This is a genomic window from Pseudomonas sp. ES1 (assembly GCF_050586605.1).
Classification (GTDB): Bacteria; Pseudomonadota; Gammaproteobacteria; order Pseudomonadales; family Pseudomonadaceae; genus Aquipseudomonas; species Aquipseudomonas sichuanensis.
Genome location: NZ_JBOBDM010000031.1, coordinates 1 through 55,746 on the forward strand (window position 1 = coordinate 1; position 55,746 = coordinate 55,746).

Below are 55,746 nucleotides of genomic sequence, written 5' to 3' on the forward strand. Positions count from 1 at the left end.
AAATCTGGGGGGAGTGGTTTTACCCGCGAAGGGCTGCAAAGCAGCCCCAATAGTGGCGATGAAACGTTATCTGACTGGCATTAGCCCGCAGGCCGCCTCAGCATTCCTGCACAGTCTGCACTCAGACCAGGCCTTTGGGGCTCGGGCCGAAGCGGTTGTTGCCAGGGGTGCCGTCCTTGAACAGGAATACCAAGCCAGCGATCGGCACCAGCAGCCACCAGCCGCTGTGATTGCTGTCGTGCATTCGGCGCACAGCAACGGCAATGCCCGGGATCATGACCGCCAGGGTGTACACCAGGCTCAGCAGCGGTTTGGTGCCGAGCACGTTATCGAGGTAGCCGACGGCGATCGTGATCAGCAAGTTGAACAGCACGAACATCCAGTATTCCTTGCGGCGTGCACGGCCTTTGAACACTGCGTACTTCTTCAGGACTTCGAGGTAGGGAATGCCGTTGCTCACTCCGACGCTACCTGCGAAGCCACCGTTGGTGGCCGTGGCGGCTTGGGTTGCGCCGCAGCCTGGGCAGCTCAAGGCCGATTGATGGATCTGTTTGGCGCAGCCTCGGCAGAACACCATGCTCATTTGTTTTCCCTCACATTTGGATTAGCTTGCGGATTTCAGGCCGACCAGGCGCAGCAGCCAGATGCTTGCCGTGACAACGCCGGCGCTCGCCAAGCCGTTGCCGGGTTTGTTCTGGTTGATGCCGAAGACACCGAGGGCATGGCACACAGAATGCCAAGCATCAGGGAAACGATACCCATCCACGGCGATTCGCCGCGGTCAGGTCTCGTGGAGGACGTTGCGTGCTGTGGAGCACTGCATTGGGGGCAGGCAGGTGCCGTTTTGTGCAACTGCCTGGCACAGCTGCGGCAATAACCATTGCCATCGCAAATCCTTTTGTGGCGTTCGCCGAACGCATCCCTGTTCGCATACCGTGTCGCCCGTCCGGGCGGCCGGCGCAGAGGTTACTATATATTTCATAAGTGGCGAAATAGTGGCGTCAATAAATTCGCGTCCCGCCCTGCAGCAACGAAAAAGGCGCCCGCAGGCGCCTTCCGGTTCCAACCCCGAGGCTCAGAGCTTCGGCATCTGCCCGATCCGCGCCACCATCTCGCTGACGATCTGCAAATCGAGCATGAACTGCTCCACGGTCTTGAACTCGTTGTCGTTGTGTCCGGTGTACTTCACGTCCGGCATGGCCAGGCCGAACTGCACGCCGTTGGGCAGGTCATGCACCGAGGTGGCGCCGGCAGAGGTGCCGAACTCGTGCTTCATGCCCAGGTTCTCGCTGGCCACCGCAAGCAGGGCCTTGACCCATTCGCCCTGCGGGTTGCGGTACATCGGCTCGTCCAGGCTGTAGTCGAACGCCACAGCGGTCTTGCTCTTGGCAGTCCAGCTGTCGAGTTTGCCGGAGATCTCGCCCTTGAGCGTGTCCAGCGACTTGCCTTTGGGGATGCGCAGGTTCACCGCCAGCTTCAGCGCCTTGTCATCCAGGCCGACGAAGGTCAGCGAGGTGGTCAGCGGGCCCATGAACGCATCCTTGAAGCCCACGCCGAGCTTGTTGCCCAGGTAGTCCAGGCCCCAGTTGTCGGCGGCGTAGCGGGCGGCGTCGGTGATGTGGTTGTGCTTGAGCGGCACTTCTTTGCCCAGGCCATTGAGGAACACCAGCATGCGCGCCACCGGGTTGACCCCCGACTCGGGCTCGGAGGAGTGCGCCGACACGCCGGTCACGGTCAGCAGCACCTGCTTGCCCTCGACCTTGGCGTCGATGCTGAAGTTGCCACCGTTATGTTTGACGAAAGCAGCACCGGCCTTGTTCAGGGCCTTGGCCAAGTCGGCCGGCTTGTCGCTGAGCAGGGTCGCCACCGAGTTGCCGGGGATCTGGTTGGTGGCCAGGCCACCGGTCAGGTTCACCACCTCGGCGCCCTTGCCGCTGCCGGCGCGCTTGGCGAAGGTGGCCATGACCGTGCCGTAGCCTTTCTCGGCGATCACCACCGGGTAGCCGCCGTCCAGCGCCAGGTTGTAGTCGGGCGTGGCGTTGCGCTCGAAGTAGTAGGGGATGGCGTCGCCGGTGGTTTCCTCGGTGGTGTCCACCAGCAGCTTGAACTGGCGGGCCAGCGGCAGCTTCTCATCCTTGGCCACTTTCAGCGCATAGAGCGCGACGACGATGCCGTTCTTGTCGTCCTCGGTGCCGCGGCCGTACATGCGGTCGCCCACCAGGGTGACCTTGAACGGGTCGAGCTGGGTGCCGTCGGCCAGCTTCCAGTTGGCCGGGGTTACCGGCACCACGTCGGCGTGGGCGTGGATGCCGATGACTTCCTTGCCTTCGCCGAGGGAGATCTCGTAGACACGGTTGTCGATGTTGCGGAAGGTCAGGCCGAAGCCCTCGGCCAGGGCCTTGATCTTGTCGGCGATCTTGAGGAACTCCGGGTTCTCGTGCTGCTCCACGCCCTCTTTGCGATAGGTCGGGATTTCCACCAGCTCGCGCAGGGTTTCGGTAGCGGCCTTGCCGTACTTGATGCGCGTGTACAGGCCCAGCAGGCGGTTGATCTCGTCCTGTTGTTCGGCTGCCAGCGGCTTGCCGGCCAGGTACTGCTTGAGGGTTTCGTCGAGCTTGTCGGCCTTGGCCAGCTCACTGCCGGCCAGCTTGCCGAGGAATTGCTTGAAGTCGGCCGGGTCGCTGCCGTCGTAGGCCTTGATGATGGCGGCGGACTGTTGCTGGGACAGATTGGCCTGGGCCGGGATCGAGAACATGGCCACGCTGGCCAGCAGCAGCGACGCGGCGGAGAGCTTGGTAAATGGCATGGTCGTGCGCATTCCTTTGCAAGTGGGGGAAGTGTGTCCGTTTACGCAAACGGAAGATGCCCACGCTAACACCAATGACTGCCTGCGGGGGAGAGGTGGCAATGTGCACTCAGTCGCAAATCAGCAGGCACAAAAAAGCCCCGCCGGTGTGAACCGGGCGGGGCTTTCTGGGCGCTGTCAGCGATACAGGGGGTGCCGCTGACAGCGTGAAATTCATGGCGCACTCGGCGGGATTCGAACCCACGACCCCTGCCTTCGGAGGGCAGTACTCTATCCAGCTGAGCTACGAGTGCAACGGGCCGCATGATACCCATCTGTGCAGGTGGCGTCCATCGCCTTGATATGAGGGTGTTTTTCCAGGGAGCCCGATCGCGGGGCAAGCCCGCTCCCACGCAGGGAAGCTGATCTATCCATATGCAATCTTGGTATTTCTCACGGCGCTGTTATGCCCGCTATCTTCTGGTCACAACTTGTTATAACAAGTCAGCCGACAGAGAAGACCATGGCCGAACTGCTCCCGCTTTCTCCCGTACCGCTCTACACCCAGCTCAAGGAACTGCTGCGCGAGCGCATCCTCGACGGCAGCTACCCACCGCACAGTCGCATGCCCTCGGAAAGCGAGCTGGGCAAGGCCTTCGACGTCAGCCGCATCACCGTGCGCCAGGCCCTGGGTGACCTGCAGAAGGAAGGGCTGATCTTCAAGATCCATGGCAAGGGCACTTTTGTCGCCAAGCCCAAGGCGTTCCAGAACGTCAGCACCCTGCAGGGCCTGGCCGAGTCGATGACCCAGATGGGCTACGAAGTGCTCAACCGCCTGCGCAGTTTCCGCCATGTCCCGGCCAGTGCGCTGGTGGCGCAGCGGCTGCAGGTCGAGGAGGGCAGCCTGGTCACCGAGATCCGTCGGGTGCGCCTGATCAACCGCGAGCCGGTGTCGCTGGAAATCACCTGGCTGCCGCACAACGTCGGCGAGAAGCTGGAGAAGGCCGACCTGGTCACCCGCGACATCTTCCTGCTGCTGGAGAACGACTGCGGCCTCGCCCTCGGCCATGCCGACCTGGCCATCGACGCAGTGCTCGCCGACAGCGACCTGACCCAGGCGCTGGACGTGGAAGAGGGCGCGCCGATCATGCGTATCGAACGCCTCACCCACACCGCCGACGGCGCCCCGCTGGACTTCGAACACCTCTATTACCGTGGCGATGCGTTCCAGTACCGCCTGCGTATCGACCGCCAGAAGGGGGGCAAGGCATGAGCATCCAGACCCAGGACTACGACATCGTCGTCATCGGTGGCGGCACCGCCGGGCCCATGGCTGCGATCAAGGCCAAGGAGCAGGACAAGACCCTGCGCGTGCTGTTGCTGGACAAGGCCAACGTCAAGCGCAGCGGCGCCATCAGCATGGGCATGGACGGCCTGAACAACGCCATCATCCCCGGCCATGCCACGCCCGAGCAGTACACCAAGGAAATCACCGTCGCCAATGACGGCATCGTCAACCAGGCTGCGGTGCATGCCTACGCCACCAAGAGCTTCGAGACCATCGAGCAGCTCGACCGCTGGGGCGTGAAGTTCGAGAAGGACGAAACCGGCGACTACGCAGTGAAGAAGGTCCACCACATGGGCGCTTATGTGCTGCCGATGCCCGAGGGCCACGACATCAAGAAGGTGCTGTACCGCCAGCTCAAGCGCGCCCGGGTGGAAATCAGCAACCGCATGGTGTGCACCCGCGTGCTGCTCGATGCGGCCGGCGCCGCAGCCGGGGTGCTCGGTTTCGACTGCCGCAGCGGCGAGTTCCGGGTGATCCGCGCCAAGGCGGTGGTGCTCGCCTGCGGCGCCGCCGGGCGCCTGGGCTTGCCGTCGTCGGGCTACCTGATGGGCACCTACGAAAACCCCACCAATGCCGGTGACGGCTATGCCATGGCCTACCACGCAGGCGCCGAACTGGCCAACCTGGAATGTTTCCAGATCAACCCGTTGATCAAGGACTACAACGGCCCGGCCTGCGCCTACGTCACCGGCCCCTTGGGCGGCTACACCGCCAACAGCAAGGGCGAGCGCTTCATCGAGTGCGACTACTGGAGCGGGCAGATGATGTGGGAGTTCCACCAGGAACTCGAAGGCGGCAACGGCCCGGTGTTTCTCAAGCTCGACCACCTGGCCGAGGAGACCATCCAGAACATCGAGGAGATCCTGCACAGCAACGAACGCCCCAGCCGTGGCCAGTTCCACGCCGGGCGCGGCACCGACTACCGCCAGCACATGGTCGAGATGCATATCTCCGAGATCGGCTTCTGCTCCGGGCATTCGGCCTCGGGGGTGTGGGTCAACGAAAAGGCCGAGACCAGCGTCAAGGGCCTGTACGCCGCCGGCGACATGGCCGCGGTACCGCACAACTACATGCTCGGCGCTTTTACCTATGGCTGGTTTGCCGGGGTGAATGCCGCGCAGTACGTGGCCGGGCGTGAATTCGCCGAGGTCGACACGCAACAGGTCGAACGCGAGCAGGCGCGGGTGTTCGCACCCTTGCAGCGTGAGCACGGCCTGCCGCCGGCCCAGGTCGAGTACAAGTTGCGACGCATGGTCAACGACTACCTGCAGCCGCCCAAGGTGACCAAGAAGATGGAAATCGGCCTGGCGCGCTTCGCCGAAATCGAACGCGACCTTGAGCAGATGAAGGCCAACAACCCCCATGAGCTGATGCGTGCCATGGAAGTTTCGGTGATCCGCGACTGCGCCGAGATGGCTGCGCGGGCCTCGCTATTCCGCAAGGAGAGCCGCTGGGGGCTGTACCACCACCGGGTCGATTTCCCCGAGCGCAATGATGGCGAGTGGTTCGTGCATTGCCATCTGAAGAAGGGCGAGGACGGCGAGATGACCAGCTTCAAGAAAGCGGTGGAGCCGTACCTGATCCCGCTGGATGCCGAGGAACAGACCGCGTACGACCGGCTGCGGGTGAAAGCCGATGCCGCATAGGCAACACCGAACCCTGTGGGAGCGGGTTCACCCGCGAACACCGGCAAAGCCGGTGCCATGCACCGTGTTGGGTTCTTCGCGGGTAAACCCGCTCCCACAGTGACTTGTGCAAGCCTCTAGATAAAGGGTGCCCAAGAAGGCCCCAAGGACCCCGTGAAAATGGCCTACCAACCCCAGGAAATCTTCTTTCGCAGCAGCGCTCCGGTGACCATCGACGAAGACAAATGCATCGCCGAAAAAGGCTGCACGGTCTGCGTCGAGGTCTGCCCCATGGACCTTCTGGCCATCAACCCGGCCACGCAGAAGGCCTACATGGCCTTCGACGAATGCTGGTACTGCATGCCCTGCGAGAAGGACTGCCCTCCCGGCGCGGTGAAGGTCGATATCCCGTACCTGCTGCGCTGAACCCGAACCACCCGCCATCCGGCCGAACCACCGGACGCCCACCTGCAATGCCCCTCGTTTCCCACCACCCATGCCGGGCGGCGGAGACGACACCAATACCTAAAACGATTCGAGGGGAACACCCATGCGCCTTGTAGCAACCGTGGCCGGCCTTGCGCTGGCAATCACCGGCCTGAACGCCAACGCCGAAACCATCCGTATCGCCATCGGCACCCAGGACACCACCATCAACTGCGCTACCGGCGGCCTGTTGATCCGCGAGCTGGGCCTGCTCGACAAATACCTGCCCCATGACGGCAAGTACAAGGACGCCCAGTACCAGGTCGAGTGGAAGAACTTCACCAGTGGCGCGCCGCTGACCAACGAGATGGTCGCCGGCAAGCTCGACTTCGGCGCCATGGCCGATTTCCCCGGCTCGTTCAACGGCGTCGCCCACCTCGATGCCGGCAAGCGCAGCCTGTTCATCAGCGTGCTGTCCGGCAGCGTGCACGGCAGCGGCAACGGCATCGTGGTGCCGGCCGCCTCCAGCGTGCAGTCGCTGGCCGAACTCAAGGGCAAGACCATCTCCGTGCCGTTCGCCTCCACCGCCCACGGTATGCTGCTGCGCGCGGTCGCCGCCCAAGGCTGGGACCCGCAGAAGGACGTGAAGATCATCGCCCAGGCCCCGGAGATCGCCGGTTCCGCCCTGCGCAGCAACCGCATCGAGGCCCACGCCGACTTCGTGCCCTTCGCCGAGCTGTTCCCCAACCGCGGCTTTGCCCGCAAGATCTACGACGGCGCCCAGGCCAACGCGCCGACCTTCCATGGCGCGCTGGTGGACGCCGACTACGCGAAAAAGTACCCGGAAGTGGTCACCGCCTACCTGCGCGCCAGCCTCGAAGCCGACCGCCTGCTCGCCGCCGAGCCCGAGAAGTACAGCGAGCTGATCGAAAAGGTCACCGGCATCGAAGCCGAGGTGAACTACCTGTTCCACGGCCCGCTCGGCCTGCAGACCCGCGACCTCACCTGGAAGCCTGAGTACCGCCAGGCCGTGGCCACCTCCATCGACACCCTCAAGCTGCTGAAGAAGACCGACCGCGGTCTGGACACCGCGCAGTTCATCGACGACCAGTACATCCGCAGCGCCTACAAGCAGGCCGGGCAGGACTACGACAAGGCGCTGAAAAACTACGACCCGCTGCCACTCAAGGCCGTTGATGCCACGACCGGCAAAGCCATCACCGACTTCAGCCGCCTGGCGCAGATCTGGGTGCGCGGCGAGGACAAAGTGCGCCACTACGCTTCCCCGGAGGCCGCGCTCACCGCCCTGGCCCAGCTGGAGCAGGAGGGCAAGGACATCCGCGCGATCTACGCCCAGGCCGCCGACAGCGGCATCAAGCTGCTGGCCAACCAGGCCTGGTTCGTGCGCAACGGCCAGGGCCAACTGGCGGCCTTCCTGCTCAAGGACCAGGCCGAGCAGTACGCCAAGGCCCATGGCGGCGAGGCGCTGGACTTCGTCCATGCCAACCAGAAGCTGCTCGCCCAGCGCTGACCGGGAGCCGCCGCCATGACCCGTGACCTTGCGCGCTGGCCCCTGCGCCTGGCTTCGCTGCTGGCCTGCCTGCTGTTCTGGCAGCTGGCCGCGAGCCACAAGCTGAACCTGCTGCTGTTCACCTTCACCTACGTGCCCACCCCCGGCGCGGTGCTCGACGCCGCCTGGCAACTGCTGGCCTCCAACACCTTGCTGGCGCACCTGGGCAGCAGCCTGGCGCGGGTGTTCGCCGGCTACGGCGTGGCGGCGCTGCTGGGGGTGAGCCTGGGCCTGTTGATCGGCCGCTCGAAGTGGCTGGAGGATACGCTGATGCCGCCGCTGGAAGTGCTGCGGCCGATCCCGGCGGTGGCCTGGATCCCGCTGGCGATCCTGATGTTCCCCTCATCGGAGCTGTCGATGGTGTTCATCACCTTCACCGGTGCGCTGTTCCCGATCCTGCTCAACACCGTGCACGGCGTCGAGGCGATCGACCCGCGCCTGGTGGCCTCGGCGCGCAGCCTCGGCGCCGGACGCTGGGCGATCCTGCGCGAAGTGGTGCTGCCGGGCGCGCTGCCGAGCATCGTCACGGGGCTGGCCATCGGCATGGGCACCTCGTGGTTCTGCCTGGTGACCGCCGAGATGATCGCCGGGCAGTTCGGTATCGGTTACTACACCTGGGAGTCCTACACCTTGCAGAACTACCCCGACATCATCGTCGGCATGCTGCTGATCGGCGTGCTGGGCATGGGCAGCAGTGCGCTGGTCAAGCGCCTTGGCGCGCTGGCCACGCCGTGGATACGGAGGAGCGCCTGATGAGCAGTCATCAACAGCTGCCCGGGCGTATCGAAGCGCAGGGTTTGTCGATTCGCCTGGGCCATGGGCGTGACGCGTTCGAGGCGGTGCAGGCGCTGGACTTTGCCATCGCCCCGGGCGAGTTCGTGTGCATCCTCGGGCCGTCCGGCTGCGGCAAGTCCACGTTGCTCGGCGCGTTGGCCGGGCACCTTACCCCGGCCGGCGGCCAATTGCGGGTGGATGGGCAAGCGGTCGATGGCCCTTCGCCGCAACGGGGCATGGTGTTCCAGCATCACACCCTGCTGCCGTGGCGCAGCGTGCTCGACAACGTGGCCTTCGGCTTGAAGATGCAGGGGCAGGGCAAGGCCGAGCGCCAGCACCAGGCCGCCGAGATGCTGCAACTGGTCGGCCTGGGTGACTTCGCCCAACGCTGGCCCAGCCAGTTGTCCGGTGGCATGCAGCAGCGCGCCGAGATCGCCAGGGTGCTGATCAACCGCCCGCGCCTGTTGTTGATGGACGAACCCTTTGGCGCCCTCGATGCGCAGACCCGTGCGCGCATGCAGGAACTGCTGCTGGATATCTGGGCGCGCATCCGCACCACGGTGGTGTTCGTCACCCATGACATCGACGAGGCGCTGTTCCTGGCCGACCGCATCCTGGTGATGAGCCCCCGGCCTGGGCGCTTTATCGAAGACCTGCGGCTGGACTTCGCCCGCCCGCGGCGCGCGAGCCTGCTGACCAGCCCCGAATTCACCCACCTCAAACGCCATTGCCTGGCGCTGCTGCGCCATGAAGAAGGCCGCGAACTGCCGCGCCTGACACCGTTGGGCCTGCCCGACACCGACCATCCTCCGCTGCGGATTGCGCTATGACTGAACGAACCACGGACAACCCCGAGATCATCGACCTGCTGCCACGTCTGAACGACCTGGATGCCGGCGTGCGGCGCATCGCCCTGATCGAACTGGCCGACCTGGAAGACCCGGACGGCCTGCCCTGGCTCACCGATGCGCTGTTGGTCGACGCCAATGCTGAGGTGCGCGCCGAAGCCGCGCGCCTGCTCGAAGCCTGGGAGACGCCGGAAGTGGTGCAGGGCCTGTGCGCCGCACTGGCCGACCCCGCCGAGCCGGTACGCCTGGCGGCTGCCCAGAGCCTGAGCGAGCTCAAGACCCAGGAGGCCGGGCAACTGATCCTGCCCTGGGCCACCCATGCCGATGCGTTCGTGCGGGCCAGCGCCCTGCGCGCCCTGCGCGAGCTGCGCCTGGAGGACGCCGCGGTGCCTGCGTTGCAGGCGTTGGCGGATGTGGATGCCGGCGTGCGCCGCGAAGCGGTGGGCATCCTGGGCTGGCTCAAGCATGCGCCGGCCTTGCCCGCGCTGGCGCAGCTGGCAGCCAACGAGCCGGATACCGAAGTGCGCCGCGCCGCCATTGGCGCGTTGGGCCTGGCCCGCGATGCCCGTGTGCTGCCGGCGCTGATCGGCGCCTTGGCCGATGAGGCCTGGCAGGTGCGTGAAGAGGCGGCGACCACCCTGGGCAAAGTCGGCCAGGCCGAAGCGGGCCAGGCCTTGATCGCAGCGCTGGCCGACAGTTACTGGCAGGTGCGCTTGCGCGCGGCGCGGGCCTTGGGCCGGTTGCGCCATGTGGCAGCGCTGGATGGGCTGGCGCAGTTGCTTGGCCATGGCATCGCCAACTTGCGCAAGGAGGCGGCGCTGGCGCTGGGTGAGCTGGGTGAAGCCCGGGCTTTGCCGGCGTTGCAGGCGGCCGAGGCCGACAGCGATCCGGAAGTGCGCAAGGCGGTGCGCATCGCCCTGGCGCAGTTGCAGGGGGCGGTGTGATGGACGCGCCCAGCGCCTTGCGCAACCGCCGCGAGCGCGGTGAGCTGCTGGTGCAGTGGGGCGAGGTCGAGCAGGTGATCAGCCACGCCCGGCTGCGCGGTGCCTGCCCCTGCTCACAGTGCCGGGCGGCGCGGCTGAAGGGGGCGATTTCGCTGGTGGGCGAGGATGTCCGCGTGGCGCGGATCGAGGCCCAGGGGTATGGGGTGCAGCTGGTGTTCAGCGATGGGCATGAGCGGGGGATTTATCCTTGGGCCTATCTTCGCGAACTGGGCTGAAATCAATCGCGGGGCAAGCCCGCTCCCACGCTGTGGACTGCCCCCAAGACAATCCAATCCTTGGGGGCAGTCCAGTTCGTGGGAGCGGGCTTGCCCCGCGATAGGGCCGGTACAGGCTTAAAGAGCAATCAACTCCGGCCGCAACCCTTCCGCCCTTTGCACCACCGGCCGCAGATACCCGCCATCCCCGGTAATCTGGTGCAGCACCTTCTCGCGCAAGCCATGCAGCGCCACCCCGGTGCGTTGGCGCGGGTGTGGCAGCCCAATCTCCACCACCGCCTTGATCCGCCCCGGCCGCGGTTCCAGCACCACCACCCGGTCGGCCAGGTAGGTCGCCTCTTCGGCATCGTGGGTCACCAGCAGAATGGTCACCCCCGAGCGCTCACGAATCGCCAGCAGCTCGTCCTGCAACTGCTGGCGGGTCAATGCATCCAGGGCGCCGAACGGCTCGTCGAGCAGCAGGATGCGCGGGCTGGCCACCAGCCCCCGGGCGATCGCCACGCGCTGGGCCATGCCACCGGAGAGCTGGTGCGGGTAGGCCGATTCGAAACCGACCAGCCCCACCAGTTGCACGAACTCATGCACCCGGCGGGCGCGCTCGCCCTGGGTGAGCTTGTCGTTGACCAGCCCAAGGGCGATGTTCTGCTCCACCGTCAGCCAGGGGAACAGCCGGTGCTCCTGGAACACGATGCCGCGCTCGCCGCCGATGCCGCTGACCACCTGGCCATCGACGCGGATCTTGCCGCTGTAGTCGTTGTCCAGGCCCACCAGCAGGCGCAGCAGGGTGGACTTGCCGCAGCCCGACGAACCGACGATGGCGATGAATTCGCCCTGCTCGATCGACAGGTCGAAGTCGCGAATGGCTTCGAACGGCTGGCCGTCCACGCTGAAGGTCTTGCCGACTTTTTCGAAGCTGACCAGCGGCGGTGTGGCGTCAGCTTGATTGGCCGCGTGCAGGGCCGGGGTGATGAAGGCGTTCATGCGGATCTCCAGCGCGTGGCGCGCGATTCGAGGCGTTGGCCAAGGTGGCCGAGCAGGGCGCCGACCAGGCCGATCAGGACCATGGCGGCCATCACCTGGTCCATGCGGAACAACTGTTGGGCGCCGATCATCAGGCTGGCGATGCCGCCGTCCGAGGGCATGAAGTATTCGGCGCCGATGGTGCCCAGCCAGGCGTAGATCAGCGACAGGCGCAGGCCGGCGAAGATCGCCGGCGCAGCGCCCGGCAGCACCAGCAGGCGCAGGCGTTGCGCCAGGCCCAGGCGCAGCGCCTGGGCCGCCTCGCCCAGTTGCGGCGACAGGCTGGCGATGCCGCGCTGGGTGGCGATCAGCAGCGGGAAGAACGCAGCCAGGGCGACGAACACCAGCTTGGCGCCCTCCCCCAGGCCGAACCAGGCAGTGAGCAAGGGTACCCAGGCAAACAGCGCCACCTGGCGCAGCGCCGACAGGCTCGGGCCGAGCAGGCGCTCGCTGCGTTGCGACAAGCCCAGCAGCAGCCCCAGGGCAAAGCCCGCGCCGCCACCGAGCAGCAACCCGGCCAGGGTGCGTTGCAGGCTCAGGCGCAAGGCTTCGCTCAGCGAGCCATCCAGCAGCCCGGCAGACAGGCTGCGCAGTACATCCAGTGGTGAGGCGAGGATGTTGGCGTCTACCCAGCCAAAACTGTTGGCGCACTGCCACAGGGCCAGCAGCGCTGCCGGCAGCAACAGGCTCTGCCAGCCCTTGGCCACGGCGCCACGCGGCTGCTCGCCGGTGGCCGGTTGCGGCCAGTACAGCAGGCTGCGCTCCAGGCGCGAGAAGCCACGGTCCATCACCGCGCCGACCAGGCCGATCAGCAGGATGCAGAGGAACACCAGGTCGAGCATGAACAGCTGGCGCCCCCAGACCATCAGGTAGCCGATACCTTCGCTGGAGGCCAGCAGCTCGACCGCCAGCAGCGACGTCCAGCCGGTGGCCAGGGCCAGGCGTACCCCGGCGAGGAAGGCGGGCAGGGCAGCTGGCAGCAGCAGGCGCAGGAACAACAGGTGGGCTGGCAGGCGCAAGGTGGCGGCGGCTTCGCGCAGCTTGGGTTGGGCGTCGCGCACACCGACCAAGGTGTGCAGGGTGACCGGTACCACCACCGCCTTGACCAGCACCACCAGCTTGAGCACTTCGCCAATGCCGAAGAACAGCATGAACAGCGGGATCCAGGCCAGCGTGGGGATTTGCGCCAGGGCCACGAAGGTCGGCAGCACCAGTGTCTGCGCCCGCCGCGAAGCCCCCAGCCAGGTGCCCAGCACCAGGCCACTGGCGATGCCCGCCAGCAACCCCCACAGCAGGCGTTGCAAGCTTATCCACAGGTGGCTCCACAGCTCTCCGGAGCCAAACTCCAGGGCGCTCTGCCAGACCAGCGACGGCGCCGGCAGGATCTGCTCGCTCATCCAGTGCTCGCGGCTGGCCACCAGCCACAACGTCGCCAGCAGCACCGGCACGACCCAAGGCAGCGCGGCATGGCCGTAGGCGCGGCCTTGCGCCGCGAACGGGCCGCGCAGCGGCCCCAGAAGCCATCTGGGCTTGCTCAAAACTCCGCTCATCCGGCCATCTCCCAAACCGTTCCTTGTTTATTCATTTATGGAATTAAAAATTCACATAAATAACATTCAAGAGATAAGAGCATGCGCCTCCTGCATCGGGAAGCCCCAATCCGTTGCGTTTTCCTCATATTTTCCATGCGCCGTCTGCAAGCCGCCCCAAGACCCGCATGGCCGCTGATTTATGCCTTCTGGTTACTGAAGAATGACGTATTGATCTTTGTAGGTTCTAACCCGACCTGCCTAGCTTCTGGCCAAAGCGCCGGCCATCGCCGGTGGCAGCTTGCCAAGGAGCCTTGCCATGAAAACCCCTTTTCGCCACCTGCTCACCCCGCTGCTCGCCGGCTTGCTCAGCGCCTTGCCGCTGGCGGCGCTGGCCGCGCAGCCCGACGTGATCCGGATTGCCGTGCCCGACCTCAGCGCCGGCAGCAAGCCCAGCGCCGGTGGCGTGGTCGATGTATTGCGTGACCAGCAGTTGCTGGAAAAAGAGTTTGCCAAGGACGGCATCCGTATCGACTGGCGCTTCTTCAAGGGCGCCGGCCCCGTGGTCAACGAGGCGTTGGCCAACGGCCAGGCCGACTTCGCCTACCTGGGTGACCTGGCCGCCATCATCGGCAAGGCCAACGGCCTGGACACCCGCGTGCTGTCGGCCGGGGTGCGCGGGGTCAAGAGCTACCTCGGCGTGGTGCCGGGCTCAGGCATCCACAGTCTGGCAGACCTCAAGGGCAAGCGCGTGGCGGTGTTCCGCGGTACCGCCAACCAGCTGTCGTTCGCCAGCGCCCTGGCCAGCCAGGGGCTGTCCGAGCGTGAGCTGAAAGTCATCAACCTGGACTTCAACGCCGCCAACGCCGCGCTGGCGGCCAAGCAGATCGACGCTACCTGGGGGCTGTCCAACCTGTTGTCGTTGCGTGAGCGCGGCCTGGTCGAGCTGCCGGTCAACTCCCGCGACCTCAAGGGCGCCGGCAGCACCCAGGCGGTGCTGCTGGGTACCGGCGAGTTCATCCGCCAGCACCCCGAACTGGTGCAGCGCCTGGTCAATGCCCAGTTGCAGGCGGTGAAGTGGCTGCGCGACGAGCACAACCGCGACGCCTACATCGACCTCGTGGCCACCACCGCGAACTGGCCGAAGAGCATCCTGCGCGATGACCTGGCCGAGGAAAACCTTGCCGCCTACTTCGACCCGCGCCTGGACGCCGGCTTCGTCGGCCTGCTGCAACAGGGCGTCGACCTGGCCGCCAAGGAGCGCCTGATCCGCCGGGATTTCCAGGTAAGCGAGTGGGTAGAACCGCGCTTCCTCGATGCCGCCCTGCGACAGGACCAGGCCGTGCAGGCCGCCCGCTGATTGAAAACCCCGACAAAAACCGTGAGGACCACGACCATGAGCAACGCCGCACTAGCTACCGCGCCACATACCCTTGAGCTGGATATCCACCCCGTCGCCGGGCGCATCGGCGCCGAGATCCGTGGCGTCAAACTGTCCGCCGACCTCGACCCGGCCACCATCGACGCGATCCAGGCGGCGCTGGTGCAGCACAAGGTGATCTTCTTCCGCGGCCAGGACCACCTCGACGACATCGGCCAGGAGGCCTTCGCCCAATTGCTGGGCGAGCCGATCGCCCACCCCACGGTGCCGGTGGTGGACGGCACCAGTTACTTGCTGCAGCTGGATGGCGCTGAGGGCCAGCGGGCCAATTCCTGGCACACCGACGTGACCTTCGTCGACGCCTACCCCAAGGCCTCGATCCTGCGCAGCGTGGTGGCCCCGGCTTCGGGTGGCGACACGGTGTGGGCCAATACCGCCGCCGCCTACCAGGAGCTGCCGGACCCCCTGCGTGCGCTGGCCGACCAGCTCTGGGCGGTGCACAGCAACGAGTACGATTACGCCAGCGTGAAGCCGGACGTGGACCCGGCCAAGCTCGAACGCTATCGCAAGGTGTTCACCTCGACGGTGTACGAAACCGAGCACCCGGTGGTGCGGGTGCACCCGATCAGCGGCGAGCGGGCGCTGCAGCTGGGGCATTTCGTCAAACGCATCAAGGGCTATTCGCTGGCCGACTCACAGCACCTGTTCGCGGTGTTGCAGGGGCATGTGACGCGCCTGGAGAACACCGTGCGCTGGCGCTGGCAGGCGGGGGATGTGGCGATCTGGGATAACCGCGCGACCCAGCACTACGCGGTGGACGACTATGGTACTCAGCCACGCGTGGTGCGCCGGGTCACCCTGGCGGGCGAGGTGCCGGTGGGGGTGGATGGGCAGTTGAGCCGGACCACCCGCAAAGGCTGAGGCCACGTAATGCCAGTCAGTTAAGGCAATTGGGGTCGCTGCGCGACCCTTCGCGGGTAAACCCGCTCCCACAGGCTCCGTGCGATCTCTGTGGGAGCGGGTTTACCCGCGAAGGGCTGCAAAGCAGCCCCAACAAGTGCGATGAAGCACTAACTGACTGGCATTAGCCGCTTGCGGTGAGGGTTTACTTGTCACCTTCGTGGGTCAGCTCCAGCACCCGGTCCACCAGCTTGTAGATGCCGCCAGCGGCTTCGCTGATCGACTTGGCCAGCATGTAGGCCGGGGTGGTCACCAGCTTGCGCTGGGTGTCTTCGACGATGTCATGCACATCGCACTCCTGGTGGGTGCCGCCCATCTTCACCACGGCCGCGCTGGTGCCGGTGTCGTTACCGATGGTGCAGACCACGCCCGGCCCGTAGATCTTGGCGGCCAGGGCTGGCGAGATGCACATCAGGCCGACCGGTTTGCAGGCATCGGCGAAGGCTTCGGCCAGGGCCAGCACGTCGGGGTTAACGCTGCAATTGGCTCCTTCGACGGCGAAGTTGGAGAGGTTCTTCGCGGCGCCGAAACCGCCGGGTACGATCAGCGCATCGAAGTCCTCGACCTTGGCCTCGCGAATGTCTTTCACCTCGCCCCGGGCGATGCGTGCCGACTCTACCAGCACGTTGCGCGACTCGGGCATCTCTTCCCCGGTCAGGTGATCGATCACATGCATCTGCGCAATGTTCGGTGCGAAGCACTGCACCTGGGCGCCGCGCTGGTCGAGGCGCAGCAAGGTGATCACGCTCTCGTGGATTTCGGCGCCGTCATAGACGCCACAGCCGGAAAGGATCACCGCTACTTTCTTGGTCATGCTCATTACTCCAGTGTCGAGGCGCTAAATGTCCTCTAGTTTGGCAGATGTGGCCATAGGGGTTCAGGCAGGCGCGGCCTAATCTCTTGCGACACCCCTGGAGACTGCCGCCGATGGACCTGATTCTGCTGGCTGTGCCGATGTTCTTTGCGCTGATCGCCGTAGAGCTGGTCGCCGACCGCGTGCGCGGCCAGCGCAACTATCGACTGGCCGATTCGATCAACAGCCTGAGCACCGGCGTGCTGTCGACCAGCACAGGCCTGCTGACCAAGGGCGTCGGGCTGCTCACCTATGCCCTGGCCTGGGAACATCTGGCGCTGCTGCGCCTGCCGGCCGAGGCCTGGTGGGTGTGGGTGGGTGCTTTCGTGCTCTACGACTTCTGCTATTACTGGCTGCACCGCCTGGGCCACGAGCGCAACGTGCTGTGGGCTGCGCATTCGGTGCATCACCAGAGCGAGGAATACAACCTCACCACGGCGCTGCGCCAGACCAGCAGCGGCTTCATCTTTTCGTGGATCTTCTACCTGCCACTGGCGCTGCTCGGCGTGCCGCCGGTGGTGTTCATCACCGTGGCGTCGCTGAACCTGCTGTATCAGTTCTGGGTGCATACCCGCCATGTGCCCAAGCTGGGCTGGCTCGAATGGGTGCTGATCACGCCGTCCAACCATCGTGTCCACCATGCGCAGAATCCTCGCTACTTGGATTGCAACTACGGCGGAGTGTTCATCTTCTGGGACCGACTGTTCGGCACCTTCCAGGAGGAGGACGACGATGAGCCGGTGATCTTCGGCGTGACCACGCCGCTGGCCAGCTGGAACCCGCTGTGGGCCAACTTGCAGTTCTATGCGCAGCTGTGGGCGGATGCCCGGCGCACCGGCCGCCTGTGGGACAAGCTGCGCATCTGGTTCATGCCAACCGGTTGGCGCCCGGCGGATGTGGCGGCTGCCGATCCGCACCCCAAGCAGGACCTGGCGCGCTTTCGCAAGTTCGCCATCGCGCTGCACGGTATGCAGCAGCTGTACGTGGTTGTGCAGTTCGCGGTCTACGTGGCGCTGGGCAGCTACTTGATGGACGTGGCCGCGCGGGTGCCGTTCGCCGCGCTGTTGCTGGGCTGGGCGGTGATGGCGTTCGGCTTGTTCGCGTTGGGCGCGGCGCTGGAGGACCGGCCTTGGGCAGGGCGCATGGAGCTGCTGCGGCTGCTGCTGAATGCGCCGGCACTGTATCTGGCCGGCGCTTCGGGGTTAGTGCTGGTCACGCCCCTGGCTTGGGGGCTGCTCCTGGCTTACAGCTTGCTCAGCTTGTGCTTGCTGGCCTTCTGCCGCCGCGCGGCGCTCGGCGCGCTGGGTACGGAAGCGCCGGCGCAGCCAGAGCAGCAAGCCCAGGCCCAGCAGGGCGCCGAGCACCCATAGCTCGTACTTCTTGATACTGCCCAGCATGCCTTCGAGGATGGCGCCGAAGTGGTAGGCGGCAAGCCCCAGCGCGAGGGCCCAGACGGCGGCGCCAATACCATTGAGCAGCAGGTAGCGGCGTGGCGGGTAGCCGGACAGGCCGATGGCCACCGGCATCACCGTGCGCAGGCCGTAGACGAAGCGGAAACTCAGGACCCAGAGGTCGGGGTGGCGGCGGATATGCTCCAGCGCCCGGTCACCCATGGCCTGCCAGCGCGGCTTGCGGGCGAGGATCTTGCGCCCGTGGCGGCGGCCCATGAAGTACCACAGCTGATCGCCGGCATAGCTGCCGCAGAACGCCACCAGCACCACCAGCTTGATGTCCATGTATTCGCGGAACGCCAGAAAACCTGCGAGCACGAGAATGGTCTCGCCTTCGAAGAACGTGCCGAGAAACAGGGCGAAATAGCCGAAATCGTTCAGGAATTGTTGAAGCATTTTCTGACGTGCTGGCGAAATGAACGCGCAGCCTACCCCTTCGTGCTCGTTCGGGAAAGTGTCCAAATGTGTCTCGACGTGAACATTTCCTACAAGGACAATGGCTGCGGCCACAAGTCGCAGGGTTGCCCTTGGGTGTAACACAGGCGTCATAATGGCCGCTTATAACTGTCGCGCTCGCCCGCCTGCGCGGGCTCAGGAGTCTGCCGTGAGCTTTACCCCCGCCAACCGTCTGTTTCCTGCCACCCGCCTGCGTCGCAACCGCCGGGACGACTTTTCCCGTCGTCTGGTTCGCGAGAACACCCTGACCGTCGATGACCTGATCCTGCCGGTATTCGTCCTGGACGGCGAAAACCGCCGTGAAGAAGTACCCTCGATGCCGGGCGTCGAACGCCTGTCGATCGACCTGCTGCTCGAAGCCGCACAGGGCTGGGTGGAACTGGGCATTCCGGCGCTGGCGCTGTTCCCGGTAACGCCGACCGAGAAGAAATCCCTCGATGGCGCCGAAGCCTGGAACCCGGACGGTATCGCCCAGCGTGCCACCCGCGCCCTGCGCGCGCGCTTCCCGGAGCTGGGGGTGATCACCGACGTGGCGCTGGACCCGTTCACCACCCACGGCCAGGACGGCATCCTCGATGAAGAGGGTTACGTTCAGAACGACATCACCGTCGATGCCCTGGTGCGCCAGGCCCTGTCCCACGCCGACGCCGGCGCCCAGGTCGTCGCCCCGTCCGACATGATGGACGGCCGCCTCGGTGCAATCCGCGAGGCCCTGGAACTGGCCGGCCACGTCAACGTGCGCATCATGGCCTACTCGGCCAAGTACGCCAGTGCCTACTACGGCCCGTTCCGCGATGCGGTCGGCTCGGCACTGAACCTGGGCAAGGCCAATAAAGCGTCCTACCAGATGGATCCGGCCAACAGCAACGAAGCCCTGCACGAAGTGGCCCTGGACCTGGCCGAAGGCGCCGACATGGTCATGGTCAAGCCGGGCATGCCGTACCTGGACATCGTCCAGCGGGTGAAAGCCGAGTTCAAGGTGCCGACCTTCGCCTACCAGGTCAGTGGCGAGTACGCCATGCACATGGCCGCGATCCAGAACGGCTGGCTCAGCGAAGCCGTGATCCTCGAATCCCTTACCGCATTCAAACGGGCAGGTGCCGATGGCATCCTGACGTATTTCGCCGTGCGCGCCGCTCAAATGTTGAGAGGGCAATAACGCCCTCACAGGAACCTCAGATGAATAACGAAGTGCTCACACCTGTCGCGATCAAGGATGCCCAGGCCGTGCCCGAAGAGATGGTGCAGACCCCGCCCGACCTGCCGCCGGCAGCAGAGGCCGAGCCTGCGCCTGTGGTCGAAGCCGTGGCCCCTGCGCCGGCGCCGGCCCCGGCAATCGCCGTGCCGAGCCTGGACGACAGCAGCCTGTACATTCATCGCGAGCTTTCCCAGCTGCAGTTCAACATCCGCGTGCTGGAGCAGGCGCTGGATGAGTCGTACCCGCTGCTTGAGCGGCTGAAGTTCCTGCTGATCTTCTCCAGCAACCTGGACGAGTTCTTCGAGATCCGCGTGGCGGGCCTGAAGAAGCAGATCAACTTCGCCCGTGAGCAGGCGGGGGCCGATGGCCTGCAGCCGCACCAGGCGCTGGCGCGGATCAGCGAGTTGGTGCATTTCGAGGTGGAGCGCCAGTACGCGATCCTCAACGACGTGCTGCTGCCGGAGCTGGAAAAACACCAGATCCGCTTCATCCGCCGGCGTTACTGGACGACCAAGCTCAAGGCCTGGGTGCGCCGCTACTTCCGCGACGAGATCGCGCCGATCATCACCCCGATCGGCCTCGACCCGACCCACCCGTTCCCGCTGCTGGTGAACAAGAGCCTGAACTTCATCGTCGAGCTCGAAGGCGTCGATGCCTTCGGCCGCGACTCGGGCCTGGCGATCATCCCGGCGCCGCGCCTGCTGCCGCGGGTGATCCGTGTGCCGGAAGAGGTCGGCGGCGCTGGCGACAACTATGTGTTCCTGTCGTCGATGATCCACGCCCACGCCGATGACCTGTTCCAGGGCATGAAGGTCAAGGGCTGCTACCAGTTCCGCCTGACCCGTAACGCCGACCTGGCGCTGGACTCCGAAGAGGTCGACGACCTGGCCCGCGCCCTGCGCGGCGAGCTGTTCTCGCGCCGTTACGGCGACGCGGTACGCCTCGAGGTGGCCGACACCTGCCCGAAACACCTGTCCGACTACCTGCTCAAGCAGTTCAGCCTGAGCGAGAGCGAGCTGTACCAGGTCAACGGCCCGGTCAACCTGACCCGTCTGTTCAGCATCACCGGCCTCGACAGCCACCCGGAGCTGCAGTACACGCCGTTCACCCCGGCGATCCCCAAGCTGCTGGTGAATGCCGACAACATCTTCAGCGTGATCGGCAAGCAGGACATCCTGCTGATGCACCCGTTCGAGTCCTTCACCCCGGTGATCGACTTGCTGCGCCAGGCCGCCAAGGACCCGCACGTGCTTGCCGTGCGCCAGACGCTGTATCGCTCGGGCGCCAACTCTGAGATCGTCGATGCGCTGGTGGACGCGGCGCGTAACGGCAAGGAGGTCACTGCGGTGATCGAATTGCGCGCACGCTTCGACGAAGAGTCCAACCTGCAGATGGCCAGCCGCCTGCAGGCCGCCGGCGCGGTGGTGATCTACGGGGTGGTGGGCTTCAAGACCCACGCCAAGATGATGCTGATCCTGCGCCGCGAGCAGGGTGAGATCGTGCGTTACGCGCACCTGGGTACCGGCAACTACCACGCTGGCAACGCCCGCCTGTACACCGACTACAGCCTGCTGACCTCCGACGACGCCCTCACCGAGGACGTCGGCAAACTGTTCAGCCAGCTGATCGGCATGGGCAAGACCCTGCGCATGAAGAAGCTGCTGCACGCGCCGTTCACCCTGAAGAAGGGCATGCTCGACATGATCGCCCGGGAGACCCAGTTCGCCCTGGACGGGAAGCCTGCGCACATCATCGCCAAGTTCAACTCGCTGACCGATGCCAAGATCATCAAGGCGCTGTACAAGGCCAGCCAGTCGGGCGTGCGCATCGACCTGGTGGTGCGTGGCATGTGCTGCCTGCGCCCGGGCATCCCGGGGGTGTCGCACAACATCCACGTGCGCTCGATCATCGGCCGCTTCCTCGAGCACACGCGGGTGTTCTACTTCCTCAATGGCGGCGAGGAGCAGATCTACCTGTCCAGTGCCGACTGGATGGAGCGCAACCTCGACAAGCGTGTGGAGACCTGCTTCCCGGTGGAAGGCAAGAAATTGCTGCTGCGGGTGAAGAAGGAACTGGAAGGCTACCTGACCGACAACACCCAGGCCTGGACCCTGCAGCCGGACGGGCGCTACGTGCGCAGCTCGCCGACCGGCAACCAGAACCCGCGCAGTGCCCAGGCGGCGTTGCTGGAGCGGCTGAGCAACCCGGTGCTGAACGTACGCTAGCTGTGATGGCGAGCCGCTTCCCCTGTGGGAGCGGCTTTAGCCGCGAAGCAGGCGACGCAGTGGATGGCACCGGCTACGCCGGTGTTCGCGGCTAAAGCCGCTCCCACATGGATCGTGGCAAGCATCGTAACTGTGGGAGCTGGCTTGCCAGCGATGAGGCCAGCACTGACAACACAAGACAGTTGCTCCCACAGGGATAGCGCTAGCCTTGTGGCAAGCATCGTAACTGTGGGAGCTGGCTTGCCAGCGATGAGGCCAGCACTGACAACACGAGACAGTTGCTCCCACAGGCCCCTGCAAAATCTGGCTTTCAGCGCACGCTGAGCACGAACCCAACCCGAGTCAGCCACTCCGCCTCGTTGGCGAAGTCGGCCTGGGTCAGTTGGTTCTGCTCCAGCCAGCCGTCAGGGAACACCACTTCCAGGCTGTCATCAGCGGCTTGCAGTTCCACCTTTGGCATCTGCTGGGTGCCGCGGATGTGGTGGAACAGGATGGCGAAGCGCAGCAGCACGCACAGGCGAATCAGCTTGACGCCTTCGTCGCCGAACTCGGCGAACTTGTCCTTGGGGATGTTGCGGCGGTGGCCACGCACCAGCAGGGCCATCATCTGCTGGTCCTCGCGGGAGAAGCCCGACAGGTCGGAATGCTCGATCAGGTAGGCGCCGTGCTTGTGGTAGTGATAGTGGGCAATGTCCAGCCCAACTTCGTGTACTTTCGCTGCCCAGCCCAGCAGATCGCGCCAGTTACCCTCTTCAAGGTCCCATGCCTTGGCCACCTGGTCGAAGGCGTGCAAGGCTTTGCGCTCGACGCGCGCGGCCTGGCCCTGGTCGACGTGGTAGCGCTCCATCAGCGAGTTCAGGGTGCGTTCGCGCACGTCTTCATGGTGGTGGCGGCCCAGCAGGTCGAACAGCACGCCTTCACGCAGGGCGCCGTCACAGTGGTCCATGCGTGCCAGCTCCAGGGCGTCGAAGATGGCCTCCAGGATTGCCAGGCCGGCCGGGAAGATCGCCCGGCGGTCGGGCTTGACCCCTTCGAAGTCGATCTTGTCGGTTTCGCCGAGCTTGAACAGTTTGCGCTTGACCCAGGCCAGGCCTTCGGCGTTGACCTCGCCGTTGCCCAGGCCACCGGCCTTGATCGCCGCGCCGATGGCCCGGATGGTACCGGACGAGCCGATGGCCTCGTCCCAGGTCAGGCGGTGCAGGGCGTTCTCGATGCTCATCAGCTCCAGGCGTGCGGCAGTGTAGGCCTGGGCATAGCGCGCCGGGGTGACCTTGCCATCGCGGAAGTAGCGCTGGGTGAAGCTGACGCAGCCCATCTGCAGGCTTTCGCGCAGCAGTGGCTCGAAGCGCTGGCCGATGATGAACTCGGTGCTGCCGCCGCCGATGTCGGCGACCAGGCGCTTGCCGGGGGTGTCGGCGAGGGTGTGGGAAACCCCCAGGTAGATCAGGCGCGCTTCTTCACGGCCGGAGATGACCTCGACCGGGTGGCCGAGAATGGCTTCGGCGCGCAGGATGAATTCATTGCGGTTACGCGCTTCGCGCAGGGCGTTGGTGCCGACGATGCGCACTGCACCGGCGGGCATGCCGTTGATCAGTTGGGCGAAGCGCTTGAGGCACTCCAGGCCCCGTTGCATGGCTTCTTCGCTGAGCTTGCGCTCTTCGTCGATGCCGGCAGCGAGCTGAACCTTCTCCCCGAGCCGCTCAAGAATGCGGATTTCCGTGTGATGGGCCTTGGCCACAACCATATGGAAGCTGTTGGAGCCCAGGTCGATGGCGGCGATCAGAGACAGGTTCTTCGCGGTGGTATGCGGCATGGTCTGGGGGTTCTCGGTCGTTAACCTGGCAATCGTGCCACGATCGTGGCCATCCGCCAACGCGCAGCACTGCAAGGCTTTGATGCATGGCAATGTGATAGCGATGTTATGACGGTGATATGACAGTTTCGATTCGTGGGGTCTTGCACAACTATAGATACAGTCAATCGTCCGTGGCTTCCTGTAGCCAGCCGGTGCCGCTATGATGGGCAACGTTTTTTATTGCTTACGACCTTGGAGATTTCCATGAGCGACAAAATCAAACACGTCACCGACGCCAGCTTCGAAGCCGATGTACTGAAGGCTGAAGGCGCGGTGCTGGTCGACTACTGGGCTGAATGGTGCGGCCCATGCAAGATGATCGCTCCGGTACTGGACGCCATCGCCGAAGACTACGCAGGCAAGCTGGTCGTCGCCAAGCTGAACATCGACGAAAACCAGGAAACCCCCGCCAAGCACGGCGTGCGCGGCATCCCGACGCTGATGCTGTTCAAGAACGGCAACGTCGAGGCTACCAAGGTCGGCGCCCTCTCCAAATCGCAGCTGCAGGCGTTCATCGACGCCAACCTGTGATGTGAAAAGCCCCGCAAATGCGGGGCTTTTTTTATCTGCCGCAGTTGATCCGCGTGGGAGCGGGCTTGCCCCGCGATGGCGCCAGCCCAGATAAAAACCTGTCGATATGTGTGGTCAAAACCACTAGACGTCGAAAAAAGCAAGTGTTACATTCGGCCTCGCACTGCTTCTTTCAGTGCCCTCTGCACGCCGTCGCCGAAGCATCCCAATTCGAATCAGTACGCGATCCTGTCGCCATCTAGCGGCGCGGCCTCATTAAGCCAAAGCTTAACTCTCTCCCTTCTTACATGATTACGTCACTCCCCTTATGAACCTGACTGAACTCAAGCAAAAGCCGATTACCGATCTTTTGGAAATGGCCGAACAGATGGGCATCGAAAACATGGCCCGTTCGCGCAAACAGGACGTGATTTTCGCCCTGTTGAAGAAGCACGCGAAAAGCGGCGAAGAGATCTCGGGTGACGGCGTGCTGGAGATTCTCCAGGATGGTTTCGGTTTCCTGCGTTCCGCCGATGCCTCTTACCTGGCCGGCCCCGACGATATCTACGTTTCGCCCAGCCAGATCCGTCGCTTCAACCTGCGCACCGGCGACACCATCGTTGGCAAGATCCGCCCACCGAAGGAAGGGGAGCGTTACTTCGCCCTGTTGAAGGTCGACACGATCAACTTCGATCGCCCGGAAAACGCGAAGAACAAGATCCTGTTCGAAAACCTGACGCCGCTGTTCCCGAACAAGCGTCTGAAGATGGAAGCCGGCAACGGCTCCACCGAAGACCTCACCGGTCGCGTCATCGACCTGTGCGCTCCAATCGGCAAAGGCCAGCGTGGCCTGATCGTCGCGCCGCCTAAAGCCGGTAAGACGATCATGCTGCAGAACATCGCGGCCAACATCACCCGCAACAACCCCGAGTGCCACCTGATCGTCCTGCTGATCGACGAGCGCCCGGAAGAAGTGACCGAGATGCAGCGCACCGTGCGCGGCGAAGTGGTCGCCTCCACCTTCGACGAGCCACCAACCCGCCACGTGCAGGTTGCCGAAATGGTCATCGAGAAGGCCAAGCGCCTGGTCGAGCACAAGAAGGATGTGGTCATCCTGCTCGACTCCATCACCCGTCTGGCCCGTGCCTACAACACCGTGATTCCGAGCTCCGGCAAGGTACTGACCGGTGGTGTCGATGCCCACGCCCTGGAGAAGCCGAAGCGCTTCTTTGGTGCCGCGCGTAACATCGAAGAGGGCGGCTCGCTGACCATCATCGCCACCGCGCTGGTCGAGACCGGCTCGAAGATGGACGAAGTGATCTACGAAGAGTTCAAGGGTACCGGCAACATGGAGCTGCCACTGGACCGCCGCATCGCCGAGAAGCGTGTGTTCCCGGCCATCAACATCAACAAGTCCGGCACCCGCCGCGAAGAGTTGCTGACCGCCGACGACGAACTGCAGCGCATGTGGATCCTGCGCAAGCTGCTGCACCCGATGGATGAAATCGCCGCCATCGAGTTCCTGGTCGACAAGCTCAAGCAGACCAAGACCAATGACGAGTTCTTCCTGTCGATGAAGCGCAAGTAAGCTTCGCGTCTGGCTGCAACTGGGGCTGCTGTGCAGCCCTTCGCGGGTAATCCCGCTCCCACAGGTTCCGTGCTATCTGTGTGGGGGCGGGTTTACCCGCGAAGGGTCGCGCAGCGGCCCCAAGTCATTTTTGGCCTTTACCCCGTCAACGGCGCTACACTCTGCCCCCCGACCGACATGCCCCCACACGAGGCCCTTGCATGCAGTATCGCGATTTGCGCGACTTCATCCGTGGCCTGGAACAGCGCGGTGAACTCAAGCGCATCCAGGTTCCCATCTCCCCTGTCCTGGAAATGACCGAAGTCTGCGACCGCACCCTGCGCGCCAAGGGCCCGGCATTGCTGTTCGAAAAACCCACCGGTTTCGACATCCCGGTACTGGGCAACCTGTTCGGCACCCCCGAGCGCGTGGCCATGGGCATGGGCGCCGAGTCGGTCAGCGAGCTGCGCGAAATCGGCAAGCTGCTGGCGTTCCTCAAGGAGCCCGAGCCGCCGAAGGGCTTGAAGGACGCCTGGTCGAAACTGCCGATCTTCAAGAAGGTCGTGTCGATGGCGCCGAAGGTGGTCAAGGACGCGGTGTGCCAGGAGGTGGTGGTCGAGGGCGATGACGTCGACCTCGGGCAACTGCCGATCCAGCACTGCTGGCCGGGCGACGTGGCGCCACTGATCACCTGGGGCCTGACCGTCACCCGCGGCCCGAACAAGGACCGGCAGAACCTGGGTATCTATCGCCAGCAGGTGATCGGCCGCAACAAGGTCATCATGCGCTGGCTGAGCCACCGCGGCGGTGCCCTCGACTACCGCGAGTGGTGCGAGAAGCACCCTGGCCAACCCTTCCCGGTGGCCGTGGCCCTGGGGGCGGACCCGGCGACTATCCTCGGTGCCGTGACCCCGGTCCCGGACACCCTGTCCGAATACGCCTTCGCCGGCCTGCTGCGCGGTAACCGCACCGAGCTGGTGAAATGCCGTGGCAGTGACCTGCAGGTGCCGGCCACCGCCGAGATCATCCTTGAAGGTGTGATCCACCCGGGCGAAATGGCCCCGGAAGGGCCGTACGGCGACCACACCGGTTACTACAACGAGGTGGACAGCTTCCCGGTGTTCACCGTCGAGCGCATCACCCATCGGCAAAAGCCGATCTACCACAGCACCTACACCGGCCGCCCGCCTGATGAGCCGGCGATCCTCGGCGTGGCGCTGAACGAAGTGTTCGTGCCGATTCTGCAGAAGCAGTTCCCCGAGATCGTCGACTTCTACCTGCCGCCCGAAGGCTGCTCGTACCGCATGGCGGTGGTGACCATGAAAAAGCAGTACCCAGGCCACGCCAAGCGCGTAATGCTGGGTGTCTGGTCGTTCCTGCGACAGTTCATGTACACCAAGTTCGTTATCGTCACCGACGACGATATCAACGCCCGCGACTGGAACGATGTGATCTGGGCCATCACCACGCGCATGGACCCCAAGCGTGATACGGTGATGATCGACAACACCCCCATCGATTACCTCGACTTCGCGTCGCCGGTATCGGGGCTGGGGTCGAAGATGGGCCTGGATGCCACGCACAAATGGCCGGGCGAGACTACACGCGAATGGGGCCGGGTCATCGTCAAGGACGAGGCCGTCACCCGCCGTATCGATGAGCTGTGGGATCAGTTGGGAATAGATTGATGCAGGTAACCTTGCAGCCGTCCGGCGCGGTGCTGGCGGTGGAACCGGGCGAAAGGATTCTGGATGCGGCGCGGCGCCTGGGCTACGACTGCCCGAACAGCTGCCGTAACGGCAACTGCCATGTCTGCGCCGCGCTGTTGGTGGAAGGGCGTATCCGCCAGGAAGGCGTCATTCGCGATCACGGTGAGCTGTTCACCTGCATCGCCGAGCCGCTGGAGGACTGTGTCTTGCTGTGGGACGGTGTGCTGGCCCTGGGCGAGCTGCCGGTGCGCAAACTGGCCTGCACCGTCAGCGAGTGCGTCGACGTCGGTGGCGATGTCTGGCGCGTGCGCCTGCGCGCACCCGCTGGCAAGCCGCCGCGTTACCACGCAGGGCAATACCTGATGATCGAGCGTGAAGGGGCGGACAAGGCCGCTTTCTCGCTGGCCTCTGCGCCCCATGGCGGGCGTGAGCTGGAGCTGCATGTGCTGGCTCGCGAAAGCAGCGCCGTGCAGTTGATCGAGCAGTTGCGACGCAATGGCCTGGCGCGCATCGAGCTGCCCTTCGGTGATGCGCATCTGGCCGAACTGCCCGATGGCCCGTTGGTGCTGATTGCCGCCGGTACCGGCATGGGCCAGATGCACAGCCTGGTCGAGCACTGCCGCGCCCAGGGCTTCAAGCACCCGGTGCACCTGTACTGGGGCGTGCGGCGGCCCGAGGACTTCTACCAGATCGAGCACTGGGCCGAGTGGGAGCGCCTGCCCAACCTGTTCCTGCACAAGGTGGTCAGCGACCTGTGCGGTTGGGAAGGGCGTTGCGGCCTGTTGCACGAAGCGGTCTGCGAAGACATCGGCGATCTCAACCAGGTGCATGTGTACGCCAGTGGCTCACCGAACATGGTCTACGCCACCCTCGATGCCCTGGTAGAAGCCGGCATGGACCCGCATCGCATGCGCGCCGACGTGTTCGCCTACGCGCCGCGCGGTTGAAAGAGCACGGCACGCCGCAAGGGCGTGCCATGTTTAATAACCAACCTATTTAAAGTCGGATATATAGCGGTAACTCTTGCCGTTGCAGAAAATAACTTTCGCTATACTCGCAATATCTGTTTCCGTTCGGCGGAAGATAGAATGAAACTTCGCATTCAGGCTTGAGTGCCTGGTACGTTTTGTCTTAGCTTGTCATCAGGCCTGAGCGCAAAGCCCTCGTGGGAGCGGGCTTGCCCCGCGAAGGCATGGGTACAGGCAGCGCACACCGCTTTTCGGTAGTTCACAGGGAATAATGGCGGCAGCTCATGTCGACACTTGAAAGTTTGTCTTGGCAAATCTCATATCCCCCGTCACTCGATTTCGGGCAACAATTGACCCGCGAACAACTGCAGCACTCGATGCAGCAAACAATGGCCCAGCACACGGGTGGCCCGGTGTGGCTGTTCGCCTATGGCTCGTTGATCTGGCGCCCTGAGTGCAATTCGGTCGAGCGCCAGCGGGCGCGGGTGCATGGTTATCACCGTGGCCTTTACCTGTGGTCTCACGAACATCGCGGCACCCCGGAATGCCCTGGGCTGGTGTTCGGCCTTGATCGTGGCGGTTCGTGCAGCGGTTTCGCCTACCGCCTGGACGAGAGCAACCTGGACGATTCGCTGATGGCCCTGTGGCAACGCGAGATGCCTTATCCGGCCTATCGCCCGCACTGGCTCAGTTGCCGCCTGGGTGACGGCAGCAAGGTGCAGGCCCTGGGTTTTGTGCTGGAAAGGCACCTGCCGTGCTACGCGGGTAACCTGCCAGACACCCTGTTCAGCCAGATCCTCGCCAGCGCCACAGGGCGCTATGGCACCACGCGCGAGTATGTGGAGCAGACGCTCAATGCCCTGCGCAGCCACCAGATGCCTGATCGCAACCTGGAGGCGCGGTTCAGGCGCTGCCATAACCTGCGTGAGGTCTGATCGCGGGGCAAGCCCGCTCCCACGCCAAGGGCCGAGATCGAGCTGCCGCGCGTGGGAGCGGGCTTGCCCCGCGATGAGGTCTATCGGGCCACCACCACCAACTTGCCCACCGCCTGGCGCTGCGCCAGCCGCTCGATCGCCGCACCCCCTTCAGCCAACGCATAGGTCTGCGACACCAACGGCTTCAGCTTACCCTCGGCATGCCAGGCAAACAGCTGGCGGAAGTTGGCCGCGTTGTCCTCCGGCTGGCGCTGAGCAAACGCTCCCCAGAACACCCCGATCACTGCCGCGCCCTTGAGCAGCGCCAGGTTCACCGGCAGCTGCGGGATCGTGCCGCTGGCAAAGCCCACCACCAGCAGCCGCCCGTTCCATGCCAAGCCGCGCACGGCCTGGTCGAACAACGCGCCGCCCACCGGGTCGTAGACCACGTCCACCCCCTGGCCGCCGGTCAGGCGCTTGATCTCGTCCTTCAGGCTGGCCTGGCTGTAGTCGATCAGTTCATCGGCCCCGGCTGCCTTGGCCACCGCCAGCTTGTCGGCGCTGCTGGCGGCAGCGATCACCCGAGCACCCAGGGCCTTGCCGATTTCCACCGCAGCCAGGCCCACGCCCCCCGAGGCGCCCAGCACCAACAGGGTCTCGCCGGCCTTGAGCTGGCCGCGCTGGGTCAGCGCGTGCATCGAGGTGCCGTAGGTCATGCCGAAGGCGGCGGCGGTGGTGAAGTCCATGCCCGCAGGGATCGGCAACACGTTGTAGAACGGCACCGCCACCTGCTCGGCGAAGGCACCCCAGCCGGTCAGGGCCATGACCCGGTCACCGACCTTGAACGCGCCGGCCTTCTCGCCGACCGCTGCAACCACGCCGGCCGCTTCACCACCGGGCGAGAACGGCAGGGGCGGCTGGAACTGGTACTTGCCTTCGATGATCAGGGTGTCGGGAAAGTTGACCCCGGCGGCATGCACCTCGAGCAGGATCTCGTTCTTCTTCGGCGCGGGGCTGGCGACCTCTTCCAGAACCAGCTCCCGCGCCGGGCCCAGGGCTTTGCACAACAAGGCTTTCATCAGGGCTATTCCTTTGCGTGTGGTGGCCGATAAGTGTAGGAGGGCCGTTTGGCGGGTCAACGAGCATGGCCCGCCCTGATGTGCCGGCATAAGCCCGGGCTTGGGTTTGCCCGGCGCGCTGGGTAAGCTGGCGCCAACTGTATTGAGGAGCGTAATTGGTGAAAGCGTGGATCTTGATGGTGCTGGCCCTGATGCTGCCAGCCGCGGCGATGGCCGAGGAGGCCAAGGAAGGGGCGCCCAAGGTGAGCTATATCAGCCTCAGCCCGCCCTTCGTCGGCAACTATGCCCTCGACGGCAGCCCCAAGCTGCGTGTGTTCAAGGCCGACGTTGCCCTGCGCGTGACCGGCGATGCCGCCGCCGCCGCGGTCAAGCACCACGAGCCGCTGATCCGCAACCAGCTGGTGGCGCTGTTCACCCAGCAGGGTGTGGACAACATGAGCAACGTCGAAGCCAAGGAAAAACTGCGTCAGGACGCGCTCAAGCAAGTGCAGCAGGTGATGGAAGCCGAAGAGGGCAAGCCGATCGTCGAGGACCTGCTGTTCAACAACCTGATCGTGCAGTGATCAACGGCCCAGGGCGATGATCGCCGCCCACTGGGCCGCGGTTACCGGCATCACCGACAGGCGGCTGCCCTTCTGCACCAGCGGCAGTTCTTCGAGGGCGGCCTGCTGTTTGAGCAGGCCCAGGCCGAGTACCTGGCGGAAGGTCTGCACATGCTCTACGTCCACGGCGCTCCAGGGGTTCTTGTCGGCGCTGGCCTTGGGGTCGTGATAGTGGCTGGCAGGGTCCAGCGCGGTCGGGTCCGGGTAGGCGGCGGCGCTGATCCGGGCAATACCGGCCACGCCGGGTTGCGGGCAGCTGGAGTGATAGAAGAAAAACTCGTCACCGACGCTCATGGCCCGCAGAAAGTTGCGCGCCTGGTAGTTGCGTACCCCATCCCAGCGGGCGGTGCCGAGCCTTGCCAAGCCTTCGATGGAGAGCTCGTCGGGCTCGGATTTCATCAGCCAATAGGCCATGGATACTGCTCCTGAAAGGGTTTGAAATAACTCGTTGCATCAAACCGACAGCCGGTTGGCGTCAACGTTTGCGTGTGGGCTCACGTTGGCGGAAAATGCGCCGATTTTAAAGACAGACGCTCCGGCCGCCACCCATAAAGGCGCCGAGCACGGACAGTTTGCCTAGGGGGGCATTCGATGAAACAACGTAAACCGGACCTGCTCTGGATCCTCGCCTTCATTTTCGGCCTGGGCGTGGTGACTACCGGTTATGCGCAGGGCCTGTGGGAACGCAAGCTGGACGCCGCCAGCCAGCAGATGCCGGTCGACCCGGCGCAACAGCAGCGCTGATCCACATTTTCGAGCCTTATTACTTCGGCGCCAGGTACCTGTCACGGTCCGAGACCGTCCCCCGCAGCGGTACATCCCAGCTGGCCTGAGCGAGGCGTTCGACCTTCTGGCATTCGTGCGCCAGCCCCAGCAGCAACGGCTTCTTCCAGGCCTTGCGCCGCCCCAGGTAGGCCAGGCTGCGGTCGTAGAAGCCACCGCCCATACCCAGGCGCCCCCCCATTTCATCGAAACCGACCAGCGGCAGCAGGATCAGGTCCAGCGCCCAGACGGGTCGTTGGCGCTTGCGCTCGATCATCGGCTCCGAGATCCGGAAGCGATTAGGCCTTAGTTTCTCGCCCTGCTCGAAGCGCTGGAACACCATGCGCGTGCGTGGCCAGGCGTGCAGCACCGGCAGGTAGACGCGCTTGCCGCGCTTGTGGGCCTCGCGCAACAGCAGGCGCGGGTCGATCTCGCCGTCGTTGGGCAGGTACAGGGCAATGTGGCGGGCGCGCCGGAACAATGGATCCTGCGCCAGCTGGCGGTACAGGCCAAGGGCGGCCTGGCTTTGCTGGGCGGGTGTGAGGGCGCGGCGCGCATTGCGCAGCAGGCGACGAAGCTGGGGGCGGGTGAGCGGCGCGGTGTCGGTCATGGCACGGGCGATCCCTGAAGAAACGAAAAGCCCGCCATTGGAGGCGGGCAGTTCTGAATGCAGGCTCCCCGACAAGACCGCTATCGGTGTAGCCCTTGAACCCGAAAGTTCAAGGTGGAGATTGCAGGGGGCGTTAAGGCTTTCCGTCGGGCGGACATGCACACCGGCCCCAGCGTGCAACCCCCGTGGTTGTGCGTATCGGCTCAGGGACATAACCGACTGGCGCATCCCCCAGGGAGTGGCGCCAGTATACCAATCTCAATCGTTTTTGCTAACCGGATCGTCGGACAGCGCCTGATCGACCCGTTCCAGCAGGTCGCGCACCTGCTCGCGGGTGGTGCCGCCACTGCTGGCCGCTTCCGGTCGGTCCTGGCGGTGCAGCAGCTCGTGGGTGATGTTCAGGGCGGCCATGACCGCGATGCGGTCGGCGCCGATCACTTTGCCGCTGCTGCGGATCTCGCGCATCTTGCCGTCGAGGTAACGGGCGGCGCCGACCAGGTTGTTGCGCTCCTCGGGCGGGCAGATGATCGAGTATTCCTTGTCGAGGATCTGGACGGTGACGCTATTGCTTGAACTCATGAGTCTTGCTCCAGGGCCTTGAGGCGCAGGATCATCGATTCGATCTTGCGCTTGGCGATCTCGTTCTTTTCGATGAGGTGGGCGCGCTCCTCGCGCCAGGTTTTTTCCTGCGCTACTAAGAGTGCGTTTTGCCGTTTTAGTTGCTCGACCCGCTCGATCAGCGACTCGAACCGGCTCATCAGCGCTTGCAGGTCGTTCTCTTGCATGGGTTGCACTCGATTCGCTCCATCGTCGACTCACCTTGCGATCATGCCCGCACAGTAGCCACGCGGCCAGTGCTGATGGTCTTGGCGCGCCTGCCGGTGCTAGGATACAAGGCCTTCATTCTAGTCATTGCGCCGTCTGGCGCCTAGCTGCCCATGCCCAATACCCAATCGCCCTACATCGCCTTCGCCATGCTGCTGTCCAGCAATGGCCACCCTGTCACCCCGGCCGAGCTGCATGGCCTGCTGATCGGCCGCAGCTGCGCCGGTGCCGGTTTCGATGCCGATGCCTGGCTGGCCGACGCCGCCCAACTGCTGGAAACCGAACCCGGCGACACGGTTCGCAACGCCCTGATCGGCCTGCAGGAGATGGTCAAGGCCGAGCTGACCGGCGAAGACGTCGCCATCGTGCTGCTGCTGCCTTCCGACGATGCCGCGCTGAGCGACCGCGCCACCGCGCTGGGCCAGTGGTGCCAGGGCTTCATCACCGGTTTCGGTTTGAACGCCGGCGGCAAGGACCTGTCCACCGATGCCAAGGAAGTGCTCCAGGACCTGGTAGCCATCTCGCAAGTCCAGGAAGCCCTGGAAGAGTCCGAGGACGGCGAGAGCGACTACATGGAAGTCATGGAGTACCTGCGTGTCGCGCCGCTGCTGCTGTACACCGAGCTGGCCGCACCGGCCGCGCCCGCGCCCAAGCCATCGCTGCACTGATCGATTCGGGGTCGTTTGCCCATGAGCCACATACCCAAGGCGGAGTACGCCCGTCGGCGCAAGGCGCTGATGGCGCAGATGGTCCCCAACAGCATCGCCATCCTGCCCGCCGCCGCCGTTGCCATCCGCAACCGCGACGTCGAGCACGTCTATCGCCAGGACAGCGACTTCCAGTACCTCAGCGGCTTCCCCGAGCCCGAGGCGGTGATTGCCCTGATTCCCGGCCGCGAGCATGGCGAGTACGTGCTGTTCTGCCGCGAGCGCAACCCTGAGCGCGAGCTGTGGGACGGCTTGCGCGCCGGCCAGGACGGTGCGATGCGCGACTTCGGTGCCGACGATGCCTTCCCCATCACCGATATCGACGAGATCCTGCCTGGCCTGATCGAAGGCCGCGAGCGGGTCTACAGCGCCATGGGCAGCAACCCCGAGTTCGATCGCCGGCTGATGGACTGGATCAACGTGATCCGTTCCAAGGCCCGCCTGGGCGCGCAGCCACCGAACGAATTCGTTGCCCTGGATCATCTGCTGCACGACATGCGCCTGTATAAATCGGCGGCGGAAGTGAAAGTCATGCGCGAGGCCGCGGCGATTTCGGCGCGGGCCCATGTGCGGGCCATGCAGGCCTGCCGCGCCGGGCTGCACGAATACAGCCTGGAAGCCGAGCTGGACTACGAGTTCCGCAAGGGTGGGGCGAAGATGCCAGCCTACGGCTCGATCGTCGCGGCCGGGCGCAACAGCTGCATCCTGCATTACCAGCAGAACGACGCGCCGCTCAAGGACGGTGACCTGGTGCTGATCGACGCCGGTTGCGAGATCGACTGCTACGCCAGCGACATCACCCGCACCTTCCCGGTCAGCGGGCGTTTTTCGCCGGAGCAGAAGGCGATCTACGAACTGGTGCTCGCGGCCCAGGCCGCGGCCTTCGCGGTGATCGCCCCCGGCAAGCACTGGAACCATGCCCACGAGGCCACGGTGCGGGTGATCACCGAGGGCCTGGTGGAACTGGGCCTGCTCAAGGGCGAGGTGCAGGCGCTGATCGACAGCGAGGCCTACCGCGCCTTCTACATGCACCGCGCCGGGCACTGGCTGGGCATGGATGTGCACGACGTGGGCGAATACAAGGTCGGTGGCCAGTGGCGCGTGCTCGAACCGGGCATGGCCCTGACCGTCGAGCCGGGCATCTACATTGCCGCCGACAACCAGAACGTCGCGAAGAAATGGCGCGGCATCGGCGTAAGGATCGAGGACGACGTGGTAGTCACCAGGCAAGGTTGTGAAATCCTCACCTCGGGCGTACCGAGAACCATCGCCGAGATCGAAGCGCTGATGCTCGATGCCCGCAAGGCTGTGGCATGAGCCGGGTCAACCTGGCGATCATCGGTGGCGGGCTGGTTGGCGCCAGCCTTGCCCTCACGCTCCAGGCCGGGGCCAAGGCCCGCGGCTGGAAAATCCTGCTGATCGAGCCGTTCGCCCCGGGCGACAGCTTCCAGCCCAGCTACGACGCGCGCTCCTCGGCGCTGTCCTACGGCACCCGGCAGATCTACGAGCAGTTGGGCTTGTGGCAGGCCATCAGCCGCCGCGCCGAGCCGATCAGCCAGATCCAGGTGTCCGACCGTGGCCGCTTTGGCGCCACCCGCCTGGATGCGCTCGAAGAGGGCGTGCCGGCGCTGGGTTACGTGGTCGAGAACGCCTGGCTCGGCCAGTGCCTGTGGCAAGCCATCGACAATGAGGTGGTGAGCTGGCGCTGCCCGGCCGAGGTCAAGGCGATGCAGGCCATCGCCGGCGGCTACCGCCTGCAACTGGACGACGACACTTCGCTGGAGTGCGACCTGGCAGTGCTGGCCGACGGCGGCCGTTCCGGCTTGCGTGAACAGTTGGGCATCCACGTGCGCAGCACGCCCTATGATCAGAGCGCGCTGATCGCCAACATCTCCCCGGGCGAGGCTCACCGCGGCCAGGCGTTCGAGCGCTTTACCGAGCAAGGCCCGATGGCGTTGCTGCCGTTGCCGGAAAACCGCTGTGCGCTGGTCTGGACCCGCCAGGGCATGGACGCCCGACGCCTGGCCGAGCTTGACGAGCGCAGCTTCCTGCGTGAACTGCAGGACGCCTTCGGCTACCGTCTCGGCGCCTTGCGCCAGGTGGGCGCGCGGCACCTGTACCCGCTGGCGCTGGTCGAGGCCCAGGAGCAGGTGCGCCCGCACCTGGTGGTGCTCGGCAACGCCGCCCACAGCCTGCACCCGATTGCCGGCCAGGGCTTCAACCTGTCGCTGCGTGACGTGCAGTCGCTGGCCGACGCACTGCTGGCCGGTCCGCAACAACCGGGCGACCTGGCCACCTTGCAGGCCTACCAGCAGCGCCAGCGGCTCGACCAGGCGCTGACCATCGGCTTCTCCGACCAGGTCACCCGCGTGTTCGGCAGCAACCAGCCACTGATCACCACCGGGCGCAACCTCGGCCTGCTGGGCCTCGACCTGTTGCCACCGGCAAAAAGCTGGTTCGCCCGCCAGGCCATGGGCCTCGGCACCCGCCCTGACCCGCGGGGCCGCCCATGAGCGATCCCCGCAAGCTCGCGCGCAAGGCCCGCCTGCTGCGCTGGCTGCTCAACTGCTACCCGCCCTACCTGGGCGCCGGCATCCGTGTCCAGGCCATCAGCCCGGACATGCGCAGCGTCAAGGTGCGCATGAAACTGACGCGGTGGAACCGCAACTACGTCGGTACCCAGTTCGGCGGCAGCCTGTACTCGATGGTCGACCCGTTCTACATGCTGCTGCTGATCGAGCAGCTGGGGCGTGAATACATCGTCTGGGACAAGGCCGCCAGCATCGATTTCATCTCGCCGGGCAAGGGCCCGGTGTACGCCGAATTCCACGTCGACGACGCGCTGCTGGACGAGATTCGCCAGCAGACCGCCAGCGGCAAGAAATACCTGCCCAGGTTGCAGGTGGAGATCCGCGATGGCGCCGGCGAGCTGGTGGCGCGGGTCGACAAAACCCTATATGTGCGGCTCAAGCCGCAAGCGAGGCAGGCGTAAGGCATGGAAATGCGCGCAGATCTGTTGATTGTCGGTGCCGGTATGGTCGGCAGCGCCCTGGCCCTGGCCCTGCGCCACAGTGGTCTGGAAATCCTCCTGCTCGATGGCGGCCCGCTGTCGGTCAAGCCTTTCGATGCCGATGCGCCGTTCGAGCCGCGCGTCAGTGCGCTGTCGGCGGCCAGCCAGCGCATCCTTGAGCGCCTTGGCGCCTGGGACGGCATCGCCCGGCGGCGGGTCTCGCCGTACTCGGACATGCATGTCTGGGATGGCAGTGGCACCGGGCAGATCCACTTCTCGGCGGCTAGCGTGCATGCCCAGGTGCTCGGCCACATTGTCGAGAACCGGGTCATCCAGGATGGCCTGCTGGAGCGCCTGCACGACAGCGACGTCGGCCTGCTGGCCAACGCTCGCCTGGAGCAGCTGCGCCGCTCGGGCGATGAGTGGCTGCTGACCCTCGCCGATGGCCGCACGCTGCGAGCGCCGCTGGTGATCGCCGCCGACGGCGCCAATTCGGCGGTGCGCCGCCTGGCCGGTTGCGAAACCCGTGAGTGGGATTACCTGCACCATGCCATCGTCACCAGCGTGCGTTGCAGCGAAGCGCACCGCACCACGGCCTGGCAGCGGTTCACCGACGAAGGCCCGCTGGCCTTCCTGCCGCTCGATCGTGATGGCAAGCAGGACTGGTGCTCGATCGTCTGGTCGACCACCCCGGAGCAGGCCGAGCAGGCCATGGCAATGGACGACGCGGCGTTCTGCACGGCGCTGGAGCGGGCTTTCGAGGGGCGTCTGGGCGAGGTGCTGGAAGCGGACCCGCGGGTGTGTGTACCGCTGCGCCAGCGCCATGCCAAGCGTTATGTGGAGGAGGGCCTGGCGTTGATCGGCGATGCCGCCCACACCATTCACCCGCTGGCGGGGCAGGGGGTCAACCTGGGCTTCCTCGATGCCGCGGTGCTGGCCGAGGAGCTGGTGCGCGCCACCGAGCGTGGCGAGCGTCTGGCTGATGTGAAGGTATTGAGCCGCTACGAGCGCCGGCGCATGCCGCACAACCTGGCGCTGATGGCGGCGATGGAGGGCTTCGAGCGATTGTTCCAGGCCAACCCGTTGCCGTTGCGCTGGTTGCGTAACAGCGGCTTGAAGCTGGTGGAGCAGATGCCTGAGGCCAAGGCGATGTTCGTGCGTCAGGCGCTGGGGCTTAGCGGTGACTTGCCGGAGCTGGCCAAGGCTTGAGATTGCCGGGGCTGCTTTGCAGCCCTTTCGCCGGCAAGCCGGCTCCCACACGGGTGGTACCACCTTAAGTCACTGTGGGAGCTGGCTTGCCAGCGAAAGGACTGCAAAGCAGTCCTCTGCAACATCTGGTAACTGCTCCGCAGGTGAGCCAGAAAATGGGATTCACTACCATTCGCACCTCTCATATCAGCGAGGAGTGCCCCCCATGTTGCCCCGCAAACCCCTACTGGCCGCCCTGGCCCTCACGCTGTTCGGCGGCACCGCCCAGGCAGCGGACGAAGTGGTGGTGTACTCCTCGCGCATCGACGAGCTGATCAAGCCGGTGTTCGACGCCTACACCGCCAAGACCGGCGTCAAGGTCAAGTTCATCACCGATAAAGAAGCGCCGCTGATGCAGCGCATCAAGGCCGAGGGCCAGAACGGCGTGGCCGACCTGCTGCTCACCGTCGATGCCGGCAACCTCTGGCAGGCCGAGCAGATGGGCATCCTGCAGCCGATCAAGTCGGACATCATCGACAAGAACATCCCCGCGCAATACCGCGCTTCGTCCCACGACTGGACTGGCCTGAGCCTGCGTGCGCGGACCATCGTCTACTCCACCGAGCGCGTCAAACCTTCGGAGCTGAGCACCTACGAAGCCCTGGCCGACAAGCAGTGGGAAGGCCGCCTGTGCCTGCGTACGGCGAAGAAGGTCTACAACCAGTCGCTGACCGCCACGCTGATCCAGAACCACGGCGAGGCTGAAACCGAAAAACTGGTCAAAGGCTGGGTCAACAACCTGTCCACCGACGTGTTCTCCGACGACACCGCATTGCTCAATGCCATCGCTGCCGGCCAGTGCGACGTGGGCATCGTCAACACCTACTACTACGGCCGCCTGCACAAAGAGAAACCTGACCTGCCAGTGAAGCTGTTCTGGCCCAACCAGGGCGACCGTGGCGTGCACGTCAACCTGTCGGGTATCGGCCTGACCAAGCATGCACCGCACCCGGAAGCGGCGAAGAAGCTGGTGGAGTGGATGACCGGCGAGGAAGCGCAGAAACTGTTCGCCGACATCAACCAGGAGTTCCCGGCCAACCCGAAGGTGAAGCCTTCGGAAGAAGTGGCGGCCTGGGGCAGCTTCAAGGCTGACAGCATTCCGGTGGAAGTGGCCGGCAAGCGCCAGGCCGAGGCTATTCGCTTGATGGATCGGGCTGGCTGGAACTGAGTTTCAGCGCTTATCCTTGCGGGGCCTTCAAGGCCCCCTTCGCGGCTAAAGCCGCTCCCACAGGTTTTGTGCTGCCAGCAAGGTTTGCGCGATCCCTGTGGGAGCGGCTTTAGCCGCGAACGACCGCGCAGCGGTCGCAATCCGTAACCGAGATCCCCGCCTTGCCCCACGCCCCCCAACGCCGCTGGTACCCCCCGGTCCTTCTCATCGCCGCGCTGGTCCTGCTGCCGCTGAGCGTCCTGCTGCTGTCCTGGCAGACGGTCGACCTGCAGATCTGGTCGCACCTGCTCGACACCCAGATGAGCCGCCTGCTGGGCAACACCTTGACCCTGGTGCTGGGCGTCGGTGTCGGCGTGACCGTGGTGGGCGTGAGCCTGGCGTGGCTCACCAGCCTCTGCGAATTCCCCGGGCGGCGTTGGCTGGATTGGGCGTTGATGCTGCCATTCGCCATCCCGGCCTATGTCCTGGCGTTCGTGTTCGTCGGCCTGCTGGATTTCGCCGGCCCCGTGCAGAGTGCCCTGCGCGAAGTCTTCGGGCCGATGCGCCTGCCCCGGGTGCGCTCCACCGGCGGGGTGATCACCGTGCTGGTGCTGGTGTTCTACCCCTACGTCTACCTGCTGGCGCGCACCGCGTTTATGGCCCAGGGCAAGGGCCTGATGGAGGCAGCGCGGGTGCTGGGGTTGTCGCCGTTGCAGGCGTTCTGGCGGGTGGCATTGCCCATGGCGCGGCCGGCCATCGGTGCGGGTATCGCCCTGGCGCTGATGGAGACACTGGCCGATTTCGGCGCGGTGTCGGTGTTCAACTTCGACACCTTCACCACTGCCATCTACAAGACCTGGTACGGCTTCTTCAGCCTGTCCAGCGCGGCGCAGCTGGCCAGCCTGCTGCTGCTGGCCGTAATGCTGGTGCTGTACGGCGAGCGGCGTTCACGCGGCGCCAGCCGCAGCGGCAACGAACGGCCACGGGGGCAGGCGCTCTACCACCTGCGGGGCATCAAGGCGTTCGCCGCCAGCAGCTGGTGCCTGCTGGTGTTCGCCTGCGCCTTCGTCATCCCGCTGCTGCAACTGCTGGTGTGGTGCTGGCAGCGGGGCCGGCATGACCTCGACGAACGTTATCTCGGGCTGGTGCTGCATACCCTCTACCTGGGTGGCATGGCGGCGCTGATCACCGTCTGCGCCGCCTTGCTGCTGGCCTTTGCCCGGCGCCAGGCGCCGACCACCGGCATCCGCGCCGGGGTCGGCCTGGCGAACCTGGGCTATGCCTTGCCGGGCTCGGTGCTGGCGGTGTCGATCATGCTGGCGTTCAGTTACCTCGACAATCAATTGGTGATTCCGTTTTCGCAATGGCTGGGTGGGGCGGGCAAGCCGCTGCTGCTGGGCAGCCTGTCGGCGTTGCTGCTGGCCTACCTGGTGCGCTTCATCGCTGTCGCCTACGGCCCGCTGGAAAGCAGCCTGGAGCGCATCCGCCCGTCGTTGCCGGAGGCTTCCCGCAGCCTTGGGGTCGCCGGGCCGAGATTGTTTTTCAAGGTGTATCTGCCGTTGCTGGTGCCGGGTGCCATGAGCGCTGCGTTGCTGGTGTTCGTCGACGTGCTCAAGGAAATGCCGGCAACCCTGCTGATGCGCCCGTTCGGCTGGGACACCCTGGCCGTGCGGGTGTTCGAGATGACCAGCGAGGGCGAATGGGCGCGCGCCTCGTTGCCGGCGCTGAGTCTGGTGCTGGTCGGCCTGCTGCCGGTCATCGGTTTGATCCGCCGCTCGGCCCATCGTCCGGGGCAACCGCGCTAAAGGTGTCAGGCCGACAGCTTGCGGCTACAATGCGCGGCATTCGCAGCGGCGGCTCCTACAAGAACAGGTGATGACTGAACATCGCCGACTGCCGCCGCCTCGCCACGCCCGGAAGGAGAAACCCATGGGACAGCGTACGCCTCTGTATGACCTGCACCTGGCGCTCGGCGCCAAGACGGTCGATTTTGGCGGTTGGGACATGCCCCTGCACTACGGCTCGCAAGTCGAGGAGCACCATCAGGTGCGCAGTGACTGCGGGGTCTTCGATGTCTCCCACATGACCGTCATCGACATCGATGGCTGTGCCGCCACCCCTTGGCTGCAACATCTGCTGGCCAATGACGTGACCCGCCTCGACGCCCCCGGCAAGGCCCTCTACAGCCCGCTGCTGAACGCCGACGGCGGGGTGATCGACGACCTGATCGCCTACCGCACCGAGGACGGCTATCGCCTGGTGGCCAACGCGGCCACCCGCGACAAGGTGCAGGCCTGGCTGCAGGCGCACAGCGCCGGTTTTGCCATCAATTTCAAGCTGCGCCCGGAACTGGCGATCCTCGCCATCCAGGGCCCGCAAGCCCGCGAGAAGGTCGCAGCCCTGCTCAGCCCCGCACGCGCGGCCCTGATCCGCGAGCTGCGCCCGTTCGAAGGCGTTGCCGAAGGTGACTGGTTCATTGCCCGCACCGGCTACACCGGCGAAGACGGCCTGGAGATCATCCTGCCCGGCGCGCAGGCCCCGGCGTTCTTCAACGACCTGGTCGGTGCCGGCATTGCCCCGAGCGGCCTGGGTGCCCGCGACACCCTGCGCCTGGAGGCCGGCATGAACCTCTATGGCCAGGACATCGACGAAGCCCACACCCCGCTGACCTCCAACCTGGGCTGGAGTGTTGCCTGGGAGCCGGCCAGCCGCGAATTCATCGGCCGGGCCGGCCTGCTGGCGGAAATCGAGCAAGGTGTGCAGGAAAAGCTGGTCGGCCTGGTGCTGGAGGAGCGCGGCGTGCTGCGCGCCCACCAGGTGGTCCGTGTATCCGGGATTGGCGAAGGGGAGATCACCAGTGGTAGTTTCTCTCCTACGCTGAGCAAGTCCATTGCCCTGGCCCGCGTGCCCATTGCTACTGGCGAACGCGCCGAGGTGGAGATCCGCGGCAAGTGGTACCCGGTGCGGGTGGTCAAACCGACCTTCGTGCGCCACGGCAAGATCCTGATCTGACTAATTAAACGGCGGGCCAACCGCTGACCCAATCGAGGAATACAAGACTATGAGCCAAATCCCCGCCGACCTGCGTTTTGCCGATAGCCATGAATGGGCCCGCCTGGAAGCCGACGGCACAGTGACCGTTGGTATCAGTGACCATGCCCAGCAAGCCCTGGGTGACGTGGTGTTCGTCGAGCTGGCCGAAGTCGGCAAGGTGTTCGCCGCAGGCGACGCTGCCGGCGTGGTCGAGTCGGTGAAGGCTGCCTCCGATATCTACGCCCCGATCGCTGGCGAAGTGATCGCGGTCAACGAAGAGCTGGCCGACAGCCCGGAGCTGCTCAACGAAGAGCCATACGCGTCCTGGATCTTCAAGCTCAAGCCAAGCAACCCGGCCGAGCTGGACAAGCTGCTGGATGCTGCTGGCTACAAGGCTGCCATCGGCGAGTAAGCCTGAGGGCCCTATCGCGGGGCAAGTCGCACCGGCGTACCGCCGCTCCCACAATCTGGATACTCCCAAGGATTGGGTGGTGTCCTCGACCTGGCGTGGGAGCGGGCTTGCCCCGCGATGGCCCTGGCACTGCAAGCGCAAGTTTTCCCGCAACATCGCCGATCCCTTCCTAGACTTGTAAGTCTCCATGAGAACTGGTCCAGGAAGAGATCGTCGCCATGTCCCAGTCGCCGTCCCTGCATCAACTGCAAGTACCCAACTCATTCCTGAGTCGCCACCTGGGGCCCGATGCCCAGGAGCAGCAGGCCATGCTCGATGCCCTTGGCGTCGCCAGCCGCGGCGAACTGATCGAGCAGACCGTGCCGCCCGGCATCCGTTTCAACCGCCCGCTCGACCTGCCGCCGGCCCTCGATGAACAGGCCGCCCTGGCCAAGCTCGCCGGCTATGCCGCGCAGAACCAGCTGTGGACCAGCCTGATCGGCATGGGCTACCACGCCACCGTCACCCCCACCGTCATCCTGCGCAACGTGCTGGAGAACCCGGGTTGGTACACCGCCTACACGCCCTACCAGCCCGAGATCGCCCAGGGGCGCCTGGAAGCGCTGCTGAACTACCAGCAGATGGTCATCGACCTCACCGGCCTGGCCCTGGCCAACGCCTCGCTGCTGGACGAGGCCACTGCCGCCGCCGAGGCCATGGCCCTGGCCAAGCGCGTGGCGCGCAGCAAGAGCAACGCGTTCTTCGCCGACGAGCATTGCCATCCGCAAACCCTGTCGGTGCTCAAGACCCGCGCTGAAGGCTTCGGCTTCGACCTGATCATCGACTCTGTGGATAACCTCGCCAGCCACCAGGTGTTCGGCGCCTTGCTGCAATACCCCGACACCCACGGCGAAGTGCGAGACCTGCGCCCGCTGATCGACCAGTTGCACGGCCAACAGGCCCTGGCCTGCGTCGCGGCGGATATCCTCAGCCTGGTGGTGCTCACCCCGCCCGGCGAACTGGGCGCCGACGTGGTGCTCGGGTCCACCCAGCGGTTTGGCGTGCCCATGGGCTTCGGTGGCCCTCACGCGGCCTATTTCGCCTGCCGTGACGACTACAAGCGGGCCATGCCCGGGCGCATCATCGGGGTGTCCCGCGATGCCCGCGGCAACACTGCGCTGCGTATGGCCCTGCAAACCCGCGAGCAGCACATCCGTCGCGAGAAGGCCAACTCCAACATCTGCACCGCGCAGGTGCTGCTGGCCAACATTGCCAGCTGCTACGCCGTCTACCACGGCCCCGAGGGCCTGCAACGCATCGCCCAGCGGGTGCACCGGCTGACCTTCATTCTTGCCGCCGGGCTGCAAAGCAAAGGCATCAAGCGCCTCAACCAGCACTTCTTCGACACCCTCACGCTGGACGTCGGCGGCACCCAGGCGGCGATCATCGAAAGCGCCGAGGCTGCCCGCATCAACCTGCGCATCCTTGGCCGTGGGCATCTGGGCCTGAGCCTGGACGAAACCTGCGACGAAGCCACGGTGCTCAAGCTGTTCGACATCTTCCTCGGCGTCGACCACGGCCTGGACATCGCCACCCTGGACCAGCAAGCCCTGCCCGAGGGCATCCCCGGCGCCCTGGTGCGGCGCACGCCGATCCTGCAGCACCCGGTGTTCAACCTGCACCACAGCGAAACCGAGATGCTGCGCTACCTCAAGCAGCTGGAGAACAAGGACCTGGCGCTCAACCAGTCGATGATTCCGCTGGGCTCCTGCACCATGAAACTCAACGCCACCAGCGAGATGATCCCGATCACCTGGCCCGAGTTCGCCCTGCCGCACCCGTTCGCCCCGGCCGCCCAGGTGCTGGGCTACAAGGCGATGATCGACGAGCTGGAAAGCTGGTTGTGCGCCATCACCGGTTTCGACGCCATCTGCATGCAGCCCAACTCCGGCGCTCAGGGCGAGTACGCGGGGCTGATGGCGATCACCCGCTACCACCAGAGCCGTCACCAACCCAGGCGCACTCTGTGCCTGATTCCGTCCTCGGCCCACGGCACCAACCCGGCGTCGGCGCAGATGGCCGGCATGGAGGTGGTGATCGTCGAGTGCGACGAGCAGGGCAACGTCGACCTCGACGACCTCAAGGCCAAGGCCCAGGCCGCTGGCGAACGGCTGTCCTGCCTGATGATCACCTACCCCTCGACCCATGGCGTGTACGAGGAGGGCATCCGCGAGATCTGCGAGGTGATCCACCAGCACGGCGGCCAGGTGTACATGGATGGCGCCAACCTCAACGCCCAGGTGGGGCTGGCGCGCCCGGCCGACATCGGTGCCGACGTCTCGCACATGAACCTGCACAAGACCTTCTGTATCCCCCATGGCGGAGGTGGCCCGGGCATGGGGCCGATCGGCATCCGTGCGCACCTCAAGCCGTTCGTTGCCAGCCACCCTGTCGTGCCGGTGCCCGGGCTGGACCCGAACAACACGGCGGTGAGTGCCGCGCCGTGGGGCAGCGCCAGCATTCTGCCGATCAGCTGGATGTACATCGCCATGATGGGGCCACAGCTGGCCGATGCCAGTGAGGTGGCGATCCTGTCGGCCAACTACCTGGTCAGTCAGTTGCGCGATGCCTTCCCGGTGCTCTACAGCGGGCGCAACCAGCGGGTGGCCCACGAGTGCATCCTCGACCTGCGCCCGCTCAAGGCGCTGACTGGCATCAGCGAGGAGGACGTGGCCAAACGCCTGATGGACTATGGCTTCCATGCCCCGACCATGTCGTTCCCGGTGCCGGGCACCTTGATGGTCGAACCTACCGAGAGTGAGTCGAAGGCCGAGCTGGACCGGTTTGTCGAAGCGATGCTGGCGATACGCGCCGAGATCGCGCAGGTGCAGGACGGCAACTGGCCGGCCGAGGACAACCCGCTCAAGCATGCCCCGCACACCCTGGCCGATGTGTTGGCGCCGTGGAACCGGCCCTACAGCATCGAGCAGGGCATCGCCCCCAGCGCTCACGCGCGCCAGCATAAATACTGGCCGGCGGTGAACCGGGTCGACAATGTGTATGGGGACAGGAATCTGTTCTGTTCGTGTGTGCCGGTGGAGGCGTATCGCTAAAAGGAACTGTGCCCTGCTAATAGGCAGCGAGCCCCCAGAAGAGCGTTCTGCTCATCGGGCCGTTTGCTGCTGGCCGTCGCTCGGTGATTTGTCGTATTTATGAATAGGCATGATAAGTGATGGCGCATAGTAGTGCGCCGACAGCCATGAGGAGTTCGCCGATGAAAAGTTGATATTTCAGAAATTTTGGGAAGTTGTCTATTTCTTCTTTTTTTATTTTTCCAAGGCGGATATGCATTTGCTTGGTCGGCCAATGCAATAAACCTGCGATGGTGCCGGTTATCATTAATTTCCCCCAAGCCCCAAACATACACCATAAAGCGCTTTGAAGCCTTAGCCACTCACTGCTTTTCAAGGCTGAGAGCATGATGTTCAGATTTTTGGTCCATGCCAGGCGAGCAATGATGAAAAGCCCTATTAACAGGATTACCCACGGGGTAAGGGCAATGAAAAGTTTCCAGGATTTCGAGGATGACGCTAATTCAACAAGTAGGCTCATGTTGTAGTCACTCCGAGTACAGGGATTCAAACAGGACATCGCCGGTGATTTCTCCCGCCGTCATTCCGCCCACGCCCCCTACCAAGACTGCTGCGCCAGTTACGGCTATGACGCAGACAGTTGCACTAACCGGGCCAAGGCTAAGGCACGCCGCCCCTGTTACATATTTTGCCTAGGCGCGCTCGGTGATTTGTCGTGTTTATGAATAGGCATGATAAGTTATGGCGCATAGCAATGCGCCGATAGCTATGAGGAGTTCGCCGATGAGAAGTTGATATTTTAGGGGTTTGGGAAAATTATCTATTTCTTCTTTTTTAATTTTCCCAAGGCGGATGTGCAAATTTTTTATCGGCCAGTGCAATAAGCTTGCGATGGTGCCGGTTATCAGGAATTTCCCCCAAAGCCCAAACATACTCCATATAGCGCTTTCAAACCTTAGCCATTCACTGCTTTTCAGGGCTGAGAGCATGATTTCCAGATTTTTGGTCCATGCCAGGCGAGTAATGATGAAAAGCCCTGTTAGCAGGATCACGCACGGGGTAAGGGCAATGAAAAGCTTCCAGGACTTCGAGGATGATGCCAATTCAACAAGTAGGCTCATGTTGTAGTCACTCCGAGTACAGGGATTCAAAAAGGACATCGCCAATGTTTTCTCCCACCGCCATTCCGCTCATGCTCCCTGCCAGAGTTGTTGCGCCAGTTACGGCTATGACGCAAACGGTCGCACTGACCGGGCCAAGGCTAAGGCACACAGCCCCTGTTACATATTTTGCTAAAAAGCCGGCAGTCGCGCCGCCAGCAAGGCCCCCTGCAAAATTTCCAGACTCAGTGAAACGAATTTTTTTACAGGCAGTCGTTTCACCGGCTCGGCATGCCTCTTGGACTTTCAAAAGCGATGAAGAACCACCAAGGATAATCCCTACGCTCCCTCCATATTTCAGGTAGTTGGACATTTTTGCTAATTTATCCAAGTGAGTCGAGTAGCCCGGAATTTGTCCCGGCCCGCCGGCCTTGCTCCAATGATGGACCAGGCTTCTGCTTGATATACCAAGGTCTCTACGCAAGGAATCATGGCTGCCAAGGTCCATATGCTTGTTGAGAAAGGTGATTTTTAACTGTGTATCCAGTTTTCGGAAGAGCTCCTTGCGGGCACTGAAGAACTCTGGGCTTTTCAGGTGGCCGTGCTTTTGAAATTGTTGCTGATGCAAGTGCTCTATACCGCGCAGTGTGCCCTGCAACTCCTCAAGTGATCTGGCCATCATCGTCTGGACAACGCCCATCGATAAGCTTGCATCTGCGAGCAGGCCTGCAATATCGCTCTGGTGACGCATCATGAAATCCGCCTCCTCGGCGTTCATTTCCGTCAGTGCCTCCCGTGCCCTCTGCGCTGCGGCCATCAACTCGGCCTCTTCGCGGGTGCAGGCATGGCTATTGTCCGGGTCGCCGATGACGAAGATCTCTCCGGCCTTGAAGCCTTGAGCGAAGGTGGGGTTGAGCCGTTGCAAGCGGGCGACTGGCAGCGAGCCGCGCACCTCGAACAGGCGCATGAGTAACTGAGGGAATGAGGTGCTGCGTTGCACTATGTGAAACCCAGGTTCAAGGCCGCCGGGGGCGGCCGAAGCCATGGGCGATGTGGCGCGAGCAAAGGCCTGTGGCTGGGGTGGAGCGTTGCGACGCAAGCTATCGGAGGTGGGCAGGTGTGCCGAATTCGCCAGTGCCGCGACTTGCCGGTTCATTGGAGCCAAGACGTAGTTGCTACCTGCTGGGCACCCGCATTGCACGGGGGTGCCATCTACAGCGACAGGGATGCCATCCTGAAGCCAGCGTGACTCGCCATCGACGATCGTGCCTTCCTTGCCGCACCGCGGACATGGCGTGGTACGGTCGCCTTCGAGTAGCCAGCGGCGGCCATGGAAAGTACCGCGAGCCTGGCCAGCGATACAGGTGGCATCAGTACTGGTGAGATCGCCGTCCAGGCCTTGGCCTTTACCGAAGATGTTCATGCGCTGGCTCATGCTGCTGCTTCCTTGTGAGTGGAAGCGCGGACGCTAGCAGCCTGGGAACTGTCTTTTTTTAGCTCAGGAGAGTTAGAGAAAGGTCCTACGGCATTTGGCGATTTGTATGGCGCTGCCGTATGGAAATAGGGCGCCTCGGAGCGGCATTTGAGCTTTGTATGGGGACCGGAACCTGTTCTGTTCGTGTGTGCCGGTGGAGGCGAATCGCTGAAATTGCCCCGCCCTGTGGAAGCAGCAATTTTGTGTTGCTTCTACTGGCCTCATCGCTGGCAAGCCAGCTCCCACAAGGTTTGCCCATGGCCTGGGCTGATGCGGTCGGGGTGGGAGCCGGCTTGCCGGCGATTGGGCTACACAGCAGCCTCCTGGATCACTCGGCTACGGCATTCTTGGCCAGGATTGCGTTGGCCAGTTCCATGTCGCTGGCCTGCACGCTCGGGTTGTCGGCGCGAACCTGGTTGATGGCAGCTTCCAGGAACGGCCCGCGAATCGCGCCGTCACTGGCAACGAAGCTGCCGGCGTCATCCTGCGCGGCGACGATCAGCTTGTGGTCCTTGAAGGTCAGGTAGGTCGAGGCAGTGGTGGCACCCGAGGAGATGACGTTACGCCAGAACGTGTCGGCCATGGCGGAGCCAATGGGCAGCGCGAACAGGACGGTGGCTGCGATGGCTGTTTTGAAACGCATGATGAATCACCTCGGTCTTTGAGGGCTGTTTGAGATGCCCGTTGGATCATGCCTGCCCAGGCCAAGTTCCCGTTCACACAGGGGATTTCTCACTTATCCACAGACCCGCAGCACCTCCTCCAGGGTGGTCAGGCCCTGCTCGACGCGGTCCTGGCCGCAGCGTTGCAGGTCACGCAGGCCATCGGCCTGTGCCTGCCGGCGCAGGGTGGCCAGGTCGGCGCCCGGGGTGATCCGTTCACGCAGGCTGACGCTGACCCTGAGCAACTCGAACAAGCCTGTGCGGCCCTGGAAACCGCTGCCCCGGCACTGGCGACAGGCCTGCTCCTGCCGGGCGCTGTCGCGGCAGGCCGGGCACAGGGTGCGCACCAGGCGCTGGGCCAGCACGCCGATCAGCGTGGCCTTGATCAGGTAGTCGGCCACACCCAGTTCCTGCAGGCGGGTAATGGCACCGCAGGCATCGTTGGTGTGCAGGGTGGACAGCACCAGGTGCCCGGTCAGCGCCGCTTGCACGGCCACCTGCGCGGTCTCGGGGTCACGGATCTCACCGATCATGATGATGTCCGGGTCCTGGCGCAGCAGGGCGCGCACGCCGTCGGCAAAGTTCAGGTCCAGGCCTGGTTGGACCTGCAGCTGGTTGATGGCAGGCTCCAGGCGTTCGATGGGGTCCTCGATGCTGCACAGGTTCACCTGGGGTGTGGCCAGGTGCCTGAGGCTGGCATACAGCGTACTGGTCTTGCCCGAGCCGGTGGGCCCAGTGACCAGCAGGATGCCCTGGCGCTGTTGCAACAGCGCCTGCCACTGCTGCAGCAGCGAGCCACCCAGCCCCAGGCGTTCGAGGGTGTCATGCCGTTGTCGGGGGTCGAACAGGCGCAGTACCAGCTTCTCGCCGAACGGCGTGGGCAGGGTGGAGAGCCGCAACTCGATGTCCGCCCCACCCGGTAGACGGCTTTTAAGCCGGCCATCCTGGGGTCGGCGTTTCTCCGCCACGTTCATCCGCCCCAGGTGTTTCAGGCGGCTGACCATGGCTAGTGCAACCGCCGCCGGGAAGGCGTAGACCGCGTGCAGCAGGCCGTCGATGCGCAGGCGCAGGTGGCCCTGCGCCTGGCGCGGCTCCAGGTGGATATCGCTGGCGCCTTGTTCGATGGCGTACTGCAGCATCCAGTCGACGATGTGCACGATGTGGGCGTCGTCGGCACTGGCTTGAGCATGGCTGGCGCCCAGCTCCAGCAACTGCTCCAGCTCGCCCAGGCGCGGTGACTGCTGCTGCCCGGCACCGTGCACCGAGTGGGCCAGGTCGTAGAAGGTCGTCGCCAGCTGGCGCAGTTGCCTGGGGCTGGCCAGCACCCGGCGCACCTGCTTGCCAAGGCTCAGGGCCAGGTCGGCTTCCCACTCGCGCTGGTAGGGCTGGGCGCTGGCCACGGTAATGCTGCTGTCGTCCATGGCCACCGCAAGGATGCCGTGGCGCTGAGCGAATGCCGCAGAAACCAGGTTGCCGAGGCGGGCCAGGTCGATCTGTAGCGGGTCGATGTGCAGGAACGGCTGGCCAGCCTGATGCGCCAGCCAGCGGCAGAGGCTATCCAGCCCGAGGGCCTGGCCTGGGTGCAGCGGGTCTGGCAGGGCCAGGCCGGCAATCAGTTCCAGAGGATGGTCGGCGGGGTGGGACCTTGCCCGTTCGAGTGCCTGCAGGGCATCGCCGGCGGTGATCCGCTGCTCGGCCAGCAGGGCGTCGAGCAGGCGGTTGAGGTCGAGGTCATGGCTATCCTTGGCGAGCATGGCGGCGTCCTGGCCAGGTGAACGAAGGCCTGGAAAGGCTAGCCCGGGTGGCCCACCCGCGGTGCGGCAAAGGATTTCCGGATCTTGCCGCCGGCGGCCTTCAGCTGACTGCCGCGTGCGCCAGGCGCGGCAGGTTGTGCAGGCTGACTTCGGCGACGCAGACCAGGTTGCGCAACTTTTGCGCGATCACTTCGGCGCGGTGCCAGCTCAGGCCGCCGATACCGATCTGCACATCGAGCAGGTCGTCGCACTGGCTCACCTGCACGCTGTGTGGGGTGAGAAATTGCAGCGCGAACAGGTTCAGTACCCGGCACAGGGTGTCCGGCTCGGCTTCGGCCAGCAGGTGGTAGTGCACGGTGCTGTGCGCGGCCGTGGCGGCCCAGGCGTCGCTGCGGGGCGAAGTGAGGGGGCGTTCGAGTGCGTTCATGCTGGGTCTCCGCGAAAGTGCAGAAATTCTTGCACGTTCGGCGGGGCATATTTTCGCTATGATTTGGCCATTTACGGTTTTGACGAATTAGACAATTCGTTTTATGGCGCATTGGGGAATCAATCATGCAAAGCGAACTGGATGCCTATGACCGGCGCATTCTCGAGGTGCTGCAGGCGGACGCTTCATTGTCCAGTGCGCAGGTCGCCGAGCGCGTGGGCCTGTCGCAATCGCCCTGCTGGCGCCGCATTCAGCGTCTGAAAGAGGAGGGGGTGATCCGCGGCCAGGTGACCCTGCTGGATCGCAAGAAGGTGGGGCTGAATACGCAGATCTTCGCCGAGGTGAAGCTCAATGCCCACGGCCGCTCGAACTTCGCCGAGTTCACCGAGGCGATCCGCGGCTTCCCCGAGGTGCTGGAGTGCTACGTGCTGATGGGCTCGGTGGATTTCCTGCTGCGTATTGTCACCCCGGACATCGAAGCCTACGAACGGTTCTTCTTCGAAAAGCTGTCGAATGTGCCGGGGATCCAGGAGGTCAATTCGATCGTGGCCTTGTCCGAGATCAAGTCCACGACCAGCCTGCCCTTAACGCGCTGAGGGCGACTTGAGCAGGTACTTCCAGGCGCGGTTCTGTTCGATGGCACGGGCCTGCTCGATGCGTGCTTCCAGCAGCTCGTCCTTGTGCTCATCGACCAGCGCTTGCTCGGCCAGCTCATGCAGCTTGTTCAGCTCACCGTACAGACGGTCCTGCTGGGGCAGGTCGAGCACCTGGCGGGCATGGTGCATCCAGGCCTGTACCGACTCGATGCGCGGCAGCTGCTCGGCCAGGTCTTCCGGGCGCTGTACGTACAGCGGCAGCTTGAGGGCGCGGGCTTCTTCGCCGAGCAGGTGCTGCAGCCAGCTGGCCAGTTGCGCCTTGCCCTGGCGTTCGCCACGGCCTTTGCGCTCGACGGTCCAGGCACGGGCGCTCAGCCAGCGCGCGGTCTGCAGGGAGAACTGGCCCCAGCGCGGGTCTTCCAGCTCTTCAATGAACTGCTCGGGCGCGGCGCGGCGGATGTCTTCGTCCTCGTTGCCGGCCAGCACCAGTGGGCGCCAGTCTTCCAGCAGAGCGTCGAGGCTGGCGCGCAGCTCGCGGGTGGCAGCGCGCGGCGCGGCCTGACCAAGGCTGCCCGTGAGTGCACGCAGTTCGGCCAGGCAGCGCACCCAGTCCTGCAGCAGGCGCCAGTGGCCGGTGTGGCGGTACTGCTCGGCCAGGCGCTGGCTGCTGCCGAGCAATTGCCAGGCGAGGGCGGCGAAGGCGTCGTCCACTGGCATTTCGGCATCCAGCTCGGCGGTCGGCAGATCCAGCTCGTAGCTGCCTTCGTCGAGCAGGCGGTAGCCGCGTTCGGCCTTGCTGATGTCACAGGGCATCAGTGGCAGCGTGGCGGCCAGTTCGGCGGCCAGCTCCAGCAGCGCTTCGGGCGCGCCTTCGCGCAGTTCGAGCTCCAGCTCGCAGATGGCTTCCTTGCGTTTGCCGGCGATCACGAAACCTTGGTCCAGCGCAGCCTCGATCACCACCTTGGCCTTGCCACGGCCCCAGGAAATTTCCGCGTACTCGCGGGTGAAGTCGGTGGTGAACAACGGCTTGATGGTTTTTTTGTCGAGCTCGGCCAGTTGCTCGGGCCAGCAGCTGGCGTCGAGCTTCTTCAGGTCGAGCTTGACCTTGTCCAGCTGCCACTCGTGCTCGTTGCGCTCGGACAGGCCGGCTACGCTCTGGCCGCGGCACTTGAGGGTCTGGATGATCACCTCGCCGTCACGACGCAGGCGCAGGGCGACCCGGGCGGCGGACAGCTCACGCTCGGGGGTGTCGAAATACTGATTGAGCAGTTCGCGGGTCTGCCAGCCGGACTTGTTGCGCTTTTTCAGCAGCGGGTGCTCGCGCAGGGCGGCAAGGGTCTCGGGGCTGGCGCGGAGTTTGAGTTCGGTTTCAGTGTGCATCGCGGGCTCGCAGGGAGGGGGCATCGTTGCCGGGCAGTCTACAGGAGTCGGCTGTGGCCTGCCGGTTTTGGGGCCGCTTTGCGGCCCATCGCGGGTAAACCCGCTCCCACAGGGATTGCGTGGTACCCGGCAAGCGCTTGCTCTGCGCAGGGATGGCATTGTTATGATGAGCTTCGATGCCGTCGAGGAGTCCGCGCATGCCGTTGCCGTCGCTGAAAGACCAGTTCGCCGCCCTGATCGCCGCCCCGTCGGTCAGTTGCACCCAGCCTGCGCTGGACCAGTCCAACCGCCCGGTCATCGACCTGCTGGCCGGTTGGCTGGGCGACCTGGGCTTCAAATGCGAAATCCAGCAGGTCACCTCCGGCAAGTTCAACCTGCTGGCCAGCCGCGGCACCGGCCCGGGCGGGCTGGTGCTGGCGGGGCACAGCGACACTGTGCCCTACGATCCGCAGCTGTGGCAAAGCGACCCGCTGAAGCTGACCGAGGTCGATGGCCGCTGGGTCGGGCTGGGCAGCTGCGACATGAAGGGCTTCTTCGCCTTGGTCATCGACGCGGTGATTCCGCTGCTGGAGCACGACTTCAAGCAACCGCTGCTGATCCTCGCCACCTGCGACGAGGAGAGCTCGATGTCCGGTGCCCGCGCCCTGGCCGAAGCCGGCCAGCCGCTCGGCCGTGCGGCGGTGATCGGCGAGCCCACCGGGCTAAAGCCGATCCGCATGCACAAGGGCATCCTCATGGACCGCATCGACATCCTTGGGCGCAGCGGCCATTCGTCGGACCCGTCCCTCGGCCACAGCGCCCTGGAGGCCATGCATGCGGTGATGGGCGAGCTGATGAGCCTGCGCCGCGGCTGGCAGGAACAGTACCGCAATCCCCAGTTCACGGTGCCCACGCCAACCCTGAATTTCGGCTGCATCCATGGCGGCGACAACCCCAACCGGATCTGTGGCCAGTGCGCGCTGGAATTCGACCTGCGCCCGCTGCCGGGCATGGATGTCGAGCAGCTGCGCGCGGCCATTCGCGGCAAACTGGCGCCGCTGGCCGAGCGCCACGAGGTGCGCATCGACTACGCGCCGCTGTTCCCCGAGGTGCCACCCTTCGAGCAGGCCGCCGACTGCGAACTGGTGCAGCTGGCCGAACGCCTGACCGGCCATCGCGCCGAAGCGGTGGCCTTTGGCACCGAAGCGCCTTATCTTCAGCAGCTCGGCTGCCAGACCATCGTCCTCGGCCCGGGCGACATCGCCTGCGCCCACCAGCCTGGCGAGTACCTGGAAATGTCACGTATCGAGCCTACCGTGCGTCTATTGCGTGACCTGATCCGGCACTATTGCCTGAGCTAAACGTCCATTGAGCTGATTCGTTCCTGCCTAGAGGAGACCGCGCGTGACCGCAAGCCTGTTCCGACGATGACTTTCGAACGTTGTGCGCCTTTTCGTTCTCCGTTCACTTATCCACAGGCCTTGTCATGCCCGATTACGTCAACTGGCTGCGCCATGCTTCTCCCTACATCAACGCCCACCGCGACTGCACCTTCGTGGTCATGCTCCCGGGCGATGGTGTGGAACACCCGAACTTCGGCAATATCGTCCATGACCTGGTGCTGTTGCACAGCCTCGGCGTGCGGCTGGTGCTGGTGCACGGCTCGCGCCCGCAGATCGAAAGCCGCCTGGCCGCCCGCGGCCTGACCCCGCACTACCACCATGGCCTGCGCATTACCGACGCGGCTACCCTCGACTGCGTGATCGATGCGGTCGGCGCCCTGCGCCTGGCCATCGAGGCGCGCCTGTCGATGGACATGGCGGCGTCGCCGATGCAGGGCTCGCGCCTGCGCGTGGCCTCCGGCAACCTGGTCACCGCGCGGCCGATCGGCGTGCTGGAGGGGGTCGATTACCACCACACCGGCGAAGTGCGCCGGGTTGACCGCAAGGGCATCAACCGCCTGCTCGACGAGCGCTCCATCGTGCTGCTGTCGCCGCTGGGCTACTCGCCGACCGGCGAGATCTTCAACCTGGCCTGCGAAGACGTGGCCACCCGCGCCGCGATCGAGCTGGGGGCCGACAAGCTGCTGCTGTTCGGCGCCGAACCCGGCCTGCTGGATGAGAAGGGGCAACTGGTACGCGAATTACGCCCGCAACACATTGCGCCGCACCTGCAGCGCCTGGGCAGCGATTACCAGGCGGAATTGCTGGACGCGGCCGCCGAGGCCTGCAAGGGCGGGGTGGCGCGCAGCCATATCGTCAGTTACGCCGAAGATGGTGCGTTGCTGACCGAGCTGTTCACCCGCGGTGGCGGCGGCACGCTGGTGTCCCAAGAGCAGTTCGAAGTGGTGCGCGAGGCGACCATCGACGATGTCGGCGGCCTGCTGGACCTGATCAGCCCGCTGGAAGAGCAGGGCATTCTGGTGCGCCGTTCGCGTGAGGTGCTGGAGCGGGAGATCGAGCAGTTCAGCGTGGTCGAGCGCGAGGGCATGATCATCGCCTGTGCGGCGCTGTATCCGATTGCCGATTCCGAGGCGGGGGAGCTGGCGTGCCTGGCGGTGAACCCGGAGTACCGGCATGGCGGGCGCGGCGACGAGCTGCTTGAACGCATCGAGGCGCGGGCTCGGCAGTTGGGGTTGAAGACCTTGTTCGTGCTGACGACCCGGACCGCACACTGG

Annotated in this window: 51 protein-coding genes, 1 tRNA gene, 1 other RNA gene and 1 pseudogene (1 of these 54 only partly in view); 33 read left to right on the plus strand and 21 right to left on the minus strand. The window is 64.7% G+C overall.

The window, feature by feature from the left end:
- Positions 1–121: 121 nt before the first annotated feature.
- From ACQ4N9_RS14420 to ACQ4N9_RS14430, 3 genes are all read right to left on the minus strand, one after another.
- Positions 122–583 carry a DUF805 domain-containing protein gene (locus tag ACQ4N9_RS14420; RefSeq protein WP_390966439.1) on the minus strand — a complete coding sequence of 154 codons (462 nt, stop codon included), beginning with the start codon at positions 581–583 and terminating at the stop codon, positions 122–124.
- A gap of 492 nt (positions 584–1,075) precedes the next feature.
- Positions 1,076–2,806, minus strand: coding sequence for a dipeptidase (locus ACQ4N9_RS14425; RefSeq protein ID WP_390966437.1), 1,731 nt, complete (start codon positions 2,804–2,806; stop codon positions 1,076–1,078).
- Between the two features lie 216 nt (positions 2,807–3,022).
- Positions 3,023–3,099: transfer RNA gene (locus tag ACQ4N9_RS14430), tRNA-Arg, on the minus strand.
- 209 nt (positions 3,100–3,308) lie between these two features.
- Between ACQ4N9_RS14430 and ACQ4N9_RS14435 the strand changes: the two genes are divergently transcribed.
- The 8 genes from ACQ4N9_RS14435 (at position 3,309) to ACQ4N9_RS14470 (ending at position 10,595) form a co-directional block, all read left to right on the plus strand.
- Positions 3,309–4,058: a GntR family transcriptional regulator gene (locus ACQ4N9_RS14435; protein WP_323829936.1), complete on the plus strand. Its 750-nt coding sequence runs from the start codon at positions 3,309–3,311 to the stop codon at positions 4,056–4,058.
- Positions 4,055–5,779, plus strand: a complete 1,725-nt coding sequence (locus ACQ4N9_RS14440; RefSeq protein ID WP_258644083.1) for a fumarate reductase/succinate dehydrogenase flavoprotein subunit — start codon at positions 4,055–4,057, stop codon at positions 5,777–5,779. The genes ACQ4N9_RS14435 and ACQ4N9_RS14440 overlap by 4 nt, the downstream gene beginning before the upstream one ends.
- Before the next feature lie 159 nt (positions 5,780–5,938).
- The gene (locus ACQ4N9_RS14445; protein WP_390966435.1) at positions 5,939–6,184 is read left to right on the plus strand and encodes a 4Fe-4S dicluster domain-containing protein; all 246 of its coding nucleotides are present in this window, start codon (positions 5,939–5,941) and stop codon (positions 6,182–6,184) included.
- Positions 6,185–6,308: 124 nt separating this feature from the next.
- Positions 6,309–7,715, plus strand: a complete 1,407-nt coding sequence (locus tag ACQ4N9_RS14450; RefSeq protein WP_390966433.1) for an ABC transporter substrate-binding protein — start codon at positions 6,309–6,311, stop codon at positions 7,713–7,715.
- Positions 7,716–7,730: 15 nt separating this feature from the next.
- The gene (locus ACQ4N9_RS14455; protein ID WP_390966431.1) at positions 7,731–8,507 is read left to right on the plus strand and encodes an ABC transporter permease; all 777 of its coding nucleotides are present in this window, start codon (positions 7,731–7,733) and stop codon (positions 8,505–8,507) included.
- Positions 8,507–9,358, plus strand: coding sequence for an ABC transporter ATP-binding protein (locus ACQ4N9_RS14460; protein ID WP_390966429.1), 852 nt, complete (start codon positions 8,507–8,509; stop codon positions 9,356–9,358). Before ACQ4N9_RS14455 ends, ACQ4N9_RS14460 begins: the two co-directional genes overlap by 1 nt.
- Positions 9,355–10,320, plus strand: coding sequence for a HEAT repeat domain-containing protein (locus ACQ4N9_RS14465; protein ID WP_390966427.1), 966 nt, complete (start codon positions 9,355–9,357; stop codon positions 10,318–10,320). Before ACQ4N9_RS14460 ends, ACQ4N9_RS14465 begins: the two co-directional genes overlap by 4 nt.
- Entirely contained in the window at positions 10,320–10,595 is a 276-nt protein-coding gene (locus ACQ4N9_RS14470) for a DUF971 domain-containing protein (RefSeq protein ID WP_110995715.1), read from the plus strand. The genes ACQ4N9_RS14465 and ACQ4N9_RS14470 overlap by 1 nt, the downstream gene beginning before the upstream one ends.
- 117 nt (positions 10,596–10,712) lie before the next feature.
- On the opposite strand, the gene ACQ4N9_RS14475 is transcribed toward ACQ4N9_RS14470, so the two are convergent.
- A complete protein-coding gene (locus tag ACQ4N9_RS14475; protein ID WP_390966425.1) occupies positions 10,713–11,576 on the minus strand; it encodes an ABC transporter ATP-binding protein in 864 nt (287 codons plus the stop codon).
- Positions 11,573–13,165, minus strand: coding sequence for an ABC transporter permease (locus ACQ4N9_RS14480; RefSeq protein ID WP_390966423.1), 1,593 nt, complete (start codon positions 13,163–13,165; stop codon positions 11,573–11,575). Before ACQ4N9_RS14480 ends, ACQ4N9_RS14475 begins: the two co-directional genes overlap by 4 nt.
- 298 nt (positions 13,166–13,463) lie before the next feature.
- On the opposite strand from ACQ4N9_RS14480, the gene ACQ4N9_RS14485 reads away from it, so the two are divergent.
- Complete coding sequence (locus ACQ4N9_RS14485) at positions 13,464–14,504, plus strand: ABC transporter substrate-binding protein (protein ID WP_390966421.1); 1,041 nt, start codon at positions 13,464–13,466, stop codon at positions 14,502–14,504.
- Between the two features lie 36 nt (positions 14,505–14,540).
- Positions 14,541–15,446, plus strand: coding sequence for a TauD/TfdA dioxygenase family protein (locus ACQ4N9_RS14490; RefSeq protein ID WP_390966419.1), 906 nt, complete (start codon positions 14,541–14,543; stop codon positions 15,444–15,446).
- A gap of 184 nt (positions 15,447–15,630) precedes the next feature.
- Here ACQ4N9_RS14490 and elbB read toward each other — a convergent pair whose 3' ends face one another.
- A complete protein-coding gene (gene elbB, locus ACQ4N9_RS14495; protein WP_390966417.1) occupies positions 15,631–16,299 on the minus strand; it encodes an isoprenoid biosynthesis glyoxalase ElbB in 669 nt (222 codons plus the stop codon).
- Positions 16,300–16,439: 140 nt separating this feature from the next.
- Between elbB and ACQ4N9_RS14500 the strand changes: the two are divergent.
- Positions 16,440–17,039 (plus strand): annotated as a pseudogene (locus ACQ4N9_RS14500) (sterol desaturase family protein); the annotation flags it as partial.
- Between the two features lie 501 nt (positions 17,040–17,540).
- On the opposite strand, the gene ACQ4N9_RS14505 reads toward ACQ4N9_RS14500, so the two are convergent.
- A complete protein-coding gene (locus ACQ4N9_RS14505) occupies positions 17,541–18,185 on the minus strand; it encodes a DedA family protein (protein ID WP_390966415.1) in 645 nt (214 codons plus the stop codon).
- A 208-nt stretch (positions 18,186–18,393) separates the two neighbouring features.
- Between ACQ4N9_RS14505 and hemB the strand changes: the two genes are divergently transcribed.
- A complete protein-coding gene (gene hemB / locus ACQ4N9_RS14510) occupies positions 18,394–19,404 on the plus strand; it encodes a porphobilinogen synthase (protein WP_110995709.1) in 1,011 nt (336 codons plus the stop codon).
- A gap of 20 nt (positions 19,405–19,424) precedes the next feature.
- Positions 19,425–21,668 carry a polyphosphate kinase 1 gene (gene ppk1 / locus ACQ4N9_RS14515; protein ID WP_390966413.1) on the plus strand — a complete coding sequence of 748 codons (2,244 nt, stop codon included), beginning with the start codon at positions 19,425–19,427 and terminating at the stop codon, positions 21,666–21,668.
- A 310-nt stretch (positions 21,669–21,978) separates the two neighbouring features.
- Here ppk1 and ppx read toward each other — a convergent pair whose 3' ends face one another.
- On the minus strand, positions 21,979–23,481 hold the full coding sequence (gene ppx / locus ACQ4N9_RS14520; protein ID WP_390966411.1) for an exopolyphosphatase: 1,503 nt from the start codon (positions 23,479–23,481) through the stop codon (positions 21,979–21,981).
- Positions 23,482–23,727: 246 nt separating this feature from the next.
- On the opposite strand from ppx, the gene trxA reads away from it, so the two are divergent.
- The 5 genes from trxA to ACQ4N9_RS14545 all read left to right on the plus strand — a co-directional run bounded on the left by trxA (position 23,728) and on the right by ACQ4N9_RS14545 (position 29,212).
- On the plus strand, positions 23,728–24,054 hold the full coding sequence (trxA, locus tag ACQ4N9_RS14525) for a thioredoxin TrxA (protein WP_011536309.1): 327 nt from the start codon (positions 23,728–23,730) through the stop codon (positions 24,052–24,054).
- A 307-nt stretch (positions 24,055–24,361) separates the two neighbouring features.
- Positions 24,362–25,621: a transcription termination factor Rho gene (gene rho / locus ACQ4N9_RS14530; protein ID WP_011536308.1), complete on the plus strand. Its 1,260-nt coding sequence runs from the start codon at positions 24,362–24,364 to the stop codon at positions 25,619–25,621.
- Between the two features lie 200 nt (positions 25,622–25,821).
- Positions 25,822–27,288, plus strand: a complete 1,467-nt coding sequence (ubiD, locus tag ACQ4N9_RS14535; protein WP_110995705.1) for a 4-hydroxy-3-polyprenylbenzoate decarboxylase — start codon at positions 25,822–25,824, stop codon at positions 27,286–27,288.
- Entirely contained in the window at positions 27,288–28,256 is a 969-nt protein-coding gene (locus ACQ4N9_RS14540; protein WP_125462166.1) for a CDP-6-deoxy-delta-3,4-glucoseen reductase, read from the plus strand. The genes ubiD and ACQ4N9_RS14540 overlap by 1 nt, the downstream gene beginning before the upstream one ends.
- Before the next feature lie 305 nt (positions 28,257–28,561).
- On the plus strand, positions 28,562–29,212 hold the full coding sequence (locus ACQ4N9_RS14545; protein ID WP_125462167.1) for a gamma-glutamylcyclotransferase: 651 nt from the start codon (positions 28,562–28,564) through the stop codon (positions 29,210–29,212).
- Positions 29,213–29,292: 80 nt separating this feature from the next.
- Here ACQ4N9_RS14545 and ACQ4N9_RS14550 read toward each other — a convergent pair whose 3' ends face one another.
- A complete protein-coding gene (locus ACQ4N9_RS14550) occupies positions 29,293–30,270 on the minus strand; it encodes an NADPH:quinone oxidoreductase family protein (protein WP_390966407.1) in 978 nt (325 codons plus the stop codon).
- A 158-nt stretch (positions 30,271–30,428) separates the two neighbouring features.
- Between ACQ4N9_RS14550 and ACQ4N9_RS14555 the strand changes: the two genes are divergently transcribed.
- Positions 30,429–30,833: a flagellar basal body-associated protein FliL gene (locus ACQ4N9_RS14555; RefSeq protein ID WP_125462169.1), complete on the plus strand. Its 405-nt coding sequence runs from the start codon at positions 30,429–30,431 to the stop codon at positions 30,831–30,833.
- Here the strand turns inward: ACQ4N9_RS14555 and ACQ4N9_RS14560 are convergent, their stop codons facing one another.
- Positions 30,834–31,286: an EVE domain-containing protein gene (locus ACQ4N9_RS14560; protein ID WP_390966405.1), complete on the minus strand. Its 453-nt coding sequence runs from the start codon at positions 31,284–31,286 to the stop codon at positions 30,834–30,836. It abuts the gene before it with no gap.
- A 177-nt stretch (positions 31,287–31,463) separates the two neighbouring features.
- On the opposite strand from ACQ4N9_RS14560, the gene ACQ4N9_RS14565 reads away from it, so the two are divergent.
- Positions 31,464–31,616, plus strand: a complete 153-nt coding sequence (locus ACQ4N9_RS14565; RefSeq protein ID WP_167409789.1) for a hypothetical protein — start codon at positions 31,464–31,466, stop codon at positions 31,614–31,616.
- A 19-nt stretch (positions 31,617–31,635) separates the two neighbouring features.
- Here ACQ4N9_RS14565 and ACQ4N9_RS14570 read toward each other — a convergent pair whose 3' ends face one another.
- From ACQ4N9_RS14570 to ACQ4N9_RS14585, 4 genes are all read right to left on the minus strand, one after another.
- Positions 31,636–32,244, minus strand: coding sequence for a 5-formyltetrahydrofolate cyclo-ligase (locus ACQ4N9_RS14570; protein WP_390966403.1), 609 nt, complete (start codon positions 32,242–32,244; stop codon positions 31,636–31,638).
- A 61-nt stretch (positions 32,245–32,305) separates the two neighbouring features.
- A non-coding RNA gene (gene ssrS / locus ACQ4N9_RS14575) (6S RNA) lies at positions 32,306–32,485 on the minus strand.
- A gap of 17 nt (positions 32,486–32,502) precedes the next feature.
- Positions 32,503–32,823, minus strand: coding sequence for a cell division protein ZapA (locus tag ACQ4N9_RS14580; RefSeq protein ID WP_347149021.1), 321 nt, complete (start codon positions 32,821–32,823; stop codon positions 32,503–32,505).
- Entirely contained in the window at positions 32,820–33,029 is a 210-nt protein-coding gene (locus tag ACQ4N9_RS14585; protein WP_110992146.1) for a TIGR02449 family protein, read from the minus strand. Before ACQ4N9_RS14585 ends, ACQ4N9_RS14580 begins: the two co-directional genes overlap by 4 nt.
- A 153-nt stretch (positions 33,030–33,182) precedes the next feature.
- On the opposite strand from ACQ4N9_RS14585, the gene ACQ4N9_RS14590 reads away from it, so the two are divergent.
- From ACQ4N9_RS14590 to gcvP, 10 genes are all read left to right on the plus strand, one after another.
- Complete coding sequence (locus ACQ4N9_RS14590) at positions 33,183–33,737, plus strand: YecA family protein (protein WP_125462173.1); 555 nt, start codon at positions 33,183–33,185, stop codon at positions 33,735–33,737.
- A gap of 21 nt (positions 33,738–33,758) precedes the next feature.
- Positions 33,759–35,093 (plus strand): Xaa-Pro aminopeptidase, encoded by a 1,335-nt coding sequence (gene pepP / locus ACQ4N9_RS14595; RefSeq protein WP_125462174.1) that lies wholly within the window; start codon positions 33,759–33,761, stop codon positions 35,091–35,093.
- On the plus strand, positions 35,090–36,289 hold the full coding sequence (ubiH, locus tag ACQ4N9_RS14600; RefSeq protein ID WP_390966400.1) for a 2-octaprenyl-6-methoxyphenyl hydroxylase: 1,200 nt from the start codon (positions 35,090–35,092) through the stop codon (positions 36,287–36,289). Before pepP ends, ubiH begins: the two co-directional genes overlap by 4 nt.
- Complete coding sequence (locus ACQ4N9_RS14605; RefSeq protein ID WP_110992150.1) at positions 36,286–36,768, plus strand: DUF4442 domain-containing protein; 483 nt, start codon at positions 36,286–36,288, stop codon at positions 36,766–36,768. Before ubiH ends, ACQ4N9_RS14605 begins: the two co-directional genes overlap by 4 nt.
- Before the next feature lie 9 nt (positions 36,769–36,777).
- Positions 36,778–37,995, plus strand: a complete 1,218-nt coding sequence (locus ACQ4N9_RS14610) for a 2-octaprenyl-3-methyl-6-methoxy-1,4-benzoquinol hydroxylase (protein ID WP_390966496.1) — start codon at positions 36,778–36,780, stop codon at positions 37,993–37,995.
- 205 nt (positions 37,996–38,200) lie between these two features.
- Positions 38,201–39,202: an extracellular solute-binding protein gene (locus ACQ4N9_RS14615; protein WP_125462178.1), complete on the plus strand. Its 1,002-nt coding sequence runs from the start codon at positions 38,201–38,203 to the stop codon at positions 39,200–39,202.
- Between the two features lie 161 nt (positions 39,203–39,363).
- Entirely contained in the window at positions 39,364–40,986 is a 1,623-nt protein-coding gene (locus ACQ4N9_RS14620) for an ABC transporter permease (RefSeq protein ID WP_390966397.1), read from the plus strand.
- A gap of 124 nt (positions 40,987–41,110) precedes the next feature.
- Positions 41,111–42,193 (plus strand): glycine cleavage system aminomethyltransferase GcvT, encoded by a 1,083-nt coding sequence (gene gcvT, locus ACQ4N9_RS14625; RefSeq protein ID WP_390966395.1) that lies wholly within the window; start codon positions 41,111–41,113, stop codon positions 42,191–42,193.
- 49 nt (positions 42,194–42,242) lie between these two features.
- Positions 42,243–42,626, plus strand: coding sequence for a glycine cleavage system protein GcvH (gene gcvH / locus ACQ4N9_RS14630; RefSeq protein ID WP_390966393.1), 384 nt, complete (start codon positions 42,243–42,245; stop codon positions 42,624–42,626).
- Positions 42,627–42,844: 218 nt separating this feature from the next.
- Positions 42,845–45,718: an aminomethyl-transferring glycine dehydrogenase gene (gcvP, locus tag ACQ4N9_RS14635; RefSeq protein ID WP_390966391.1), complete on the plus strand. Its 2,874-nt coding sequence runs from the start codon at positions 42,845–42,847 to the stop codon at positions 45,716–45,718.
- Between the two features lie 97 nt (positions 45,719–45,815).
- On the opposite strand, the gene ACQ4N9_RS14640 is transcribed toward gcvP, so the two are convergent.
- The 6 genes from ACQ4N9_RS14640 to ACQ4N9_RS14665 all read right to left on the minus strand — a co-directional run bounded on the left by ACQ4N9_RS14640 (position 45,816) and on the right by ACQ4N9_RS14665 (position 51,114).
- Positions 45,816–46,217, minus strand: coding sequence for a hypothetical protein (locus tag ACQ4N9_RS14640; RefSeq protein ID WP_390966389.1), 402 nt, complete (start codon positions 46,215–46,217; stop codon positions 45,816–45,818).
- 199 nt (positions 46,218–46,416) lie between these two features.
- Positions 46,417–46,818: a hypothetical protein gene (locus ACQ4N9_RS14645; RefSeq protein WP_125857085.1), complete on the minus strand. Its 402-nt coding sequence runs from the start codon at positions 46,816–46,818 to the stop codon at positions 46,417–46,419.
- A gap of 7 nt (positions 46,819–46,825) precedes the next feature.
- Positions 46,826–48,232: a PAAR domain-containing protein gene (locus ACQ4N9_RS14650; protein WP_390966387.1), complete on the minus strand. Its 1,407-nt coding sequence runs from the start codon at positions 48,230–48,232 to the stop codon at positions 46,826–46,828.
- A gap of 367 nt (positions 48,233–48,599) precedes the next feature.
- Positions 48,600–48,914 (minus strand): DUF2388 domain-containing protein, encoded by a 315-nt coding sequence (locus tag ACQ4N9_RS14655; RefSeq protein WP_390966385.1) that lies wholly within the window; start codon positions 48,912–48,914, stop codon positions 48,600–48,602.
- 93 nt (positions 48,915–49,007) lie between these two features.
- Entirely contained in the window at positions 49,008–50,687 is a 1,680-nt protein-coding gene (locus tag ACQ4N9_RS14660; RefSeq protein WP_390966383.1) for a GspE/PulE family protein, read from the minus strand.
- Positions 50,688–50,787: 100 nt separating this feature from the next.
- Positions 50,788–51,114 (minus strand): hypothetical protein, encoded by a 327-nt coding sequence (locus ACQ4N9_RS14665; protein WP_390966381.1) that lies wholly within the window; start codon positions 51,112–51,114, stop codon positions 50,788–50,790.
- 125 nt (positions 51,115–51,239) lie between these two features.
- Here ACQ4N9_RS14665 and ACQ4N9_RS14670 point away from each other — a divergent pair, with 125 nt between their 5' ends.
- Positions 51,240–51,710 (plus strand): Lrp/AsnC family transcriptional regulator, encoded by a 471-nt coding sequence (locus ACQ4N9_RS14670; RefSeq protein ID WP_110992159.1) that lies wholly within the window; start codon positions 51,240–51,242, stop codon positions 51,708–51,710.
- Here the strand turns inward: ACQ4N9_RS14670 and ACQ4N9_RS14675 are convergent.
- Positions 51,699–53,090, minus strand: coding sequence for an inorganic triphosphatase (locus ACQ4N9_RS14675; RefSeq protein ID WP_390966379.1), 1,392 nt, complete (start codon positions 53,088–53,090; stop codon positions 51,699–51,701). The genes ACQ4N9_RS14670 and ACQ4N9_RS14675 overlap by 12 nt on opposite strands.
- A 197-nt stretch (positions 53,091–53,287) precedes the next feature.
- Here ACQ4N9_RS14675 and argE point away from each other — a divergent pair, with 197 nt between their 5' ends.
- Together argE and argA are read left to right on the plus strand one after the other, a co-directional pair.
- On the plus strand, positions 53,288–54,430 hold the full coding sequence (gene argE, locus ACQ4N9_RS14680; protein ID WP_390966377.1) for an acetylornithine deacetylase: 1,143 nt from the start codon (positions 53,288–53,290) through the stop codon (positions 54,428–54,430).
- 125 nt (positions 54,431–54,555) lie between these two features.
- Positions 54,556–55,746, plus strand: the 5' portion of a protein-coding gene (gene argA / locus ACQ4N9_RS14685; protein WP_125462190.1) for an amino-acid N-acetyltransferase. It continues 108 nt past the right edge of the window; the window shows 1,191 of its 1,299 coding nt (coding positions 1–1,191); the start codon lies at positions 54,556–54,558; its stop codon lies beyond the right edge, outside the window.

Bases quoted from the DNA above. Each gene is read 5' to 3' on its own strand.
- ACQ4N9_RS14420 (WP_390966439.1), bottom strand. From the start codon at position 583: ATGAGCATGGTGTTCTGCCGAGGCTGCGCCAAACAGATCCATCAATCG.
- ACQ4N9_RS14425 (WP_390966437.1), bottom strand. From the start codon at position 2,806: ATGCCATTTACCAAGCTCTCCGCCGCGTCGCTGCTGCTGGCCAGCGTG.
- ACQ4N9_RS14435 (WP_323829936.1), top strand. From the start codon at position 3,309: ATGGCCGAACTGCTCCCGCTTTCTCCCGTACCGCTCTACACCCAGCTC.
- ACQ4N9_RS14440 (WP_258644083.1), top strand. From the start codon at position 4,055: ATGAGCATCCAGACCCAGGACTACGACATCGTCGTCATCGGTGGCGGC.
- ACQ4N9_RS14445 (WP_390966435.1), top strand. From the start codon at position 5,939: ATGGCCTACCAACCCCAGGAAATCTTCTTTCGCAGCAGCGCTCCGGTG.
- ACQ4N9_RS14450 (WP_390966433.1), top strand. From the start codon at position 6,309: ATGCGCCTTGTAGCAACCGTGGCCGGCCTTGCGCTGGCAATCACCGGC.
- ACQ4N9_RS14455 (WP_390966431.1), top strand. From the start codon at position 7,731: ATGACCCGTGACCTTGCGCGCTGGCCCCTGCGCCTGGCTTCGCTGCTG.
- ACQ4N9_RS14460 (WP_390966429.1), top strand. From the start codon at position 8,507: ATGAGCAGTCATCAACAGCTGCCCGGGCGTATCGAAGCGCAGGGTTTG.
- ACQ4N9_RS14465 (WP_390966427.1), top strand. From the start codon at position 9,355: ATGACTGAACGAACCACGGACAACCCCGAGATCATCGACCTGCTGCCA.
- ACQ4N9_RS14470 (WP_110995715.1), top strand. From the start codon at position 10,320: ATGGACGCGCCCAGCGCCTTGCGCAACCGCCGCGAGCGCGGTGAGCTG.
- ACQ4N9_RS14475 (WP_390966425.1), bottom strand. From the start codon at position 11,576: ATGAACGCCTTCATCACCCCGGCCCTGCACGCGGCCAATCAAGCTGAC.
- ACQ4N9_RS14480 (WP_390966423.1), bottom strand. From the start codon at position 13,165: ATGAGCGGAGTTTTGAGCAAGCCCAGATGGCTTCTGGGGCCGCTGCGC.
- ACQ4N9_RS14485 (WP_390966421.1), top strand. From the start codon at position 13,464: ATGAAAACCCCTTTTCGCCACCTGCTCACCCCGCTGCTCGCCGGCTTG.
- ACQ4N9_RS14490 (WP_390966419.1), top strand. From the start codon at position 14,541: ATGAGCAACGCCGCACTAGCTACCGCGCCACATACCCTTGAGCTGGAT.
- elbB (WP_390966417.1), bottom strand. From the start codon at position 16,299: ATGACCAAGAAAGTAGCGGTGATCCTTTCCGGCTGTGGCGTCTATGAC.
- ACQ4N9_RS14505 (WP_390966415.1), bottom strand. From the start codon at position 18,185: ATGCTTCAACAATTCCTGAACGATTTCGGCTATTTCGCCCTGTTTCTC.
- ppk1 (WP_390966413.1), top strand. From the start codon at position 19,425: ATGAATAACGAAGTGCTCACACCTGTCGCGATCAAGGATGCCCAGGCC.
- ppx (WP_390966411.1), bottom strand. From the start codon at position 23,481: ATGCCGCATACCACCGCGAAGAACCTGTCTCTGATCGCCGCCATCGAC.
- trxA (WP_011536309.1), top strand. From the start codon at position 23,728: ATGAGCGACAAAATCAAACACGTCACCGACGCCAGCTTCGAAGCCGAT.
- rho (WP_011536308.1), top strand. From the start codon at position 24,362: ATGAACCTGACTGAACTCAAGCAAAAGCCGATTACCGATCTTTTGGAA.
- ubiD (WP_110995705.1), top strand. From the start codon at position 25,822: ATGCAGTATCGCGATTTGCGCGACTTCATCCGTGGCCTGGAACAGCGC.
- ACQ4N9_RS14540 (WP_125462166.1), top strand. From the start codon at position 27,288: ATGCAGGTAACCTTGCAGCCGTCCGGCGCGGTGCTGGCGGTGGAACCG.
- ACQ4N9_RS14545 (WP_125462167.1), top strand. From the start codon at position 28,562: ATGTCGACACTTGAAAGTTTGTCTTGGCAAATCTCATATCCCCCGTCA.
- ACQ4N9_RS14550 (WP_390966407.1), bottom strand. From the start codon at position 30,270: ATGAAAGCCTTGTTGTGCAAAGCCCTGGGCCCGGCGCGGGAGCTGGTT.
- ACQ4N9_RS14560 (WP_390966405.1), bottom strand. From the start codon at position 31,286: ATGGCCTATTGGCTGATGAAATCCGAGCCCGACGAGCTCTCCATCGAA.
- ACQ4N9_RS14565 (WP_167409789.1), top strand. From the start codon at position 31,464: ATGAAACAACGTAAACCGGACCTGCTCTGGATCCTCGCCTTCATTTTC.
- ACQ4N9_RS14570 (WP_390966403.1), bottom strand. From the start codon at position 32,244: ATGACCGACACCGCGCCGCTCACCCGCCCCCAGCTTCGTCGCCTGCTG.
- ACQ4N9_RS14580 (WP_347149021.1), bottom strand. From the start codon at position 32,823: ATGAGTTCAAGCAATAGCGTCACCGTCCAGATCCTCGACAAGGAATAC.
- ACQ4N9_RS14585 (WP_110992146.1), bottom strand. From the start codon at position 33,029: ATGCAAGAGAACGACCTGCAAGCGCTGATGAGCCGGTTCGAGTCGCTG.
- ACQ4N9_RS14590 (WP_125462173.1), top strand. From the start codon at position 33,183: ATGCCCAATACCCAATCGCCCTACATCGCCTTCGCCATGCTGCTGTCC.
- pepP (WP_125462174.1), top strand. From the start codon at position 33,759: ATGAGCCACATACCCAAGGCGGAGTACGCCCGTCGGCGCAAGGCGCTG.
- ubiH (WP_390966400.1), top strand. From the start codon at position 35,090: ATGAGCCGGGTCAACCTGGCGATCATCGGTGGCGGGCTGGTTGGCGCC.
- ACQ4N9_RS14605 (WP_110992150.1), top strand. From the start codon at position 36,286: ATGAGCGATCCCCGCAAGCTCGCGCGCAAGGCCCGCCTGCTGCGCTGG.
- ACQ4N9_RS14610 (WP_390966496.1), top strand. From the start codon at position 36,778: ATGCGCGCAGATCTGTTGATTGTCGGTGCCGGTATGGTCGGCAGCGCC.
- ACQ4N9_RS14615 (WP_125462178.1), top strand. From the start codon at position 38,201: ATGTTGCCCCGCAAACCCCTACTGGCCGCCCTGGCCCTCACGCTGTTC.
- gcvT (WP_390966395.1), top strand. From the start codon at position 41,111: ATGGGACAGCGTACGCCTCTGTATGACCTGCACCTGGCGCTCGGCGCC.
- gcvH (WP_390966393.1), top strand. From the start codon at position 42,243: ATGAGCCAAATCCCCGCCGACCTGCGTTTTGCCGATAGCCATGAATGG.
- gcvP (WP_390966391.1), top strand. From the start codon at position 42,845: ATGTCCCAGTCGCCGTCCCTGCATCAACTGCAAGTACCCAACTCATTC.
- ACQ4N9_RS14640 (WP_390966389.1), bottom strand. From the start codon at position 46,217: ATGAGCCTACTTGTTGAATTAGCGTCATCCTCGAAATCCTGGAAACTT.
- ACQ4N9_RS14645 (WP_125857085.1), bottom strand. From the start codon at position 46,818: ATGAGCCTACTTGTTGAATTGGCATCATCCTCGAAGTCCTGGAAGCTT.
- ACQ4N9_RS14650 (WP_390966387.1), bottom strand. From the start codon at position 48,232: ATGAGCCAGCGCATGAACATCTTCGGTAAAGGCCAAGGCCTGGACGGC.
- ACQ4N9_RS14655 (WP_390966385.1), bottom strand. From the start codon at position 48,914: ATGCGTTTCAAAACAGCCATCGCAGCCACCGTCCTGTTCGCGCTGCCC.
- ACQ4N9_RS14660 (WP_390966383.1), bottom strand. From the start codon at position 50,687: ATGCTCGCCAAGGATAGCCATGACCTCGACCTCAACCGCCTGCTCGAC.
- ACQ4N9_RS14665 (WP_390966381.1), bottom strand. From the start codon at position 51,114: ATGAACGCACTCGAACGCCCCCTCACTTCGCCCCGCAGCGACGCCTGG.
- ACQ4N9_RS14670 (WP_110992159.1), top strand. From the start codon at position 51,240: ATGCAAAGCGAACTGGATGCCTATGACCGGCGCATTCTCGAGGTGCTG.
- ACQ4N9_RS14675 (WP_390966379.1), bottom strand. From the start codon at position 53,090: ATGCACACTGAAACCGAACTCAAACTCCGCGCCAGCCCCGAGACCCTT.
- argE (WP_390966377.1), top strand. From the start codon at position 53,288: ATGCCGTTGCCGTCGCTGAAAGACCAGTTCGCCGCCCTGATCGCCGCC.